The following is a 48,301-nucleotide window of genomic DNA, read 5'->3' as shown; positions in this document are numbered from 1 at the left end:
ACCTAATCACTTGCCAAAGTGATTATTATCAAGCCCCTATTATGGGCGCACTAAAGGTGTAAAACGCACCGTCCTCCGTGATGACGCTCATATTCGTCTCCTCCCGGAAGTTCTTGACCGTCGCTTTCACACGGATGACGTTCTCCGCTCCGTCCGCCTTACCCGCAATGAGGTTGGGCGAACCCAAATCCACATAGCGAACGGCGGAGGGGAAGATGATGTGCACCGTCTTATCGTAGGTGATTTCCAACCCGTGAGGCGGTATCATGCGCTCAAAGGCGATTTTACGTGTCAGTCCCTCATAGAGGTCTCCGCTTGAAGTTGTTTCCTGTGCGTTCGCACAGACTACGCCCAGCATCAGGGCGATGGCTAAAACTGTTCTTTTCATTTTACTTTGGATTAAAGTGGTGAATAATAATTGTGATTTACTTGTTCTCTGGCTGATAGAGTAGCACCTTATAACCTGCCTTCAGATGCACCTTGACGGTACGCATCTTCTTTGCAAAGTATTGGCTTGTTCCCTGTATCAGCCCCTTGCCGAGGTCGGAGGCAAGCTGTGCTTTTGCATCAGTGGAGATGTTCACGCTGCTGCCTACGGATGTCCCCATACCCGCAACGATTTCCTTGGCGGCACTGCGTTCCATCGAGCCGGGAATGAATATCCCTGCCTGTCCGTCCGTGTCATAGACCGACAGCTCCACGGGAATGATGCTTCCCCGATACTCCAATGAGGAAATGACAATGGAGAGTCGTTCGCCCTGCAACTTTGCCGTTCCCACGACAAGGGCATTGCGTGGAATCTCCCTGCCCGATACCAACATCGGCTCCAAGAGACGGAAACGCACCGTCTGCCCATCCATAACCGTCTGATTGTTATACACACAGGCTGATATGGTGTTTCTCTCCGTCTGTGAGATTGTCCCGATAGCCGTTTGAAACATATAGTTCCTCTCCTTGACATATTCGGAGCGGAAAGTCGAGTCGCTCATCGGCTGTGCCAGAGCCGACACCACTTGACCGCTCACCTGCCTGACAGGAAACGCCATTGCCTTTCCATTGCGACCGGAAGAGACCGCTTTCCTTTCGGAAGCCGTCTCATTCCCCGAGGTATGTGTCACCGAAGCAGATTGTCCATTACCTCCTGCGGGCATATACTTGGCTGCCAGTTGATAGGATTTTTCGAGCAGTGCCATCTGGTCGTTCACGGTTATAGCGGGCGACTGCTGCTCGGCACTCATACGACTTTCCAACTCCTTCAAACGGGTACGCATTTCCTCTTTTTCCGGGTCTTCTCTTGGTGCTTCATAGAAACTGCCGAGCGTGCGGTTGATGTCTTGGTAAGCGGAAGCCGAAGCATGGAATCCCTCTTGTGGAGCAGTGGTACGAGAGCCGAAACCGTTATCTCTTTCCGACAAATCCGTCTTCAATGCCAACTCTTCGGAACTCTGCACCGGTTGTCCTCCTGTCATCTCCCCGAACATGGAACTGAGGCTTTGCATGGCACGGCTTCGTTCCTGTTCCTTCTGTTCCATCATCTCCTTTTCGTAGGCTTTCTTCTTATCGCCGATGAGTTCCGAGGCTTGCGGATCCGGCATTTCCGTATTGAAACCTTGGCTGTCCTGCTCCTCCTCTTTCTTCGATGGGGCAAAGATGAGCCACATACAGCCTGCAAAAAGCAGGAACATCAGCGGGTAAATGACAAACTTCTTTCGCCTTTGTTTTTCTTCCTCCGTCAGTTCAGGCGAGGTGCTCGTATTGGAGGCTGTCTTTCTTTTGAATGGGTACATAATCGTAATACTTTAATAGGTTGATACTGTCGTTGGGATAGAGCCGCCTTACTTCAGGGGTTTCGATATGCTCGATTGCCGGTAACGTTTCCTCCTCGGAGTCTCCGTCTGAGAAGATACGGTACAAACCGTTGAAGAAAACATAGTTGGCAAGTATGGCGAAAAAGAGAAGCATCGTCAGGACGACATACAGCCTCAAATGAGCGGGGATGCGTCCGCACAGGCGGCGGAGCCTTGCCTCCGCTCCCTCCTGCATCATTCGGAACAGACTTTTCTTTTTCATCGCTTACGGGTACTGATGTCCTTGTTCTCCAAAATCTCAAATCCCTCGATGTTAAAACCGTTCGGGTTGTCGTCGCTTCGGTTCGTGTTCAGCAGGCGGCACTCCGTAACGAGGCTGCGTTCCGTGACGTTGCTGGCACGGATAATCAACTGTCGGGCATACGTCCTTGCGGAATACGGATAGCGGTTGAAGTTGCATACCACGCTGTCCACCTGCACGACTTGGTTGATGTTGCCCGCAATGATACGGTTGTAATATCCCTTCTCTGAGAAATCCCGATAATAGTTGTAGGCACTCTTGTCCGCCAAGAGCAATGCACGGGAGATATTGCTTTCAATCGCATTCTTGTCTGGTGAAAGCGTGAAGAACAGTTCGTGGAAGCGGCGGATATGCTCCTTGGCTTCCGCGGGTCTATTCTGCGACAGATCCTGCGACAGGGCGAGCATCAGCGACTTACCGCCATCCAATACATATATTTTCTGCCTCTGGGCTTCGGCAAAGGAGTAGGCACTCCATACCGAATAGCCCGCAAGGGTAGCACACAGGCAGATGACGACCAAGGTAAAGAGGCGTATCTGCCTGAAACTCGTTTCGATATTCTTTAATGACTTAAATTCCATAGCTTTTTAATTTTGTTCCGATGGTTCGGAGGATTTGTTTCCTCCCCGATGAAATAACTTCCCGGCAATCTCCTTGCCCTTGCTACCCGCATAGTTCATCGCATTTCGTGCGTGTCCTCCGGCGAAACCGCCGACGGCTCCACCCACGGCACCTGCGATACCTGCACCCTTTGAAGCAGCAAGTCCCACGTTCTTGCCATAGTTCCCTGCACCTCCCGCTTGGATAATCCAACCGGCAACGGTGGGAACGGTAAAGTAGCCGATGATACCGATGATCATAAAGACCAAATACACACCGTTCGAGGCATCTATGGAATAGGTCGGGTCGTTCTGTAACTGTGTGATGTCGTGCTTGAGCATCAGTTCCTGGATTTTTGCCAGCATCGAACTGAACAAGTCCGCCACGGGCAGCCAGAAATAGATGGAGACATACCTCGTAATCCATTGCGTGAGGGTACTCTGAAAACCGTCCCATACGGAGATGGCGAAGGCTATCGGTCCCAAGATGGAGAGGACAATCAGGAAGAAAGTCCTGAGCGTGTCGATGAGCAGGGCGGAAGCGGCGAAGAGCAGTTCCAAAAACTCCCGCACCATATTACGGAACCATTTTTTGAAGTTGTACATACTGCGTTCCACATACATCCCTGCCATCGTTGCCATATCCGAAGGCGAAAGACCGAGTTCATCTATTTTTTTATCGAACTCCTCGTTGCTCACCAAGTAGGCGGTCTCCGGGTCACGCACCATTGACTCATACTCTATCTTGTCCCGCATCTTGCGGTACTCGTCCATCTTGAAGGTTTGCGTCTCCATCATCTTGTGCGTTCCCTGCACGACGGGACTGAGCACACCGTTGATGGTGTCCAAGACCATCGGGAAAAAGAGAATGCAGAGACCGAGAGCGAACGGACGGAGCAGTGGATAGACGTCGATAGGCTCGGCACGGGCAAGCGTCTGCCATATCCTGAGTGCCACATAGAAGAGAGCACCCAAGCCCGCAATTCCCTTTGCAACGGCAATCATGTCGCCGCACATGGGCATCATCTCCGTATAAAGCGAACGGAGCACCTGATGCAGATTGTCAAATTCCGCTCCCATGGCTACCAGTATCTTTCGTTGTCCGTCCCGTACAGGTCAAGTACCCTGTCCGCATCCTTCTTCGCCTTGGCTCTGAGGTAACTCACGGAGATGTTCTTGTTGGTGTAGTAGCGCACGAGGTTGCGGTAGTCCCTCACCTCCTTGTAGCAGTGGTCCACCACGTCCATACGCTCCTTGTCGGTCATCTTCAGTGTGGTGATGTTCACCACCTGTTTCAGTTCCTTGAGCAGGTTGTTGCTCTCTCCGAGCAGTTTGGTATAGCCGTTGGCAATGGCTATCAGTTCCTCCGGTCGGAAGTTCGGGTCGGAGAGCATCTTCTTGTAGTTGTTCACATAGATGTCGGAGATTTCCCCGACCATCAGAATGGTCTCCTTTACCCTTTGGGCATCACGAACGAGGTCGTTCACCTTTTTCAGGGCATCGTAGTACTTCTTGCTCTCATTGTAGAGCTTCTCCACCTCCTTGAAGTTGTCGAGCGTGTTCTTGACCGTCTTGGAGGTCTGCACGATTTCCTTGGTGGTGTTGATGATGCTCTGTGCAAGGTTGGTGGGGTCTGTGACCACCCACTGGGCGTGTGCGCTACCTGCCATGAGACAACCGCACGCCATAAGCATTAAAATTTTCTTTCTCATTTTACTTTGGATTTTAGTGAATGTTATTGTTGTCTAATTCTCTTCGGCAAGTTGCCTGACGGCAAGCTCCATGTTGCCGCCAAGTTGCTCGGCTCTGGCAAGCACACGCATCTTCTCCGTCTCTTCCGTCGTGTAGGTGAGGTATTCGGCTTTCGACACTTCCGTGGCATAGACGGCGGACTGTACGCCACCCAGCCCAATCCACACCTCCTTGTATAACCTTGTGGCATCGTTGCTCTGGTTGATGGAGAGTATCTGCCCCCGTTCCTTGTCCGTCAGTCCCAAGAGTTCCTGTATCTGATCGAACTTGTTCATGTACTTGCGCTGGTCAAGCAGTATCTTGCAGTCGGAATTGTTGATGATACTTTCCTTGACAATGGGCGACTGGATGATGTCGTCCACCTCCTGTGTAACCACGACCGCCTCGCCGAAGAATTTTCTTACCGTTTTGTAGAGGTATTTTATATATCCCGCCATATTTGCGGACGCAATCGCCTTCCAAGCCTCCTCGATAAGGATGACTTTCCGTATTCCCTTCAGCCGTCGCATCTTGTTGATGAAGAGTTCCATAATGATGATGGTCGTGATGGGGAAAAGGATGGGATGATCCTTTATCGCGTCGATTTCGAAGACGATAAAGCGGGCGTTCAAGAGATCGAGCTGCTTGTCCGAGTTCAATAGATAGTCGTATTCTCCACCCTTATAGTACGGCTCCAGCACGTTGAGAAAATTAGCCAAGTCAAAATCCTTTTCCCTGACCTTCTTATCATGGAGCAAAGTCGCATAATCGGTAGTGAGAAACTCATAAAAGCTGTTGAATGAGGGTACGATGCCGTCGTCCGTCTTGATACGTTCGATAAAGAGCGACACGGCATTGGAGAGGGCGACCTCCTCCGAGCGTGTGGCAGGTTCGTTATCCTTCTTCCAAAGGGTCAGCAGCAATGTCTTGATGCTCTCGCGCTTCTCCACGTCGAACACCTTGTCCGGTGTATAGAACGGGTTGAAGCTGATGGGGCTTTCGTCCGTGTAGGTGAAATAGACCCCGTCCTCACCCTGCGTCTTGTGGCGTATCATCTCGCACAGCCCCTGATAGCTGTTTCCCGTGTCCACTAAGACGATATGGGTATTCTGTTCCCAGTACTGCCTCAAGAGATGGTTGGTGAAAAACGACTTACCGCTGCCCGAGGGTCCCAAGATGAACTTGTTACGGTTCGTGATGATGCCTTTCTTCATCGGCAGGTCGGAGATGTCAAGGTGAATCGGCTTGCCGCTGCGGTCTGCCATCTTGATGCCGAACGGTGAGAGCGAATCTTGGTAGTTGGTCTCCTCGTTGAAGAAGCAGACCGCCTGTTCGATGAAGGTGTAGAAACTCTCTTCGGCGGGGAAGTCGGCTTCATTGCCCGGGATGCCTGCCCAAAAGAGCGTAGGCACGTCCACGGTGTTGTGCCGTGGCTTGCACTCCATCAAGGCAAGCTGGCTGCCCACGTCGTTGCGGATACATCGGAGTTCCTCGCCGTCCTCGCTCCATGCCAGCACGTTGCAGTGGCAGCGGACGGAGGTAAGCCCAAAGCTGTGCGCCTCATTCAGATACTCGTCTATCCACTGCTTATTGATCTGGTTGCTTCGGCTGTAGCGGGAGAGCGAGTACATGTTCCGTGCATTCTTCTCAAAGCGTTGCAGGTTCTCCGCACTGTCGTCAATGAGCACATACTGGTTGTAGATATGGCTGCACGGCAGCAACAGTCCCACGGGTGCGGCAAAGGAAAGGCGGCAGTCGCTGCGGTCAGTGGATAAACGCTCATAGCGCATATCCGTGCCTACCAGCCCGGGCAGGTCTTCCGTATCGGAAAGGGTATGCAGGCAGAGTCGCTTATCACCGATACGCATTTGGTCGGCTTTGAGGTCGATGTCCTCCAAAACCGTCGTGTCGGAGAGGGACAGCGAGAAATACTTCTCAATCAGTCCCGGTGTCTCCGCCGTCCCGATAATCTCCTCGTCCGTTAGGCGAGAGAGGCGAATAAAACCGCTTTCGTTCATAATCCGCTCGAATTGCTCGGTCGCTTCGAGGAACTTGCGGGCAGTATCCTTGTCCCGTACCTCCTTGGGGATGATATGTCCTCGGCAGAGGGTGGAGAAGTTGCTTTGCTGCCGGTTGCGGTTCTTGGTCGTCTTGGTCAGGAACAGATAGCAGGCGTGATTCAAGAACGGTCGCTCATTGAAGTGTCGCTCGAAACTGCGGGAGAGGAAACTCATCTCCTCCTTTTGCAAGTCCGGACGGTAGCCCTCCTTGACAAACCAATCCTGCTTGTGTACGACGCTGTAGGTCGGCAACACCTTGATTGCCTTTACCCAAGAAGAATGGATAGAGGCATACTCCGCACTCGTCACCGTATAGAGTTCGGGCAAGTCCACACGGAAAGCGACCGTGATGTCGGCGTCCTTCGAGATGATGCAGCCCTCTTCGACGGCAAGCAGCGGGAAGCGGTTTTCCAGCGTGGTGGCTTTCAGTACGTTTCTCATTCTTTGTCCTCCTTTCCTTTGTTTGTTCTTTTACGTTCTCTTCTCTTTCGTCTTGGCAGCTCCTTGTACCGTAGCAGACGGGGAATGCGTCGTCGGTTGATGAGGTAACGGGGATGGCTGTGCAGCGCGGAACGCTTCATCAGGCCGTGTTCCCCATACTTCCTGTTCAGGGAGAAGGTCTGCCACACCAAGATGGCTGCGGCAGTACCTCCGAATCCGATACAAATCCATTGATTGACACCCGCCATGTAGAGGATGACAAACAGCACGAAGAGGGCGAGCAGCCCTCCTGCGAAGATGAACAGGTATTGGCTTTTGAGTCCCTGAAACTCTACCGAACGACCGATCCCCTTGTTGATGGGATAGGTCTCCATAGGCTTAGAGGAAGAAACTTCTTAAAATGGTGGCTGCGACAATAAGGAAGATACAGGCTCCAAACCAGCTTGCAGCGGTTTTCGAAGTGTCCGGGTCGCCTGACGAGAACTTTGAATAGACCTTTACCCCGCCGATAAGTCCCACGACCGCACCGATGGCGTAGATGAGTTTCGTGGCAGGGTCAAAATAGGACGTTACCATGTTGGTGGCTTGGTTGATGCCCGACAAGCCGTTGCCTTGGGCAAAGGCGGAATAGGCGGAAAGCAGCAGAACGGCTGCGATAAGAAAATGTCTTTTGGTCATAAATCTTTGTTTTGTGCCGAGAGGATTGGATATGTTCTCTCGACGGGTGAATACTGTTGTTACTTTCGGATTTCAGTGGTGGCTTCTCTCGTATGTCAGCCGTACTCTTTTTCTTTCATCGTCTTTGACTGTTTAATGGGTTTGTTACTATTTGCCCTTGCCCTCAGAGGGAACATAAAGCTCTTCAAAACGGTTGCGGACAATATCGTCTATCGTGGAAGAACGAACTTTGTCGCTTCGGAGTGTTTCCATCAGACGAGTGCCTTCCAATTCGGTCAATGTCTCACCGGCTCTTTGTCGCTCCGCTATGGAAGAGGCGTTTCGGTGTATGACCGACAAGGCTTCCTGCACCCGTGCAAAGTCAATTCCTCCGTCGTATGTCTCCTTTTCAGCGTTCGGCACTGCCACTTCGACCTCTTCCTCTTCTCCTGCCGTTGCCCCATCCGTTTCATACCAGAGGGGAACATCGTCGATTTCAGGAAGTCCTCCCGTATCTCCGGAGTGCTCGTTTCCGTTTTCCATGGCAAATGTAGAACTCTTTTTCCCCGTAGAATCGACTTCCGGATAACTGCGTACTTGTGGCTTCGAGTGGCATATTTGAAAGCGACTTTTACCGATGATTTCAGCCTCGGAAACCTCTTCTGTGAGATCTTCCCTTTTGGCTTTTCGTCTTGCCATTCTCTTTCTCCGTTCGTATCCAAAGAATAGAAGCAAATATAGGAGATAGAGCAGGAATGCTATAAAAACTACTCGGAACATAGGCGGGAGATGATTTCGAGTAGTTCTTTTCCCAAACTATCGGCAAGCCGACCTGATGTTCCGCCTCTTGGAGAACGGAGCGTGCAGATACCCGCCTTGCCGTCAGCGAAGCATGGACGGAAATGTTTGGAATATGGCAAGGAGGTCTGCATAAGTACAGCTCCCGTCTCATCGGCAAGCGTTCGACAGCGTTCTTGGACTTCTTCTTTTTCCCAAGAGCCGACCATGTTACGAAGCAGGCAGAGTTCCTTGATGCTTCCCTTGCCCATGGTTAATACCTGTTCGCCTACAATCTCAATGAAGCGGCGGACGGCATCGGCATCCATCGGATTACCCGTAACGGGAAAGATGACCGCATCCATACGGGTCAATAACTCCACCGTACCTTCGGTTCGCATCAATGGCGGCAGGTCGAAAAAGATACACTTGGGGCGAATTCCCGTATTGAGTCGCTCTGCTTCCTTCCATGTTTTTGCTATGGGGACACAAACAATTGGATAGGGTTGAAGCCATAATGGTTGCCGCATCATATTTTTGAGGCACTTATCGGAAAATCCTTGCTTATTTTGTCCCTCAGTTTCTTTTCCCCTTAGGTAAGCCGTCGTATAGAGCGGATAATTGCAGTCTATTACCGCAACGCTGTATCCTAAATGATAATGAAGGGTACTTGCCGCAAGTACGGTAAGCGTGGTTTTGCCGACACCTCCCAAAGGGGATGCAATGGCGATGTGAATCGGATTGCTCATGATTTTTCTTTTGATGGGTGAATACTATATCTTGATAAATTTGCTGTAATCGAAGTTCCCGGACTGAACCGCCTTGTGAGCTTGATTCATGACACGTTCCAGCAGTTCATGGATACGTCCGCCGGCAACTTTCTCTATCTCTTGGAGCATCGGTGAATCGTGCAACTTACAGATGGTTTCTGCCGCTTTGACCTCTTCCTCTATGGGAACCTCCTTACGGGACAGGACACTTCCCATGTGGTGCAGTTCTTTCGCAGTGATACTTTCTGAGAGAGAATGGCTTTCTCCCTCAAACTCCACCTGAACGTACTCCTCTTCACTCTCCATATCCAGAAGTTCCGAAGATAGAACAGGCTTGCTATTCTCCTCGTCCTCCTCTTCGGGTGTTATGGGAAGTTCGGCCAACAGGACATTCTCCTCTTGTACGAACTCCCGCTTGGGAATACGTATAGTAACAACGACTTTGTCTTTTCCCCGTTCCTTAAAGAAGAGTCTTAAGTCTTGATAGAGTCGCTTGGCTTTTCGATAGAGGTCGTACAGGAAACGCACGACCTGCACGCTGCCGAGATAGGCTAAGCCGACCAGCAGCAGAATGAAAAATGTCTGTTTCATGTCACAATAATTTCTTGAAATTCTGTTCGCTTAACCGGTTGATTTCTTCCTTGTAGTCCTCTAAATGTTTGAGGAGGATATTTTCGACATACATTCCCAGCGTCATTTCCCGCTTCCTGATGAAGAGGACAATCTCCGCCAGCTTATCCTGCAATTCTTTGGAGATGTAGATAGCCTTTCGGTCAAACAAATCATTGCGGTGCATGAAGAGTGATACATAGTCTCCCTTGGCGACATTCCTGCGACGGGTACGAATGGGAGAATGGAATTCTTCCGCCGTTTCTTGGGGTACTTCAGTCATATCGTTTTTCTTTTCCTCGACTGTGGCTGATGCAGCCATCTCACTCTCTTTCTTTTTCATCGGGATACCCTGTGAAATCAATTCCCGAATGGCTACGGGATCGACCTTTCCTTTATTCTTCTCTGCCATAATCTTCTGTTCTAATGATGTTAAGAATATCTTCTACAAGTTCTTTCAATTTGCTGCCTCGCAAAAGGGTGCGGGAAGGAGGAAAGATGGTGGAACGAAACAGTGTCGCCCCATTATCTGTCGCCTCTTTCTTATAGCGTGTCGTATTGGGGACAGCAGTCGGCAAAAGAGGAAGTCCCAATTCGGCAATCACTGTTTCGTACAGCGCATAGAGCGGTGTCTTCTCCCTGCCGTCCACCATGTTCCAGAAAAGGTATATCCCTTTATTCTCCGTCTGTGGATTGTCGGTGATGCCTGTCTTGATGACGGAGGCAAAACTCAGGGTACTCTCCAACGAGATACGGTCTGCGGAGATCGGCGTAAAGATGTAATCCATTCCGGAGAGCGTGTTCACCACACCATCGTTGTTGATGGTGCCGGGCAGGTCAAAGAAGACGAAATCCGTATCCGCTTCATTCGTTTCCAGATATTCCCTGACTGTTTCCACGGCTGTATCTGCCGTTGAACATAGAATGGTGTATGTGGACTTAGACCCACCGGAGAACTGGGCGACAGCCAATTCCTGCAGCGATGGGTTGCGTTCCAAGCCTTGTGCATCACGCTGACGCATGGCATTGATGCTGAATTGCGGATAATCGCAATCCACGACAATCAGATTATACCCGCAAACATAGTGCAGGTAACTTGCTGCCAAGACCGTGAAGGTCGTTTTGCCGACACCACCCTTCTGAGTGGAGAAGGCGATAAAAACAGGTTTCTTTTTCATTTCATTTTCTGTTTAATGGTTTTACATATATGGATGGGAAGGTGTATGCACACCTTGTTTTACTCCTCTGAAAAGGCAGATGGGGAATTGCCGCCATAAGGAAATGGATTTCCATGTGGGCATACCGCCGGAGGCTTTGATAAGGGAATAGAGCCTTACTTGGAGGGGGATTTCCCTCCTTGCCTAAGTATCGGAAAACATGACGGGGGATACACTTGCATACATCCTCCCGCACGTCTCCCATTGTACACTTGTGCAAGTATATACGGAGCTGCTGCCCTATGCCCATTCTCATTCCTATTGCCATACCCTTGGTTGCCTGTTCAAGTAGCTACAAACAGGTGTTTAGACTTGTGGAAGTTGGTATGCCCTCCTACCGGTGAACACCTGTCTGACGGGGCAAATATAGATGTCTTTCAAGCTGTTTTCGCCCCCTTTTTACTAAGTGCGTACTTGTGGCTTCGATTTGGTTGTTTATGGCTTCGTTGCTTGTAACTAACTTATACACAATAGGTAGTAACTTTGCACCCAAGCGATGAGCCGGTGCATTGAAGGCATTAGGAGATATTCTTTTCGAGAAGGTAACGCACCGTCCTTCGGGACGGATTTATTTGCGTCCGTGCAAATAGCAAGGTATGTCTTATGCTGCACGACTTCGTTTTTGCAGCATAAAACCCTTGCTCTTGCAGAGAGCTGAAAAAACTCCGAAGTCGTTTTTTCTTGATAAGAAGAATGCGATGCCTCAAATGCCGGTGATGTCGTGAAACACTAAAATCCATAGTAAACAAATGAGACAAAAGGAAATGAGGAGTATAAGCTCCAAAGAGAAGACGGAGAAGCGTGTTTCCGTTAATTTCACGCCTACCGAATTTGCACAATTCCTATCTATGAAGGAAGTGGCAGGTGTTCAGAGTTTATCGGCATTCATCAAGGCAAGAGTTTTCAACGAGACCTTTCGGGTGATAAAAGTGGATCGCTCGTTGCTCGATTATTATCAGAAACTGACGACTTTGTACGGACAATTTCGCAGTGTCGGAGTGAATTATAATCAAACTGTAGTCGCTTTGAAAAGCAATTTTACGGAGAAGAAAGCCTTTGCGATGCTCGCCAAGTTGGAGAAAATGACACTCGAATTGGCGGTCATCGGAGGGGAAATTGTGCAATTAACCCGAGAATTTCAAGAGAAATGGTCGCAAAAATAAGTTACGGAAGCTCACTATATGGGGCATTGGCGTACAATGGAGAGAAGGTAAACGAAGGTGTAGCAAAGATCTTGGAGACGAATAAGGTGTTCTGTCCTGCCGATGGTGGGCATGATATTACTGCTTGCATGCAAGACTTTATGGCATATATGCCAAGCCAAATTCGCACGAAAAAGCCCATTATTCATATCTCCCTGAACCCGCATCCCGATGACAAGCTCTCCGATGAACAGTTCTCCGTCATTGCATTGGAGTATATTGAGAAGATGGGTTATGGCAATCAGCCTTTCGTGGTCTATAAGCATGAGGACATAGACCGGCATCATCTACACATCGTGACCTTGGCAGTGGATGAGACGGGACGGAAGATTAACGATGGGAATAACTTCTACGCCAGCAAGCGTATCACACGGGAGATGGAGCAAAAGTATGGATTACACCCTGCCGACAGGAAACAATTCAAGGAAGCGTTTCGCTTGCGGAAAGTCCGTCCCGAAGAGGGAAGCCTTAAAAAGCAACTGGTTTCGGTCATCAAACCGGCAGCCAAATTCTACCATTGTCCGAGTTTCAAAGAATACCGAACCTTGCTTTCCACCTATAATATATGTGTGGAGGAAGTTAAGGGAGAAGTACACGGAAAGCCTTACAACGGGCTGGTCTATTTTGTCACGGATGAAAATGGCAAAAAGTTTGGAAATCCATTCAAGTCCTCGGTCTTTGGGAAATCTGTCGGATATGAAGCCCTGCAAAACCGATTCAAGACTGCCAAAGAAAAGTTGAAAGAGAAACAGTTTGCACCTAAAACCAAGTGGGGCGTGGAACAGGCTATGAATCGTTCAGCCACAAGAGAGGATTTTAGGGATAATCTCCATCGCAAGGGTATTGATGTACTCTTCCGTGAAAACGAAGAAGGTAGGCTCTATGGCATCACCTTCATAGACCACAATAACGGATGTGTGGTCAATGGCTCACGATTGGGCAAGGAACTTTCGGCGAATGCCGTAGCAGAATGGTTCGACCGTCCGCACCCCGAACTGTCCGATTCTATACAGCAGAGTGAAAAAAGTAGTCTTTCCCAAACCTCGAACTCGGATGAAGACTCCGTATTGGGAGGTCTGCTTGACCTGCCGTTGGAGGCTCACGGTACGGATTGGGAGGAAGAGCAGTTCAGAAGAAGAATGCAGCGTAAGAAAAGAAAACATCGTAAACTCTAAAAACAACAGACTATGTCACAACAAGAAGATGATTTGAGGGCACTGGCGAAAATTATGGATTTTCTGCGTGCCGTAAGTATTATTTTGGTAGTTGCCCACCTCTATTGGTATTGTTACGAAACCATCAAACTATGGGGACTGAACATCGGTGTGGTGGACAGGATACTGATGAATTTCCATCGCACGGCGGGGCTGTTCGGCAACATGCTTTATACCAAACTCTTTGCGCTGGTACTGATGGGTCTTTCCTGTCTGGGCACGAAAGGCGTGAAAGAGGAGCACATCACTTGGGCGAAAATAGGAGCATTCATGGGCATCGGCTTTGTCTTTTTCTTCCTTAATTGGTGGATACTCGCCTTGCCACTACCCATAGAGGCGAATGCGGCTCTCTATACTTTTACGATAACCGTAGGGTATGTTTGTCTGCTGATGGCGGGACTCTATATGAGCCGGCTCTTGAAGAACAACCTGATGGAGGATGTCTTCAATCAGGAAAACGAATCCTTTATGCAGGAGACAAGGCTATTGGAAAACGAGTACTCGGTCAATCTGCCGACCCGTTTCTATTATCGTAAGAAGTGGAACAAGGGTTGGATAAACGTGGTCAATCCTTTCCGTGCGGTATCCGTCTTGGGAACACCGGGCAGCGGCAAGTCCTATGCCATCATCAACAATTTCATCAAGCAGCAGATTGAGAAAGGCTTTGCGTTATACTGTTATGATTTCAAGTATCCCGACCTCTCCACGATTGTGTATAATCATCTGCTGCATCATTCAAATGGCTATAAGGTCAAGCCGAAGTTTTATGTGATCAACTTCGATGACCCGAGACGGTCGCACCGCTGCAATCCGATACACCCCGATTTCATGAGCGACATATCGGATGCCTATGAATCGGCTTATACGATTATGCTCAACCTGAACAAAACGTGGGTGCAGAAGCAGGGGGATTTCTTCGTGGAGTCGCCCATCGTCCTCTTTGCCGCCATCATCTGGTATCTCCGCATCTTTGAAGGTGGCAAGTACTGCACCTTTCCGCACGCCATTGAGTTTCTCTGCCGCAAGTACGAGGATATTTTCCCGATACTCACCTCTTATCCTGAATTGGAGAACTATCTTTCTCCTTTCATGGACGCTTGGCTCGGAGGGGCGGCAGACCAGTTGCAAGGACAGATAGCCTCTGCCAAGATACCGCTGTCAAGGATGATCAGTCCGCAACTCTATTGGATTATGACGGGAGATGATTTTACATTGGACATCAACAATCCCCAAGCTCCCAAAATCCTATGTGTGGGAAACAATCCCGACAGGCAGAACATCTATGGGGCGGCATTGGGATTGTACAATTCGCGCATTGTCAAACTCATCAATAAGAAAGGAATGCTGAAAAGTTCGGTGCTGATAGACGAGTTGCCTACCATCTATTTCAAGGGATTGGACAACCTGATTGCCACCGCACGAAGCAACAAAGTGGCGGTTTGTTTAGGTTTTCAGGACTTCTCCCAGTTGAAGCGGGATTATGGAGACAAGGAAGCTGCCGTGGTAATGAACACGGTCGGGAACATTTTTTCGGGACAGGTGGTCGGTGAGACGGCAAAGACGCTCTCGGAGAGGTTTGGCAAGGTGCTTCAGAAACGGCAGAGTATGAGCATCACCCGTAGCGACAAGACCACTTCCATCTCCACACAGATGGACAGCCTGATACCTCAGAGCAAAATTTCCACACTCACGCAAGGTATGTTTGTAGGAGCGGTTGCCGATAATTTCTCCGAACGCATCGAACAGAAGATTTTCCACTGTGAGATTGTGGTGGACAATGCGAGGGTGGCAAGGGAAACGGCAGCCTATCGTCCGATACCTGTTCTTACTGACTTTACAAATGAAGATGGAGAGGATATGATGGAACAGGAGATAAAGGCGAACTATGACCGTGTCAAGACGGAGGTGCGGGAAATCGTGGAGCGAGAGTTGCTACGGATAGCTAATGATCCCGAACTATCCAAGCTCTTAACTACCAAGAAATCATAAAAATAAGTGGTAATTTTCTTGGCTCAACAAGTGGATTTTTGTATTTTTGAAGTCGTAAGAATTTGAATCAGATGAATTGCTTTAATCACATAGAACAGCCGGCGATAGCCCGATGTTCCGATTGCGGAAAGGGACTTTGCCCTGAATGTGCAGAAAGGTATGTGCCGATACTTTGCACGCCTTGTTTTCAAAAGAGAAGACAAGGCGAGAAGTGGAGGAGCGTATGTAGTTTGTTACTCTTGGCAGCTCTGTTTGCCATAGGTTTCAAGTGGAACTTTTTGGCGACCAAAGGTTTTGAGGATATGCGATGGATGTCCGGATATACGCTAATGGCGATATGGTCGGGCTATCTCTTTGTGGAAAAGTACATTCCTTATAAAATGGTAGCAGGGACAAACGGGCAGTGGATAGTTTACTACATCCTCAAACTCCTCCTCTTTGTTGTCATCGGAGTCTTTACCGCTCCTTTTACCTGCTTGTGGGCAGTGTTCAGGGTCATAAAGGCTTTTCGGTAAGAGGTACAAGCATACTATAAAGAAGAAAGAATATGAGTACGCACAATATACCGCTCACATCGGCGGAATACCTGAGTTTTAAGGAAGAGATAACAAAGCGAATCCGCTCTGCACAGTATGAGGCATTGAAAGCCGTCAATAAGGAAATGATAACTCTCTATTGGGAGATAGGCAGACGAATTACCGAACAGCAGAAGGCTCTCGGTTGGGGAAAATCCGTTGTGGAAAACCTCTCACAGGACATACAAAAAGAGTTCCCGGGAATCAAGGGCTTCGGAGTTTCCAATATGTGGGACATGGCACGATTTTACGCAGAATATCAATCGAACGAAATTCTCCAACCATTAGTTGGAGAAATTAGCTGGTCGAAGCATATCGTTATTCTGACTAAGTGCAAGGAGACGCAGCAGAGACAGTTCTATATTCTGGCGACTAAGAAATACGGTTGGACTAAGGATGTGCTGATACACAAGATAGAACTGAAAACATATGAGAACTTTTTGCTCGGACAAAGCAACTTTGATACCACGCTGCCCGAAAACATCCGCAACCAAGCGGTGCTTGCCGTAAAAGACGAGTATATGCTGGATTTTATCGGACTGGGAGAGGAACATTCGGAATATGAGTTGGAACAGGCTATCATCAAGAATATCCGCTCTTTTCTGATGGAGTTCGGAACGGACTTTTCTTTTATGGGAAACCAATACCGATTGGAAGTGGATGGCAGGGAGTACTTCATCGACCTGCTGCTTTACAACCGACGCTTGCAGGCAATGATTGCAGTGGAACTGAAAATCGGAGAGTTCAAGCCTGAATATAAAGGAAAGATGGAGTTTTATCTCAATGTACTGAATGATACCGTGAGGCTCCCGCATGAAAATCCTGCCATCGGCATTATCATCTGTAAATCCAAGAGCCGAACGATTGTAGAATATGCCCTCAAAACTTCTACAATGCCTATCGGGGTGGCAACATACAGCCTATCACCCGAATTGCCGGAGGCATACAAGGAACTGCTTCCAACCTCAGAGGCTATAGCCCAAAAGTTGGAAGTGCTTATCAAAGAATGAATGAAGGGAGATATTCCGAATCTGGAATATCTCCCTTTTGATTTACCGCTTCTTGAACTTGCCGCCTTTCAGGTCGCTCTCCACCATACGCTTATTGAGTTTCTCACGGAGTTCGTCAAGGAAATAAGTGCGGCTGTCATCTTTGCGACGCTTCATATTCATATATACGTTGTAGCAGTTCTTTATCTCTATCCCGAAGAGTTCGGAAAGGGCGTCTGCCAATTCTTCCACGCCTATTTCTCCGTTGTTGATACAGTCGCAGGTGTCGAGAGCATAAAGAAGTTCCACTAAATCTGTCGCTTTGCCTGTCCAACGGAGATTGCTGACAGACTTCTGCGGAGCAGGGAACAATCCATGCAACCGCATATCTAGCAGTTTCAGTTCTGTGTCAATGACAAAGAGTAACTCCGATACATTTTTCCCCCATTTCGACTGTTAATCCAGTTCTCGCGTGGATAATCTGCAATTGAAATCGAGTGTAATGCAAGGTTCTAAATAATGAACATACTTTTCTCTCTGTGGCTACGAGCTTTAAGATTTCTCTTATTAAGCAAGCAGTAGCTTTCGTTGTATTTTCAGAGAGTAGCATTTTAAAAGAGTTCTTTTTTACGAGTCTTTTCATATTCCTAATCTATGAATGGTTTTACTATTCTTCTGAAAGAGTAAATACATCTGAATAACATTGAATAGTCAAAACAGATGATAGAGCAAGAGATATGAAAAGAAGATTCTCATCAGGTGTTATCTTCGTTGCCCTTTTAATTTACGGGCAAAGTTCATATGTTTTATTGAGACAAAATATCCGTAAAAAGTATAGTGATACCCCTGTTAAGTTGAATTACAACGAATCAAGATATTGCTTGGGTTTTATCCTGTGATATTTGCAGAAAGCCTCCGTGAAATGACTGAGATTGGCATATCCAATTTTATAGCCTACTTCTGACACCGAGTAGAGGCGAGTGGAAAGCAGTCGTTTTGCCCATTCCATCTTTTCGGATAGGGCATATTCGGCGATAGCTTTTCCAATAACCTGCTTGAAGCACTTTTGTAATTTGGAACTGCTCATATTAGCTTCACGCGCCAATTCGGGAATACTCGGTACATCACTGAGACTTTGAAGAATCTGGCGACGAACACGGAATACTGATTCAACATCATTCAAGTTTAGGTTGGCAAGAGATTTTACTTCCGAACGTTTTTCGATCTTTTCAAAGTACATCGTCAGTAATTCCATAGTTTTTCCATGCAAATGAAGCGTTGAAAAAGGATTGTCGATTTCAGTTATTGATTTAATGTTATCCAAGACCTGTTGCATTGCAGGTGTAATTGTCTCAAACAAATAAAAAGCCTTGTCCGATTGGAGAAGCCGACCGATATAGGTTTCATATGCTGCATCAATCTTTTCAATCCAATCTTTATTGAAAGTCAGTGTAATATTTTCGTATCGTTTCTTTGGTGGAAAACTCCACTCAGTCGGAATGCTGCTTGAAGGCATAAAGATGCCATCGAGCGTGTCCACTCCGACCGTTTTAGTACTTGTTCCAATTATCTGCTCGTGCTTATGCTCATTGATATAGAACATCACAGGAATCCATTTCGACTTTTCCACCGAGCGACGTACCATAGTTATCGGCTCGTATGCTATGAAATTGATGTAAGTCAATGTGAGCCATGGCAGGGGATAATACTGTTTGAAAAATCCACTACCCATAGAAGAAGGAATAGTAAATCCATCGTTTATTACTGATGTACCAAATTGCTCGGCAACCATCTCCATCCAATCTTCGGGTTTGTTGATGGCACAAAATTCTATAGTCATATTTTATGTCTTTTTGCAAAGTTACAAACAAATACGGATAAAAACTCGAATTATCACAAGTTTTTATCCGTATTACTCTTAGAAAAGGACCAATAGCTCCATGAGAAATGTTTTTAATGGGAGCTTATTCAAATGCGATTAAACTTGAAGGTACTCCTATGGTGGTAACAACTGGTCTTTGCGAGCATTCCCCCGTTTTGGTATTGTAAGTATAGTATCCTGTGCCTTCTTTGCACGTCATACCAAAGACTATAAAATCCTTATATCGTGTACAAGCAAAAGCTCCCATGCTTGTGGTCAATGGAAGATCGAGTTTTTCGATGGTTTTATTCCAAAGATTGATTTTAACCGGTTGATAGTTGAAATCAAGAATTGATGATTGCATAAGGTCATTGTGTTGAGTGTAAGCAGGGATGTTAATACAAGCATATGCTATTCCACCTCCTGCATAATAGAACGGAAGGATATAGGCAGCATCAGTGTCTAGACCTGTTACTTTTGTTTTGGATAATTGGAAGTAATAATCCTTATCCCATTCATCAGTTCCTTTTTTTATACGTAAGAAGCCGTCTTTCAAAGGATTCATCCCATCCATGCCTATACTGTAGAAGTAGATGTCTCCATGTTCGTCCTTGATAGCCGAGGAATGACGAAAAAGTCCTACAGATGCAGTTCGATTGTCTTTAATTACCTTTTCTACCGTGTTTGTCTTCAAGTCAATGATGGCAACCTCTGCTCCCGTTCCGGGCCATGAGGTGTGAGGTGAATTTTTCTGATTAAGAGAGACGTAAAGTTTTCCATCACGGATTACATTGCATCCCGGGTCGGGATTATTGTCATTCGTTGCATATTTTGCAAGATCAATCTCATCTTTTTGCTGCATTGTTTGAGGATTGAATATGCCAATCTTCCCTCGTTTACTGAGCGATACATAGGCTGTTTCATTATTGAAGAAAGCAATTTCTCCCGGACGAGAGTCCTGCCCAAAAGTCATTGTCTGACCTTTCACCAAATGTCCTTTGGTATCTCTAGTGAATTGATGAATTTTATCGCCCCACACTCCTTCGGCAATCAATACTATATTGCCATGGACAAAGGGATAAGTACCGAAGCCGAACTCGTATGTATTTTTATTGTTGACCTCTTTCTGCAAGAGATCCGAGAATGTCCCCAAATAGTCGGTCTTTTGGTCAATCTGATTGATAAAGACAAAATGCTGCTGCACCTCTTGAGGGGTAGGCGTAGGTTCATCATTTTTGTTACAAGATGTCAGCCCTATGACGCCGACCAGCATAGCGGAAAAGGCTATGCGATTGAAAATTGTTGTATTCATCTTTTATATTTGTTAAATTAGAAAATTCCTTTCGAGAAGACGTACCTGAATTTGAGGTGGAATGTCCGTCCTGCCAATGGTTGGCGGAACTGGTCCCAGACCTCTTTGTTCATTATATTATGGCATTCCAAGGCTACGGAATATTTGTTTTTGTAGGTCAGTAGCAGACCTATGTCATTGACGAAACTGCGGGGAATACGTCGTTTCTGCAATTCGGTAAGTTCCCAGAAATAGAAGAACTCCTCAGTAAATTTGCCGTCCCAGAAAGCCTTGACATACCAATTCTTGAATAACCGGTCGCTGTGATACTCCGCCCCGAAGTTGGCGAATAAATAGGGAATGTTCGGCAGTCGCAATCCTTTTGTCGGATTGGGGGCTTGGGTACCGGGTAAATAGTTCAAGACATCGCGCACATCTTGATAAGTCAGATTTCCGTAGGCATAGACCGTTGGTGAGATGTCCAGTTTTAATTCGGTTTCTATACCTTTAATATGTACCTTTTCTGCGTTCACATATCCGGCTGCCATGTGCTGTTTCATCAGTTTTATCATATCACTTACCTGCATATAAAAGCCGTTCACTTCAAACTGCAATCGCGATAAGCCGAGTATGTCGTTTTTATCTATCAAGAAGCCCAGATTGAAGTTGTGGCTTTTCTCCGGTTTCAATCCAGCAGCAGGAAAGGTGATGATACCATCGCCGAACAACTCTTGCGAATTGGGGAGGCGTATTGCCCGCTGGTAAGATGCTTTCAGATGAAAACCTCTGAAAGGCTCGTATTTTATTGCCTCTATCCAGCCGATTTGTGAGGTCGTATTGTTCTTTTTCTTCGGAGCCTCAATCATCTCGTATGAAGTCAAATCTTCTATCTCGGAATGGAGGTGGAAATACTTTGCGGAGAGCATATTCGTCAGTTTCTTGTCAAAGAGTTTTGCCTCCCAAGTCAACCCCGATACGACACTGGTCTTTTTACTGGGAAATCCCCCGATGACAAAACCTGCATGCTGACTTGCAATGTTATCGCTCGGTTGTCTTCGTGCATAGTTAATGAGTGTGTTCAGATTCAAACTGTGATTGGCAGACAATCTGTAATCAAGATTGATACGTTCGTTGATTTCCAATCCTTTGTCGTTTGAGTTATGAGGGACGTCCCCCGTTTCTCCCATTCCGTTCGGACTCGGATATATGTTTCCCTCGAAATCGTGATTAACTCGTGCCGTATCCACAAAATTGTTTGTTGTATGCGAGAGGGAGAAATGGGACTCAAAGTGAAGGCTGTCGTTCAGCATTCCGCTTTTTATCAGTTTGTTTTCCAACATAAACATTCCTGATTGGTCTTCGGCGTGTTGTATGTTTTTTAAGATGCCTTGGATTTCATTGAAACGATTATAGTACCCGAACTCGGTACTAATCTCATTGAACCAAAGTTTCGTGAAAGCAATTTTTCCTTTCAACATATACGAACGAAAACGGTCATGGTCACGCCTTACCAACAGATTCTCTCTCTCGGGAACTCTGAAAGAGTAGTCATTCTTTGCAGATGTATAATAACCTCCCGCACCGAGCAGAATGCCACTCTTTGGAAAATTCTTGCGAGAGAAGACGCTTCCTTTGTGTGTTTGATAAGAACCTAATTCATACGAGGCATCTAAATAATCCGTACTAAACTCTTTCGTAACGATATTGACAGCGCCTCCCAATCCATCGCAACCGAAACGGGCAGGAATGATACTCTTATAGACTTCTATTCTTTCTATAATGTCTATCGGAATTTCATCAAGAGAAAAAGCCCCATCAGAAGTACTCATTGGTATTCCGTCCCATAAGATTTGAATGCGGTTTCCTTCCAATCCATGAACAATAATTCTCGAACTGCTCCCCAAACCACCGGTATGCCCGACTTTCAAACCTATGGTTTTATTCAAAACGGTTTCTAACGAAATAGATCTGCCTTGAAGTTCTTTCGCATTTATTACAGAAACTGCTTCAGGCGACTCTCTGAGAACTTGTGTTCTTGTTTTCCCAACTACGACTACATCTGCCAGCTCTGTTGATTCCGGGAGTAGTTTTATGGTATAACGCTTCCCATTTGCAGTAATCGTATCGGTAATAGACTGATAGCCGACATAACTTACCATAAGCATAAGTTTTTGATTACTTGATGCATTTAGTTTTGCAATGCCTTTCCTATTTGTAGTCGTACCATTCGTGTACGTTGGAGCATTCAAACCTTTCCATTGTATGGTGGCAAATTCTATGTTGTCTCCAGTCTCTGCATCAATAACTTTTATTTCAGTTGGTTGCAGTTGTGCAAACATAGGATAAGACCACAACAATAGAAATCCGACAATGAGCATTCTTTTATATAAATGGACTATTGAGCTGATTGACATATCTTATTTGTTTATGAAATTCTGTGCAAAGGTACTTACCTGCCGAGTAAATAAATACCCCCGCTGTTCACGCTTATGCCCCTGTTGTGTTTATATGCGTGCAAATTGTTGTTTGGGGGTAGTGTAATGCTTATCGGGGTTATTTTACCCATGTTCGTTGCCGTACCTTTGCAGCAGAAAAATCAAAACGACACATATATGGATAAACAAAAAGTCAGACCTCTTGATGAGGAACGGGAGAGCCGCAGTCTGCTCTCCAATGCAGTGGTCATATTGCACCTTATTTTTGGTACACTCCCTATACTGCTGGTAGTATGGGCAGTGGATAAGTTGATGAATGGCACGCTCTCTCCCATAATAGTTTCGGGTATTGGAGGAATAATGGTACTATTCGCACTGCTTCGGGGAGTATTCTATGGAACATCGATTTGGCGGGCACACCGGTCGGCTTACAATGCCCTTACACGATTGAGGTTGCGTATCATAAGTCATCTGCAACGCTTGCCACTCGGTTTCTTTCAAGAACGGAAAGTTGGCGAATTGGTGAATATTATCAACCACGATGTGGAACAAATTGAAATTTATTTAGCGCACGGATTACCTGAAATCCTTTCGGCTACGCTTTTTCCTGCCTTACTCTGGATAATCATTATGGTGTTGGACTGGCGTTTGGGGCTGTCGCTCATTTCTCTTTTGCCTGTAGCATTTCTTCTGCAAATGGCTGTCAAAACACTTTGGGGAAAGAACTTTCAACACTTTATGGAAAGTACGCAAAAAATGTCGGAAGACCTTTTGGAATATGTGGCTACCATATCGGTAATCAAGGCTTTCAGTAACGAGGAAAACAGAACGGTACGGGTACTTGGCGGTATGCGCGATTATATTCATTGGGTGAAGCGGAGCATGTTCAGCGTTACTGTTCCGATGGCGCTCATAACGATGTTCTTGGAAGGTGGTATCGTGGTAATGACCCTTGTCGGGCTATGGCTGATGACTTCGGGCGAACTGACGGTGGCACGTTTTATCCTTGCCCTGATATTGGGCGGACTATTCTCGTCCTCCTTTGCTAAGTTGGCAACATTCCAACATTTCCGAATCGTCTATGGTCAGTCGTTGGCAAAAGTACAGTCCATTACAGAGGTACAGACAAAGGAAACTGCGGACAAGAAAACAGATACGACACAGACGGATGTTTGTTTCGAGCATGTTACGTTCTCCTATCCAAACAAGGAAGACAATGCGCTGAAAGATGTATGTCTTCAATTTCCGAGAGGAAGCCATACTGCAATCGTGGGCGAATCCGGGTCGGGAAAAACCACGCTGGCAAGTTTGATGATGGGGTTCTGGCAACCCCAAACAGGTACTATACGACTGGGAGGAGAGAATATTACGGAACTCTCCGAACGTAATATCGCTGATTATTTTTCGATGGTACAGCAGGAGGTTTTTCTCTTTAACACAACCATTCGGGATAATATCCGTATAGGAAGACCAACCGCCACACAAAAGGAAGTGGAAATGGCAGCACAGCGTGCTCGTATTCATGATTTTATCATGGGCTTGCCGAATGGTTATGATACGCTGGCAGGCGAAGCCGGCGTAAAATTCTCCGGCGGAGAAAAACAGCGTATTTCCATTGCCCGAATGTTGCTCAAAGACTCTCCAATAGTTATTCTCGATGAAGCTACTGCCGCATTGGACGGAGAGAATGAGAAACTAATTCAAGAAGCTCTTGATGAATTGCAGCGCAACAAGACCGTCATTGCGATTGCTCACCGTCTCAATACCATTCAGGATATGGAGCGTATTGTTGTGATGGACAAAGGGCAGGTTGTGTCGAAAGGAACACACCAAGAACTGATGAAAGACTGTTCTCTGTACCGCAATATGACGGAAACACAGGAACAAGTAAGTAAATGGCAATTAAAAGAAGAGGAGGAATAAGAATGGTACGCAATATACTGAATGAATTGACCGCTCGCGGAGTGCGGCATCTGATTATCTCCGCACTGTTTTTCGTGGTTTATGCCCTTTGCGGCACGGCGATAATGCTCACAGTCTTGTTTCTCATCAACCGTCATATACAGGGAGAAAGCATCTCTTTCATTTTGGCAGCATGGGTACTCGGCAGTCTGCTGGTCTTGAAAACCATATCCAATGCCATTGCCGATATGAGTAAGCATTTTGCCGGATTTGATCTTGTGGAACGTATCCGCGAGAAAATCATATTGAAACTGAAAATGTTTTCACTCGGTTTCTATACCAATGAGCGTCTGGGAGAGATAAGTACAGTCATTCACAAAGACGTCGATAATATGGAGATGGTTGTGGGTCATCTTTGGACGCGAATGTCCGCCGACTTCATTGTAGCTCTGATACTCGGCGTCGGGCTGTTCTGTGTGGACTGGCGCATGGGATTGACGATGGTTGCCATTCTTCCCATTGCCCTATTTTCTCTGTATCGGGGCATTCGTTCGGGAATGAAAGCACAGGAGGAGGCACAGGATAATCTGGCGGATATGGTCAGTCTCTTCGTGGAATATGTCAAGGGCATACCCGTGCTGAAAGTGTTTGGTGGAAAAGGAATGTTCCGTGACAGACTCGACCACTCTGTCAGTGAATTTGGAGAAAGCAGTAAGAATATTTCCCGTTTGGCTGCTGTAAGTGTGGGTAGATACACTTTTTTGATAGAATTGGCTTTCGCTCTGATGGCTACAATCGGTCTTTGGTGGACACAGCAAGGTGAACTTTCTCTTTTCGCTTATCTGATGTTCGTCATCGTCTCAAAAGAATTCTACAAGCCTTTTGTCAATATGGAAAGTCATTGGCTGAATTACATCAAGGTAAAGGACAGCTACGGACGCATTTCCCATTTGTTGAATGCCCCTGTTATCACCAATCCTGAACAGCCGAAAACAGCAACCCATTTCAATCTTTCCTTTGACAAAGTTGGTTTCCATTATGAGAAGGAAGGTTTTGAGATGAAAGATCTCACGTTCCATGTTCCCGAAGGAACGGTAACGGCACTTGTTGGCTCGTCAGGTTCTGGTAAAACAACCATTACCAACCTGTTACTCCGTTTCTGGGAACCGCAGACCGGCAGTATTCGTATCGGTGGTATAGACATTCGAGAAATGGACTATGATTATCTACTCGGTAAAATCAGTGTAGTGATGCAGAATGTTATTCTCTTTTCAGATACCATTGCCAATAATATCAAAGTGGGCAACCGCAATGCTACGCAGGAAGAAATCGAGGAAGCTGCACGACGGGCGATGATACACGATTTTATCGTCAGTCTGCCGGAAGGTTATGAAACAAAAATCGGAGAAAACGGTTTGGGACTATCTGGAGGGCAGAAACAAAGGCTTTCAATCGCCCGTGCGTTCCTAAAAGATGCTCCCATCATTCTTTTGGACGAGATAACGAGCAATGTCGATCCTGTCAATGAATATAAGATACAACAGGCGATGTCCGCCCTTATCCGAAATCGTACAGTTTTGGTCATAGCCCATCACCTGCAAACCATTCGCAATGCTAATCAGATTATCGTGATGGACAAGGGACGCATTGTAGAGAACGGGACGCATTCAGAACTTGCAGCAAAAGACGGAATGTACTGCAAACTATTGTCGATGCAATAATTTAATCAATAAAAAATATGGAGGTATGGTGTTGAGTCATACCTCTTTTTTTGCCACTTTCATCCATATCAATGCCACAAGTACGCAGTTATTTCCAACTGCTAATATGCACAGTTTCTTTGATTTACCTTTGTTCATACACCGCTGTTGGTGTCATTAAATACATTGTAATATGGACGAAAAAATCAAAGACCAAGAAGTCCTTTTGGTGAAAGACCCCAAGGACGAGAATCTCAAAGCCGTCTCAGGGACGGACGAGAAAGGCGGACTGAAAACTGTACCGCCTACCGCCGAACATGAGCAGAGTTTCTTGAAGTTCGACAAGCACAGCAACGCCTTGGAGAATTTCCTCTCCAACTTCATGCGGCAGTTCAAGAACCCCACACAATTTCACTTCTTCAAAGTCCCCTTCGAGGGTGTTGTTGCCAGCGCACGGGTTCTCGCCGAGATGCTCAAAGCTCCGGATGTCCCCTCCAACAAGGAGATGCTGGACTCTGCCCGTGTGATTCCTTCGGACTATGCAGGAGAGCAGAAGCGGACCTTTCAGGAGATAGACCCCGAGAAGATTGACTGGGAGCAGTTCTCCAAGATGGGCGTGAGCCGTGAGAGCCTTGAAAAGGGCAAGGAGCTTGAAGCCATGCTAAAATACCGAAAATCACCCCACCTTGTCCCCATCAGCGTAAAAATCGGAGACGTAGCTCTCCATACGGACGCACGCCTTTCATTACGTGAGACAGAGGACGGCAGATTTATCCCCGTTGTCCACGCCATCCGCAAGGAGCCTCAGTTGGAGCGGGAGTTCTTCGGGCACACCTTCACCGACGAGGACAAGAATGCCCTGAGAGAAACGGGCAACCTCGGACGTACCGTGGAACTGACCTTTCCCAATAGCGATAAACCCACCCGCAGTTTCGTGAGTATCGACCGACTGACCAACGACATCATCGCTTTGAGTGCCGATAAAGTTCGTATCCCTGATGAAATCAAGGGCGTAAAACTGAGCGAAGAGCAGAAGAAGGATTTGTCGGAAGGCAAGAGCATCTATGTGGAGGGAATGACAGCCAAGACGGGAAAGAGTTTCAACGCCAACCTCCAGTTCAACGCCGACAAGCGGGCAATTGAATTTCGTTTCGGCTCACCCAAGCAAAGCCAAGGACAGCAGCAAGACAGCCGTAAAGCAGAAAATCAGGAGAAGCGGCAAGGAGTCCGCATACCCAAGAAGTTGTTGGGAAGGGAGGTCTCGCCGGAAGAGCAAGCCAAGCTCAAGGAAGGCGGAACGGTCTATATGGAAGGCTTGAAAGACAAGCAGGGACAGCCGTTCAACGCATACGTCCGTGCCAACTTTGAGAAGGACAAGTTCGATTTCTTCAAATGGAATCCCGACAAGCCCCAAGCCAAAGAAGTTGTTCCCGACAACGCCTCCAAGACACAGGTAGCCGTCAATTCCGAAGGCAAGACCAACGAAGCGACGAAGCATGTGAAAGAGCCTCTGAAAGAAGGACAGACACAGCCCACCGCCGAGCAGAAAGAAGAGAAGCAGGAACAGAAGCGTTCCAAGGGAATGAAAATGTAATCCGCCACCACTAACATCCAAAAGTAAAATCGTATGAAAGTCATCATAGCAGAAAAACCGAGCGTAGCCCGTGAGATAGCCCGCGTCGTTCGGGCAACAAACAGAAAAGAGGGCTATATAGAAGGCAGTAACTACACCGTCACATGGGCATTGGGACACCTGATAACGGCGGCCATGCCCGAAGCCTACGGCTTCAAAGGTTTTCACAAGGAGAACCTTCCGATTCTTCCTCCCGTCTTTACCCTTATTCCCCGCCAAGTCAAGAGCGGTAAAGGCTACAAGGCAGACCCGAGTGTCGTTGCCCAGCTCAAAGTCATTGAAAAACTCTTCAAAGCGGCAGAGAGCATCATCGTAGCCACCGACGCAGGACGTGAGGGTGAGTTAATATTCAGATTCATCTACGAGTATCTTGGCATCGCCAAGCCTTTTGAGCGACTCTGGATCAGTTCGCTCACGGACAAAGCCATTCGGGAAGGACTTGCCCATCTCAAAAGCGGAGCCGAGTACGACAATCTTTACTATGCCGCCCGAGCACGCAGCGAAGCCGACTGGCTCGTGGGCATCAATGCCACCCAAGCCGTTTCCATAGCGGCAGGTTATGGCACCTACTCGTTAGGCAGGGTACAGACTCCGACGCTCTGCATGGTCTGCTCCCGCTTCTGGGAAAATAAAAAGTTTACGCCACAACCGTTTTGGCAGCTAAGCCTTTCCGTAAAGGACGGCGATGAAAACTTCCGTTTCTCTAATCCCGAACGTTGCTTCAACAAGGAAGAAGCCACCGCCTTGTATGAGAAGATCAAAGCCGCCTCTCACATCACAATAGAAACGATAGTCCGCAAGGAGGCGAAGCAGGAACCGCCTCTTTTGTACGACCTGACCACCTTGCAGAAGGAAGCCAACAGCCGACACCGTTATTCGGCAGAACAGACCCTCACGCTGGCACAGAAACTTTATGAAAGAGGATACATTACCTATCCGCGCACCGGAAGTCGTTATATCTCGGAGGATGTCTTCGAGGAAATCCCCGCATTGATTGCCTTCCTGCACGACCATCCCGTATGGGGTATCCATACCCGTAACCTTTTCGTCCTCAATGCCCGGTCGGTAAACGGGAAGAAAGTGACCGACCACCACGCCCTGCTCATCACGGGCAAAAAGCCGATAGATGTATTCGGAGAGGAAGCGGTCATCTACAATATGATTGCGGGGCGTATGCTGGAAGCCTTCTCCCCTCGGTGTGAAAAAGACGTTACCACCGTAACCGCCTTGTGCGAAGGTGTAAAGTTCACGCTCAAAGGAGAAATCATCAGGCAGGAAGGCTGGCGTAGCATCCTTAAAAACGAGAAAGGCAAAGACAAGGAACAGCTCGAAGCCGAAGAGCGAGAAAGCCGTGAGAATGGCGAAGGAGTCCTCATTCCGGAATGGAACGAAGGCATGCAACTTGCCATTTCCGCCTGTTCGTTGGCACAAGGGACAACCAAGCCCAAACCGCTACACACGGAAAGTTCCTTACTTTCTGCAATGGAGACGGCAGGCAAGGAGTTGGAAGACGAGGAACTGCGTGTCTGTCTGAAAGATTGCGGCATCGGCACTCCTGCCACCCGTGCCGCCATCATCGAAACGCTCTTTACCCGCGAGTATATGGTACGTAAGGAGAAGTCGCTCGTGCCTACCGAAAAAGGACTTGTCCTCTATTCCATCGTCAAGGAAATGAAAATCGGCAATGCCGAGATGACCGGGCAGTGGGAGGCAGACTTGGCGAAGATAGAACGTGGAGAGATGAAGGAAAAAGATTTCCGCAAGGACATCGAGTCTTATGCCACGCAGATTACCGACGAACTGCTCTCGTCCAAAATCCTCTTCCCTCAAAGGCGAAGCGACATCCATTGCCCCAAGTGCGGTAAGGGTACGATGGTATTTCATTCCAAATGTGCCAAATGTTCGGATGCCGATTGCGGATGGACGCTTTTCCGCACCGTTGCGGGCAAAAGCCTTACGGACGAACAGCTGACCCAGTTAGCTGTAAATGGGGAAACCGGCATCATCAAGGGCTTTACCTCCAAGGCAGGCAAGCGGTTCGAGGCTTCGCTCTCGTTAGACGGGGACTTCAAAACGGTTTTTGTCTTCCCCGAACGCAAGAAAACGGGCAAATCCCGAAGATAAATCCCCGTAAATTGCTAATTTTGCCACTGAATGATGCGGTCATAACAATCTTATTGTTTTACTGCGGATTTTAGTGGTGGCACTCGGCGGGGACGTCGAGTGCCTTTGCATTATAGGGTTATGCCTCAAAAAAGTATTCTTTAGAGAAGTTTTTTTTCAGAGCCGATAAACGGTCGTTCAAAAGATGTCGAGTAATCTCCGAAAAGATACCGAGCAACCAGCTGAAAGCTCATAAGCTTTTGTCCGATTACTCATAAGCTTTTTCAGGGTAATCCATAACATTCACTAAAATCATTCATATGACAGTCATTCATTTTTCATACTACGAACTTTCCCTGCTCTCATTTCTCAGGGAGAGCCACCCCGAGCTGGCGGACGACATTCCTTTCGTGAAGGAGCGTGCCGAAGCCGCCTCGCAAGCCTATACCGAAGCCTTTGACAACGGCTTTTCCGTAGCCGAATGTATCGGCATCGCCAACAAAACCCTTTATGCGGGACTGCATTTCTCCCGACACGACACGCTCACGTCCGTTCTGTGGAACGAGTTCTCAGCAGATGTGCCGCTCGAAGCAGTACGGGAAACGGCAATACGGCTGCGCCCGTCTGCGGAGGAGGTCTTCTCCAAATATCCGATTTCGGACGACTTCGCCTATACCCCCGAATACAATGCCCTATACACGGAACTGACGGGCTTTATCCAATTAAAACTCGAAGAAGATGGCAAGCTATAACAAGAAAGAGCATCTTCGGGCGAATATAGATGCCATCCAAACGGTTTTTACCCTCCATCGGGAGCATCGCACGGCTACGGAGGAGGAAATGAAGGTGTTGCGGGCTTATACGGGGTTCGGTGCTTTGAAGTGTATTCTTTCACCGGCAAACTCGATGGAGGACATCGCACGCTGGAACAAGTCGGAAGTGGAACTCTTCCCCTTGGTTATGGAACTGCATCGGGTCATTCGGGACAACACCGCTTCGGAGTCTCAGTACAAAAGCTATATGCAGAGTCTGAAAAACTCGGTGATGACCGCTTTCTATACACCCGAACCCGTAGTACGGGAGATTGCCGCTTCCTTGCAAGAGGCAGGTATTGCCCCCGGCAAGATACTCGACCCGTCGGCAGGAATGGGCGAGTTTATCCGCTCGTTTGACGGTATCGCAACCGAAGGGCATACCACATTCGGCTTTGAGAAAGACATTCTGACGGGACAACTGCTTTCCGCCCTGCATCCCGACGACAAGATACGCATCCGCGGATTTGAGGAGATTGAGTCCAAATTCGAGGGCTATTTCGACGTGGTGAGCAGCAACATTCCTTTCGGGGACATCGCCGTCTTCGACCCGGTCTTCAGCAAGACGGACGAGCCGGCACGAAAGGTGGCACGCATGTCCCTGCATAACTACTTTTTCGTTAAGGGTGTGGATATGCTCCGCGAAGGCGGCGTGCTGGCATTCATCACTTCCCAAGGGGTTATGAACGCTCCCTCGAACGAGCCTGTACGGGAATGGCTGATGGAGCATACCTACCTTGTGTCGGCAATCCGTCTGCCGAACAACCTCTTTTCGGAGAATGCCGGCACGGAAGTGGGCAGCGACCTGATTGTCCTGCAAAAGAACAGCAACAAGGCAAGCCTTACCGAGGAGGAGCAGCGTTTCATCAAGAGCGGGAAGCGTCCCAGCGGTGTGATGTTCAACACCTACCTACGGAGCATGTCACAAATCGTGCATACCGAGTGGAAGCAGGACACCGATCCATACGGGAAACCTGCCATCTTATTCCACCATAGCGGAGGAGCGGACGGCATTGCCAATGATATGGGTAAAATCCTGCGGGCAGATCTGGAAAAGCGGTTAGACCTGTCATTATACCAACAACATATCCCCACACAGCAACAGAGCGAAGTTATTCTCCCTGCTCATTCTGAGGAAAAACAGACCGTGCAAAAGCCTCTGTCTTCTGATGGTGCACACACAGAAGAAAAGCCCGCGACTACGGAACCCATTCAAACGAATGTATCGCCACAGACGGAACTGTTCGACCTCTTCGGAAATGTCATTCAAGAAAAGAAGCCCAAGCGTAAAGCAGCCGCAAAACCGAAGCCGGTTTCTTCCCCCTCTCTGTTTCCCGAGACTTCACAAAGCAGCGAGACGGCAAATGGATTAAAAGATACGGGCGAGCTGTGGTGGCAGCAGGATAAGGAGAAAGGGATGCTGGCACGTCCCTATGAGGGCTTATGGCACGAACACCTCAAAGAGGGTTCTTTGCTCGCCTCGGACTTTCAGGTAGGTACGCTTGTCCGTGATATGGAGGACAACCGCCTGTTTCAGCCCATAGACTTCTCTTCCCAAGAACGGCAGAAGATGCTGGGCTACATAGACCTGAGAGACGCCTATCACGCTCTCTATGATTATGAAGCGGAGCACAAGGCGGAGAATGTTTCTCTTCGGCAGCATCTCAATGACCTGTATGACCGTTTTGTACGTCTTTACGGGCATCTCAACGATCGCAAGAACCACGAAATGATTCTGATGGACGCAGGAGGACGTGAGATACTTTTCTTGGAACGTAAGTTGGAAGGCAAGACGGTAAAGGCGGACATCTTTACTCAGCCCGTCTCTTTCAGTCTGCACGAGGTAACGCAGGTGGAGACTGCCACCGAAGCCCTTTCCGCTTCCCTGAACAAGTTCGGAAGCGTGGATCTCGAATACATGGCTTCCCTATTGCCTGACGGCACGAAAGAGGACATCCTCCACGAATTAGACGGCAAGGTCTATTACAATCCGTTGGAAGGTGGATATGAGACAAGCGAGAAGTTCATTTCCGGAAATGTTGTCGCTAAGGCGGACGACATCGGACATTATCTGTTGGAACATCCTGAAGATACAAGAGCCGCTGCCTCCATGCAGGCGCTTAGGGATGCCGTGCCTGTCCCCATTCCTTTCGCCGACCTTGACTTCAACTTCGGGGAAAGATGGATTCCCGTACAGATATACTCGGACTATGCCTCCTTCCTCTTCGACACGGAGGTGGCGATACACTACAATTCAAGTGCGGACGAGTACTCTGTCGATGCACGCCTGCACAATGCCAACATCTGGGACAAGTTCTGTGTTCGGGGACAGCACCGCCGCTATGATGGTGTTACGCTAATGAAACACGCCCTATTGAATACTTCTCCCGACATCACCAAGAAGATTATGGTCGGAGACAAGGAGGTCAAGGTAAGGGATACGGAAGCCATACAGATGGCAAATTCAAAGATTGATGAGATACGAAACGGCTTTACAGACTGGCTTGCCGAGCAGCCGGACGATTTCAAGAAGCAGCTGGAAAAACTGTATAACGACAAGTTCAACTGCTTTGTGCGACCGCAATATGACGGCTCGCATCAGACGTTTCCCGACCTCAATCTGAAAGGATTGGGTATTGAAAGCCTGTATGGCAGTCAGAAGGATGCCGTATGGATGCTCAAACTCAACGGAGGGGGTATCTGCGACCATCAGGTGGGAGCAGGAAAAACGCTCATCATGTGCGTGGCAGCCTACGAGATGAAGCGATTGGGCTTAGCAAACAAGCCGATGATTCTTGCCCTGAAAGCCAACGTGCAGGAGATTGCGCAAACATTCCACACGGCATATCCGAACGCAAAACTGCTTTACCCGGGCAAGAACGATTTTACACCCGATAAAAGGCAGCGTATCTTCCATGACATCAAGAACAACAACTGGGATTGCATTGTCCTTACGCACGATCAGTTCGGTATGATACCCCAGTCGGACGAGATACAGCAAAGCATCTTGCAGGATGAGTTGGACAGTGTAGAGGAGAACTTGGAAGTGTTGCGTCAGCAGGGGCATACGATTTCCCGTTCCATGGAAAAGGGATTGGTCAAGCGTCAAATGAATTTGGAGGCAAAACTTTCCGACATCAAATTCCGCATTGACAATCGAAAGGACGACGCGGTGGATTTCAAGACAATGGGCATAGACCATCTTTTTGTGGATGAGTCGCACACTTTCAAGAATCTGATGTTCAACACCCGCCACGACCGTGTGGCAGGATTGGGCAACAGCGAGGGCAGTCAGCGTGCACTCAACATGCTCTTTGCCATCCGCACCATTCAGGAGCGGACGGGTAGGGACTTGGGAGCGACCTTCCTTTCGGGAACGACCATCTCCAACAGCCTCACGGAGCTGTATCTGCTCTTTAAGTACCTCCGCCCGCAGGCATTGGAACAGCAGAATATCAAGACCTTCGATGCTTGGGCGGCTATCTTCGCCAAGAAGAGTATCGACTACGAGTTCTCCGTCACCAACGAGATTGTGCAGAAGGAGCGTTTCCGCTATTTCATCAAAGTACCAGAGCTGGCAGCGTTCTACGCCCAGATAACGGACTACCGGACGGCAAAGGACATCGGCATAGACCGACCCGAGAAAAACGAAATCATGCACAATATCCCGCCAACGCCCGAACAGGAGGAGTTCATCGCCAAATTGGTGGAGTTTGCCAAGACGGGCAATGCCGAGCTGTTGGGAAGAGCTCCGCTTACGGAACGGGAAGAAAAAGCCAAGATGCTGATAGCAACTGACATGGCGAGGAAGATGAGCTTAGATTTGAGGCTCATAGATCCCGAGAAGTACTCGGATCATGTGGACAACAAGGCTTCCCACTGTGCCGCCAAGATTGCAGAGTATTATCGGAAGTATGACGCACAGAAAGGTACGCAGTTCGTATTCTCCGACCTCGGAACCTACAAGCCCGGAGAGTGGAATCCTTACAGCGAAATCAAACGGAAGTTGGTGGAGGACCACGGCATACCCGCTCAGGAGATACGCTTCATACAGGAGGCGAAGAGCGACAAGGCTCGAAAGACGCTCATTGCGGGCATGAACGAGGGAACCATTCGGGTACTGTTCGGTTCCACCTCTATGCTCGGTACGGGCGTGAACGCCCAGAAACGTGCCGTGGCTATCCATCATCTTGACTGTCCCTGGCGTCCTTCCGACCTTGAACAGCGGGACGGACGGGCGGTGCGTAAAGGAAACGAAGTAGCCAAGTTTCATGCGGACAACAAGGTGGATGTAATCATTTATGCAGTGGAAAAATCACTTGACAGTTATAAGTTCAACCTATTATATAATAAGCAATTATTTATAGAGCAGCTGAAGAACAATCGTCTTGGCAGCCGTACCATCGACGAGGGAAGCATGGACGAGAAGTCGGGGATGAATTTTTCCGAGTATGTAGCCATTCTTTCGGGAAATACGGACTTGTTGGAAAAGGCGAAGTTAGAGAAGAAGATTGCTGGCTTGGAGAGTGAGCGACGTTCCTTTATGCGCAGCAGGCAGACTTCCCGAAGTCGATTGGACGAGGTGTTGCGTGTCGTGGATGGGAACAAGGAACTGATAGCACGCTTCAAAAGCGACCGGGATCTGTTTGAGAGCAGGGTGCAAAAGGACAAGGACGGTAACAAACTCAACCCGATACAGCTGAAAGGCGTGGAAGGCAGCGACCCGAAACGGATCGCAGCCAAACTTGCGGAAGTCAAGGAGCATGCCCGTACCAAAGGGGAGTATTTCGACATCGGCACTCTTTACGGTTTCAAGATAGTGGTCAAGACCGAATCCTCCTCACAGAGTCTTTTCGACTTATCGCAGAACAGGTTTTTCATCATGGGAGAGAGTGGCATGAAGTACAGCTACAACAACGGTAACATTGCCACAGATCCGGTACTTGCCTCCATGAACTTTCTCAATGCGTTGGAAAAGATCCCGAGCCTGATACAGAAATATGAGGCGGATACGGTGAAGATAGCCAAAGATATTCCCGTATTGCAGGAGGTGGTCAATGGCTCGTGGAAAAAGGAAGAGCAACTGAAAGACCTCAAGACGGAACTTGCCGCACTCGACCGTCAGATACAGCTTTCCTTGAAGCCCATTGAGCAGGGAGACGCACAGCAGGAAGAAGAGAACATAGAAGAGCAGAAGGAAATGGAAGGGAACATCTCAGGGCAGTCCCGTCCGATTGAGCCTACCGCTAACGCATCCTCCGTCTGCACGCTTTCGGCTCAAACCGACAGACTGCCCGAAGACGCGAGGCAGAGTATTAGGGATACACAGCCCCTTACGGACGGTGTGCCGTCATTGGCAAACAAGGTCTTTGTCGTCAGACCGAAAATATGATTTATGAAACGGACTCCAAGTATAAATCCCGCCTCGTCATCACGACGGGACGGGATTTGCACAACTAAAATAAAAAAGCAAAGAACTCATTCTTCTTTTTTCCTCTTTCTTCTCCGTTTCTTATTCTCGGTGAAATGATGTTCCATAAAGGCAGTTATCTCTGATTCCAGATACCACGTTTTGTGATAGATGATGTGGAACGGCAGCGTCCCCGAATCTCGGTAACGTTGCAAGGTTCGCTTGCTGACTTGCAGCATCATACAGACCTCTTGATTGTCCAAGAGCGGCTCGCCGTTGAGCATCGGACGTTGGGGAATATCGGGAATGGTCTGCTTCAGATGGTCGAAACGGGTCATAATCCGCTCCATCCATTCAAGAAAAGTGTCTCTGTCCAATAGTTCCATATGCTATTTCGTTCTCTTGGCTTTAAGCAGGAAATTCTGTCTCAGCTCTTTGATGTTTTGAGGATTGCAGTACAGGCTCTTCTTGCGTATCGCCTCCTCTATGTCGTTTAAGTCGTAATAGCATCGTCCAAGGATAATCTTGTAACCGATACGTTCCGAACTTCGCAACCGTTGGAGGGTGCGTTGGCTGATGCCGAGTATTTCGGCTAAATCCTTGTTGGTTATCAGGCGGTTTTCGTATTCTTCCTTCGCCTGTTCCTCTTTCTCCACATATCGGAGAATTTTCTCTATCTTGCCCACCAAATCGTGGTAGGCTTTGCTCTCAATTGTAATGACATCCATCGCTCTTTTAATTTGATTATGGTGCAAAGTTCGGGCTTTGAAATCGTTTGGATTGTATGCTAAATATGTACTGAATAGAGATTTTTATTGTCAAGTATTCAAGCCCGAAGACACAGGCTGTCATATCAAAGCCACAAGCACGCAATTTGATGAAAGTATCTCTTTCTCGCATACGCTGTCATTACATTTGCATATCGTAATATCCAAACTAAAAATTGATATATGGAAGTAATAGCAATCGAAAAGAAAACGTATGAAGCCATGATGGAGCGTTTCCGCATCCTGACCGCCAAGGTCGATGCCCTCTGTCGGGAATCGGACGAGAAAAGAATGGGCAAATGGCTGGACAACCAAGATGTCTGCCAAATCCTGAACGTCAGCTTGCGTACACTGCAAACCTATCGGAGTAACCGGACTTTACCCTATACGAAGATAGGCTACAAGATGTACTATAAACCGGAGGATGTTCAGAAACTGGTAGACAAGTCGGTCTCTCCATAACACAGTATCTTAATCACCACTAAATCCAAAGTAGAACTATGAGTAATAATGTAAAGACCAAGAATGACGAAGAAATCATGCACTTCCTCAATGCCTCCGACCGTATGATAAAAGGGATAGATGCCCTGAGGAAAAGAAACAGACCAACGCTTCAAGGGCAGCGGTACTTGACGGACGAGGAACTTTCCCGACGGCTGCATGTCAATCGACGCACCCTGCAAGACTATCGTGATATGGGGCGTATTCCATTTGTCAAATTAGGAGGGAAAGTCCTCTATAAAGAGGAGGAGGTAGAAAAGTTGCTGCAAGAGAACTACCACCCACGATTTGAGGAATGATGAAATGTTTGTCGCTGTTGCCTTGATTTTTGTCGTATTGTCGATTTGTTTTGACCACGATAAAACAAGCTCTCAAAAAAGTGACGTAAGATTTCAGAAAACTTACGTAAGTTTTCCGAGATTCTTACGTAAGATTTGATGGCTTCTTCGACCACTTCTCTTCATTGGCTCATCATACGCCCAAATCAAGTTACAACGGAATGTGCAGTAAGCAAAAAGCAGACAGTAGGAATTATCTTCTTACTGCCTGCTTTTCTTTAATTATGTTGTCTGCCAACGGTGTAACAGACAATCATGGGTGGAGAGGAAACTTTCTTCTCCGAAAGCCTGCCGATTATCCACCTTCGCAAAGTCTTTGCCTGTGGTGTGGCAATACGAAACGACAGCATCGTTATCATTTCGATACTGTATAAATCAATAAATCCTTGTTCGGAGTGGATTGTTCTCATCGCTTCCGTCTCCATCAGGAGAACTTCTTTGAATATCGCTTTGATTTGTGCGCTCACCTTGCCGGAGAATGCCCCGAGCAGGTCGGCAATCTCACAAGCAGACATCCAAACGCGAGTAGCTGGGATATGTATTTCTCCGTTACCGCCAATGGTTATGATTTCTCTTTTCATAGACATTCTTCCTTATTATTATATGGTAATACCGCTAAACTGTTCTATCCGGCTTAACTTGTCGGAAAGGGAATTCATATCCCGGCTTTCCTTCTCGTGGGTAATTTTGGCGTAGATTTGTGTCGTGCGGATATTCGTGTGTCCGAGCATCTTGGAGAGCGTTTCGATGGGAACTCCGTTGGTCAGACAAATTTCCGTTGCCATGGTATGGCGACTGGTATGCCACGTTATGTTCTTTTCTATACCGCAAAGTCCGATGATTGTTTTAAGGTTCTTGCAGGCGGTAATGTACTGAGGAACGGGCAGGAGATAATTTTCCTTTGCCATGCCATCATACTTTTCGATAATCCTCAATGGAATGTCCATCAGCATGATGTTGGATTCCACGCCCGTCTTCTGTCGCTTGGTCATAATCCACAATTTGCCGTCGAATGAAGTTTGCACATTGTCTTTGGTCAGGTTCTTCATATCGGTAAACGACAAGCCGGTAAAGCAGCAGAAAACATACAGGTCACGCACCAACTCCATGGACTTGCGGCGAAACTTCAAATCCATCATTTGACGTATCTCGTCCTTGGTCAAATAATCCCTTTCCGTACTCTCGGCGGAGATGCTGTAATCCACGAAAGGGTCTCGAACAATCCAGCCGTGATTCTGGGCAATGGTAATCATTCGGCGCAAAGGCATCATGTAGATCCATACGGTATTATTGCAGCACTGCTTTTCCGTGCGGAGGAAAATCTCAAAGTCCGTGATGAATGCAGGTGTAAGCTCTCGCAGGGCAATGTCGCTCAGACGATAGCGTGTCTTGATAAATTCTTCCAAGTGCTTGTAAACGGTACAATACTTATGGTATGTGGAATCGCGACGCAGACCGGCAGATACCTGCTTGGCAAAATCCTCATTGTGCTGGGCATAGACCGTCAGCAGTGTCTCGTACCGCATCTCCAAACCCAAGAAAGCGTTCTTTACTTTCTCCGCCGTGACATAGTTGTCCCTTTCGGCAATCTCCTTGTATTTGGCATTGATACCCACCCGAATCTTGTCCAAGAAGCGGTTGGTTTCCAATGCGACGGAACTTTTTCCCGAAGCCCGGTTGCTCTTGACATCCCATAGATTGGGGAGAATGTCGCATTTGCAACTGAACTGTGCAATGGTTCCGTCGATAGTGATACGGCACATCACGGGAACGGAACCGTCTTTCTTCGGGGCGTTCTTTTTGAGGTAGAACAGAACCTTAAACGTACTTCGCATAACTCTGACCTTTTATAAGTTACAAAACTATTTATTGTCAGGTTATCCGCTGATACGCAATTCATTGTACTTTGATGGGAAAGATTCCAAGCATTCATTTTTTTGCCTTTTTTCTTCCCATTCTCCCTTTATTGGGCTATCTTTGCGGAAGATTTCAGTTGGGGATTAGCCCGTTCGTTACCGTTTTTGCCATTCCTTTCTACTTGGATATAGGGTAATGTTTTAGTAACGCTGCTCTGTCCAAAGTTGGCAAAAGTCCGTCTTTTGGCGGTTTTTCCCCCGAATGGTCAAATAATCAGAACTGACTGACTCACAAATCATTTGCTATGTCCGCTCATTTTTTGACCATTAAGGATAGATTTTTAACGAAAAGAACGAAAATAAATAAGTGCCATCTCTTTCCGAGACTTCACTGAATGAGAGAGGTTGCAGGAAATGTTTTTCGTCTCTTTAGATAGAAGGGGATGTTCAACTGTGAAATATCTTCTGTAGCACAGTATGTTTTTCGTTTGCGTTTTTCGTTTCTTAGACATGTGCTGTCAGTCTATATCTCTGTTCGTACGCAAGAAGTTCCAAAGGAAAGAAAGTTTAAGGAGTTGTACGGAAGTTAATCTTGTGAGTAAAGGCGGGTCGAATCCCAAAGGAATGATAGTTCAAGGTGTTGTGCGGCAGTTGATGTTGTGAGCAAAGGCGGGGCGAAACCCCAATAGTATGATAGTTCAAGGTGTTGTGCGGCAGTTAATGTTGTGAGCAAAGACAGGGCGAAGCCCCAATAGGAATACAGCCCAGGGTACCACCCTGGGTGAGCTGTTGTTTACTAATTGGCGCGCTGTAAGCGCAAAAGGAGTCAGTGAAGCATTCTTTCTTTTCGTCTTCCTCTTGCTCTTTCAGAGCGCAAAATTAGTGGTCAACTGTACCCAGGGTGTTACCCTGGGCTAAGAGCTTATTGGGCTTTCAGCCCGTCTTTGCTGCGTGTGTAAACCGTTTATTCTAAAATTGTGATGATTAAAACATCATTGTGTTGCCCTGGCTCTTTTCTGTTTATGTCGTAAGACTGTGGGTGAAGGCAGTCAAAAGAGCAAAATGAGTAGGTGGTATGAGTGCCTATCTCTCTTTAGGAGTGATAGTTATGCAGGTGATAAAGATACCAAAAAAGTTGTTTATTCTTCTTCTGCGTGAGGTGTGCGAAGAATTAAGCTTGTTGCTCCGATAGTAAAAAGAGTACCATCGTAGATGATGCGACGCTCACGATCGCCCAAAATTTCGTTGTGTACAAAGGTGCCAGTGAAGCTGGGACCATCGCTCAGTTCATATTTCAAACCGCCTCGCTTGTCTTTCGACACCTGAATGCGGCAATGTGTCATGTCAACGCTGGGGTCGGTGGTTTCGATGGGGCAGTTGATATCATTGCCTTTCTGATAGCGTCCTATGACGTTGATGCCCAATTGGAGTGGAATGACTTGTTTATAATGAAATACATTCTCTATCACCACTAACTCTCCATAGTTGACTGTTGCTTGCTCATCGGGAGTTTCGTCTTGTTGTTTGTCTTTTTGTTTGGACACACCTAACTTGATACCAAACTGTTTGTTGCAGGCTGGACATTGGAAAACCAACGATTGCCCATCGGTATATTTGGTTTCATCAAAGGTAAGATAATAGTCACATTTCGGACATCGAACTCTCTTCACGGTCAGTATTTCTATCGGGTTGCGGTTGGGTGCTTGATTTTCATGACCCATCCTTCTGTAAATGCGGGTTTGTGGCGCAAGCTGTTCAATGCTTGATAGGCAGCTTGTTCGGTGGCATAGTGTCCAAAAATCACTCGGGTAGTCTTGGCTTTAGTGTACACCTCAGCCTCTTTGACTCCTTGCTTCTGCAATTCTTCCACGTAAGTCGTGGCGTTGCGAATGGTCACTCTGCTTGCCAAGACAATGGTATAGAAAGGTTCTGCCTTTTCTTCTGTCGCTGCCTGTTTTGCAGTTGTGGGTACAGCCTCCTGCGGTTGCTCTGCTTTTACCACCTTTTCAGCTTTTTGTTTTGTAGGCTGTGCGTCTGTTTGAGTATTCCCCGTGGTTACGTCTTTCGGCATAATTCGATAAAGCAGACGGGTGTTAATTTTCCCAAACATATCGGCTGTATTTCCTGCATCATGGAGTGTGGCAGGGAATAAGAAGAAAGCCAAGACTGCCAAACATGCCGCAGCCAAATTGCGTAGCACACTCACTTTTATTTCAATGGTGCGACTGGGGCGAACCTCTATTACTTCTGTATCAGCTGAAGCCTCTTCTTCGGTCTCAGCAGGTAACACAGAATGGGTCTGAATGGGTACATTCTTTGGATTGGTAGACTCCTCCAACTGAGGCGCAGGGGCGGTTGTGCGCACTTGAACACGTCTTAGCGGCGTGATGTCTACCGTGCTTAATCCGTAAAGTTCGGGCGTCAGAATGCCTGCCTCACAGGGTTGAAACGTATAGCTTCCGTCATGATGATAGAAAATAGTACCAAGGTCGGACATTTCATAGGAGCCTTCGTTTGCCAAGTGTTGCTTTACTTCGCTCACCTCGCTATCGATACGTTGCAATGCCTCTGGATAGCTGATGTCGTAAACATCGATATACGACTGTGCCAATAACGAATCATTCAGGGTAAGTTGTGGATTGAATCCTATTGTCCGAAGTGGGGGATAGTACATTTCTTGCTCCTCATCATAGTGTGCCTCAACATGATGCGTCATGAATCCGCCAAAGTTGGGGACAATCACGCAATCATTGTTCAGCAGAAGAATCTCGATATGTCTTTCTAATTCAATCACGTTTGCAAATTTAGCTTATTTTTGCGAATAAACCAATGAATTGTTTGAAAAAATAAACAACCTAAAAATTAAACCTGCATTTGCTTTGTCATTCTTTCAAATAATGTTATCTTTGCTTCAGAATATTTGTTTTAATACAATATGATGAAGTTTACAGAGACCCCTATTCAAGGGGTTTGGATTATAGAGCCAAAGGTATTTAACGATGCAAGAGGCTATTTTTTTGAAGCTTGGAAACAAGCCGAATTCAACGCCCATATAGGAGAGGTCAACTTTATCCAAGACAACGAATCTCAATCGAGTTATGGTGTGTTGCGCGGACTGCATTATCAAAAAGGTGCATATTCGCAAGCCAAACTCGTTCGAGTAATTCAAGGAAGCGTCTTGGATGTTGCTGTAGACCTCCGAAAGTCATCTCCTACTTTCGGGAAACATGTCGCTGTAGAGTTGAGTGCCGATAACAAACGGCAACTTTTCATACCTCGTGGGTTTGCTCATGGTTTCTTGGTGTTGAGCCAAGAAGCTATTTTTACTTATAAGGTGGATAATGTTTATGCACCTCAGCACGAGGCAGGCATTCGTTGGAACGATGAAGATTTGAATATTCAGTGGCCCTTGGACCCTGCTTGTTTTATCACCAGCGAGAAGGATTTGAATGCTTGCTCTTTCCGAGAGGCAGAAGTCTTTGAGGATATTTAGTAGAGTTGCTGATGATGACAATAAAGGACGTGACAGTGAAAAAGCTCAACCATAGAACATTACCCCTTTCTCTCTTTTTGTTTACCCTGCTCCTCGTATTGGGAAGTTGTGGCTCTGAAAAGAAGAAAAACGTGCAAGATGCTATCCAAGAAGATGTGCAAGCAAAGAAACTGCTGCAAGGCATTTGGCTCAATGAAGACGAGGGGAGCGTGGTGTTCAAGGTACATGGCGACACCATTTATTATCCTGACTCGACCAGTATTCCTGTGTACTTCAAAATAGTGCAGGATTCGTTAATTTTACAAGGCAACGCTATCACGCAATATGCCATTGTAAAACAGGCACCCCATTTGTTTATATTCAAAAATCCTTATGGTGATGTGGTTCGATTGGTGAAGAGTGATGATCCCGAAGACCGCTATGCCTTTATGTCGAAGCAGCCTGTGGCACTCAATCAGAACAGTTTGATTAAGCGTGATACCGTGGTGCACGCTGGTGCAGAGCGATATCATCTGTACGTACAGGTGAACCCCACCACCTATAAAATTATCAAAAACACCTATACCGACGAAGGGGTAGAAGTGGGGAACATCTACTACGACAACATTATCCACGTGAGTGTGTTCAATGGTGCCAACCGAATTTTCTCACGTGACTTTAAGAAACAGGATTTTAAGACGCTGATTCCGAGCGACTATTATAATCAGTGCATCCTGTCCGATTTTCTTTTTGATAAAATTACTGCCGATGGAGTGACCTATCGTGCTTATTTACCCATACCAGATTCTACGACCAGTTATGTTATCAAAGTGTTGATTTCGTTTACTGGAAAGTTTGAATTAAGCATCTAATCAATGCCTCGAAATTTTTTACGAGGCGTTTTTTAGATGCTTTTGCCCATCTTCATGCCTTTAATTTTCGCCTGTTTTCTACGTCTTGATACTTGTGTTTCGTAAAGAAAAATGACAATTTTTGGCACTTTTATTTTTCGTAAAATAGAATTGGGAAAGGCAATTTTCTGCTCGTTTTTGCCCCATTTTGTGGCTAACTCCATATAATAGATGAGGAATAATAAAGAGATAAGCCCCTTAACCCATGAAGGTAAGCCGTCTAACCTATGTGAATAACAGGGTTGGAACGTCTCTTTTTAGTCCAAAACAGAGCTTAATGCAATGAGATAAGCACCTTTTAAGAAGGTTGGAACGCATGGTTGAGAGCGAAGTATCTGACAGTCAGCCGATTACCAACATACAAAATCCAGCCCATATTTGAGACCTGACCAGACTTTGCTCGAAAATAATCGAGTATTTAAGCACCTACTGTAAGAAAAATTCAAAATAAATTTACCCTAAAACGTCATCGTGGCAACACCTCAAACGGAAGTGTTGCCACGATGTATGTAAGATTCTAAAAAGAATGTTTTTGTGGAGTTTAGGCTGGTTCTATAAATTAGCTTTGTTAGATTTTGAACTTATTTTTGAGGTCAAAATGCAAGAGAGTGAAGGAGTGTAGCGTGCTACACGACTGAACGAGCTTACATTTTGAACCAAAAAGAAGCCAAAAGATAACAAAACGTGTTTCATAAAAATTTAATGACTTTATGCGGTGGTAATTTATAGAACCAGCCTTTAGTCTAATTGCGCTGCAACAAACTTTCGTAATTCATCGCCTCGCAAATCCTCTGCCAATACCTCTCCTTTGGAATTGATAATCACGGTGTGAGGGATAGAGTTGACACGGAACAGGCGTGCCGCTTCGTTGTCCCAGCCCTTCAGGTCGGAGAGCTGTGTCCAGTTCATGTGCAACTGCTCCACTGCTTCCTTCCATGCCGCTTCATCATTATCCAATGAAATGCCGACAATACCCAATCCTTTGGATTGATAATCGTTGTACACGGCAACAACATTAGGTGCTTCGTGCATACAGGGACCACACCAGCTTGCCCAGAAGTCGAGAATGGTGAGTTTGTTTTTCGCCATTTCGTCTTGGATAGCAACAGGTTTGCCGTTGATATCGTTCATCGTAAAGGTAGGAATGGTGTTCTCCGTGTCCTGCTTTTGCTCCTGTGGAGCTGCTGGAGCCGCTGGTTGTTGCTTCTTCTGTTGACAGCTGCTCATCATGAGCCAGCCTGCCAGCATTATGATTATTCCTGTGATGGGTTTCATCAGCTTCATTTTATTAAATAAGGTATTGTGAAGAGATACTCTCGTTGTGAATAACACGACGAATGGTCTCGGCAAACATATCTGCTACAGAGAGTTGCTTAATCTTTGAGCAACGCTGAGTGTAGGGAATGGAGTCGGTGAAGACAATCTCTTCGATAGACGACTGTTGCACACGTTCATTGGCTGGTCCACTCATCACACAGTGAGATGCCATGGCACGAACGCTGAGTGCACCCGCAGCCTTCATTACGTCGGCAGCCTTGGTGATAGTACCCGCAGTGTCTACCATGTCGTCGATGAGCACCACATTCTTGCCATTTACGTCACCAATAATCTGCATGCTCTCTACTTCGTTGGCTCTCGCACGTGTCTTATTGCACAATACGAGTGGGCAACCTAAATATTTGGCATAGGTATTGGCACGTTTTGAGCCGCCTACATCTGGCGAGGCAATGACCAAATTGTCGAGTTTGAGACTCTGTAAATAGGGGAGGATAACGCCCGAAGCGTAGAGGTGATCAACGGGAACGTTGAAGAATCCTTGAATCTGGTCAGCATGCAAGTCCATGGTGATGAGCCTGTCGATGCCTGCACAGCTTAAGAGATCTGCCACCAACTTAGCCCCGATGCTTACTCTCGGTTTGTCTTTGCGGTCTTGTCGTGCCCACCCAAAGTATGGAATCACTGCAATGATGTGACGAGCCGAGGCACGCTTGGCAGCATCAATCATTAAAAGGAGTTCCATTAAGTTGTCTGAATTGGGGAAAGTGCTTTGCACCAAGAACACATTCTTGCCACGAATCGATTCTTCGTAGGATACGGCAAACTCACCATCCGAGAACTTGGTCATCACCATATTTCCCAATGGGCATCCCAAACTTGCACAAATCTTTTCTGCAAGATACCTTGTTTTGGTACCCGAGAAAATTAAAAAAGAGTCATTGTCACTCATTTCAGTATTGCGTTTAATATTTAATAGTGTTATGTGTATTTTAGTAGATTCTGCTCTTCAGGGCTATCCAACTGCCTTTTTCAGTTTTTGAAAATGCGCAATGAGCGCCTTGAAATCTATTTCATTGTGGATATTGAAGTGATTCCACAAATCACCTCGAATCACCACTCCGCCAAATCCGTATTCTTTTGCCAACTTGATGTTGTCCAAGTGCATGCCTCCCACCGCAAAAACATGGCGGTCAATGAGTCCTTTCCTGGCGGCTTCTTCAATTTGCAGCAGGTTGAAAGAGGCTTTCTGTGTTGGGTCTTCAATGCTATCGAAAATCTTTTCCAAGAAAACATAGTCGGCTTTGCGCTTTGTTTCTCTCAACAACTGTATGTCAGAGCAACTGCGTGTGATGCGACCTCTAACCCCTTCGGGGACAGGATCGGTGAGTTGCTGAAGATGGATGCCTGATAAATTGTATTCGTTTTTAAGATAATAATGTTCGTGAACAATAATCTTTTTGTGGTATCTTTCGGGTAGAAGCGATAACAAACGTTCCGAATAGAGCGGTGAGGAATCGGGTTTGTGCAAGTGTAGGCTGTCCATACCCTCCTCGAAGAGGGCTGTCAATATTTTATCTTCTTCCACAAAAAATGTGGATTTCGTCATGATTACGAGCTTCATCACCAAGTTTGTTTGATGTTGCAAAAGTATGAAATTTATGTCACATGCGCAATTTTATCCGAAATAAAAAGCTATCTTTGTGATGAATATGTGCGACAGCTCCTTGTCTGTCGCCTTTGCCTTCGGCTGTGGCATGGAGGTAAAACCCTATTTAGAGACAAAATGAGCATGAAAATTAATTCTATAACGTACGAAGAGATACATCGACCTATCTATATATTAGAAGAAGAGAAGTTAAGACGCAACCTCCAACTGATTCGACATGTGGCAACAACCGCCGATGTGGAGATTATCTTGGCTTTCAAGGCTTATGCCCTTTGGAAGACTTTTCCTATCTTTCGGGAGTATATTCACGCCACGACAGCCAGTTCGCTGAATGAGGCTTTGTTGGGCTTTCATGCCTTTGGCGAGCCTACACACACGTATTCGCCTGCCTATACCGACGATGAAATGGAGGAAATTGTGCGTTGCTCGAGTCATGTCACGTTCAACTCTCTTTCCCAGTATGAGCGTTATCATGTCTTGGCTCGACAGGTTCAGCCGAATGTGCAATTGGGTTTGCGCATCAATCCCGAATATTCCGAAGTGGGAACAGACCTCTATAACCCCTGTGCGCCCGGTACCCGATTTGGCGTTACCGCTGATCAATTGCCGCCATCTTTGCCCAACGACCTTACAGGGTTTCATTGTCACTGCCATTGCGAAAGTGGGGCAGACGTGTTTCAACGCACGTTGGTGCACATCGAGGAGAAGTTTAGCGGCTGGTTTGACGAACTGTCGTGGATTAACTTTGGTGGGGGACACTTGATGACTCGTCAGGACTATGACGTAGACTTGTTGATTGCCCTGCTTCAAGACTTCAAACAGAGGCATCCGCATTTACAAGTTATCTTGGAACCGGGCAGTGCTTTTGCGTGGCAGACGGGCGTGTTGGTGGCACAGGTGGTTGATGTGGTGGAGAATCATGGCATTCGTACCGCCATTGTCAACGTGAGTTTTACGTGCCACATGCCCGACTGTTTGGAGATGCCCTATCAACCTACAATTCGAAATGCCACTACCTTGGCGCCAAAGTCGCAAAACCATACGGAGAAAAAACATGTATATAGAATAGGTGGCAACTCGTGTTTGAGTGGTGATTTCATGGGCGATTGGCAATTTGACCATGAATTGAAAGTGGGGGAGAACCTTATTTTTGAAGACATGTTGCACTATACTACGGTGAAAACCAACATGTTTAACGGTATTGCCCATCCTGCGATTGCCCTGTTACAGACCGACGGAACGTTGCAGATGCTGCGGGAATATACGTATGACGATTATCGCTTGCGGATGGATTAAGGCTGGTTCTATAAATTACCACCGCACATAGTTATCAAATGTTTATGAAATACGTTTTGTTATCTTTTGGCTTCTTTTTTGGTTCAAAATGTAAGTTCGTTCAGTCGTGTAGCTCGCTACACTCCTTCAC

At 46.9% G+C, this 48,301-nt stretch carries 42 protein-coding genes and 1 pseudogene; 16 read left to right on the top strand and 27 right to left on the bottom strand.

Translation table 11 applies throughout. The features are described from left to right. Positions 1-49 precede the first annotated feature (49 nt). The 14 genes and pseudogenes from HMPREF9304_RS08555 to HMPREF9304_RS08490 all read right to left on the bottom strand — a co-directional run. Positions 50-388: pseudogene (locus HMPREF9304_RS08555) on the bottom strand (DUF8473 domain-containing protein); the annotation flags it as partial. A 37-nt stretch (positions 389-425) separates the two neighbouring features. Further along, entirely contained in the window at positions 426-1,787 is a 1,362-nt protein-coding gene (traM, locus tag HMPREF9304_RS08550) for a conjugative transposon protein TraM (protein ID WP_023058449.1), read from the bottom strand. After that, positions 1,738-2,070, bottom strand: coding sequence for a TraL conjugative transposon family protein (locus tag HMPREF9304_RS08545; protein WP_023058404.1), 333 nt, complete (start codon positions 2,068-2,070; stop codon positions 1,738-1,740). Before HMPREF9304_RS08545 ends, traM begins: the two co-directional genes overlap by 50 nt. Continuing rightward, positions 2,067-2,690: a conjugative transposon protein TraK gene (traK, locus tag HMPREF9304_RS08540; protein WP_023058480.1), complete on the bottom strand. Its 624-nt coding sequence runs from the start codon at positions 2,688-2,690 to the stop codon at positions 2,067-2,069. The genes HMPREF9304_RS08545 and traK overlap by 4 nt, the downstream gene beginning before the upstream one ends. Positions 2,691-2,696: 6 nt before the next feature. Beyond that, entirely contained in the window at positions 2,697-3,788 is a 1,092-nt protein-coding gene (gene traJ / locus HMPREF9304_RS08535; protein ID WP_036883445.1) for a conjugative transposon protein TraJ, read from the bottom strand. A gap of 2 nt (positions 3,789-3,790) precedes the next feature. Beyond that, on the bottom strand, positions 3,791-4,420 hold the full coding sequence (locus HMPREF9304_RS08530; RefSeq protein WP_023058438.1) for a DUF4141 domain-containing protein: 630 nt from the start codon (positions 4,418-4,420) through the stop codon (positions 3,791-3,793). Positions 4,421-4,453: 33 nt separating this feature from the next. Continuing rightward, a complete protein-coding gene (locus HMPREF9304_RS08525) occupies positions 4,454-6,940 on the bottom strand; it encodes a TraG family conjugative transposon ATPase (protein ID WP_023058394.1) in 2,487 nt (828 codons plus the stop codon). Then, positions 6,937-7,314: a DUF4133 domain-containing protein gene (locus tag HMPREF9304_RS08520; RefSeq protein WP_023058419.1), complete on the bottom strand. Its 378-nt coding sequence runs from the start codon at positions 7,312-7,314 to the stop codon at positions 6,937-6,939. The genes HMPREF9304_RS08525 and HMPREF9304_RS08520 overlap by 4 nt, the downstream gene beginning before the upstream one ends. Positions 7,315-7,318: 4 nt before the next feature. Then, complete coding sequence (locus HMPREF9304_RS08515) at positions 7,319-7,618, bottom strand: DUF4134 domain-containing protein (RefSeq protein WP_004365102.1); 300 nt, start codon at positions 7,616-7,618, stop codon at positions 7,319-7,321. 147 nt (positions 7,619-7,765) lie between these two features. Next, positions 7,766-8,377, bottom strand: coding sequence for a hypothetical protein (locus HMPREF9304_RS08510; RefSeq protein WP_036873519.1), 612 nt, complete (start codon positions 8,375-8,377; stop codon positions 7,766-7,768). Beyond that, a complete protein-coding gene (locus HMPREF9304_RS08505) occupies positions 8,365-9,123 on the bottom strand; it encodes a ParA family protein (protein WP_023058465.1) in 759 nt (252 codons plus the stop codon). The genes HMPREF9304_RS08510 and HMPREF9304_RS08505 overlap by 13 nt, the downstream gene beginning before the upstream one ends. 24 nt (positions 9,124-9,147) lie before the next feature. Then, a complete protein-coding gene (locus HMPREF9304_RS08500; protein WP_023058486.1) occupies positions 9,148-9,735 on the bottom strand; it encodes a hypothetical protein in 588 nt (195 codons plus the stop codon). A gap of 1 nt (position 9,736) precedes the next feature. Then, on the bottom strand, positions 9,737-10,165 hold the full coding sequence (locus tag HMPREF9304_RS08495) for a DUF3408 domain-containing protein (RefSeq protein ID WP_004365107.1): 429 nt from the start codon (positions 10,163-10,165) through the stop codon (positions 9,737-9,739). Beyond that, complete coding sequence (locus HMPREF9304_RS08490; protein WP_023058466.1) at positions 10,149-10,931, bottom strand: ParA family protein; 783 nt, start codon at positions 10,929-10,931, stop codon at positions 10,149-10,151. The genes HMPREF9304_RS08495 and HMPREF9304_RS08490 overlap by 17 nt, the downstream gene beginning before the upstream one ends. A gap of 788 nt (positions 10,932-11,719) precedes the next feature. On the opposite strand from HMPREF9304_RS08490, the gene mobA reads away from it, so the two are divergent. From mobA to HMPREF9304_RS08460, 5 genes are all read left to right on the top strand, one after another. After that, entirely contained in the window at positions 11,720-12,133 is a 414-nt protein-coding gene (mobA, locus tag HMPREF9304_RS08480) for a conjugal transfer protein MobA (protein ID WP_036873522.1), read from the top strand. Next, on the top strand, positions 12,118-13,347 hold the full coding sequence (gene mobB, locus HMPREF9304_RS08475; RefSeq protein ID WP_036928206.1) for a conjugal transfer protein MobB: 1,230 nt from the start codon (positions 12,118-12,120) through the stop codon (positions 13,345-13,347). Before mobA ends, mobB begins: the two co-directional genes overlap by 16 nt. 12 nt (positions 13,348-13,359) lie before the next feature. After that, positions 13,360-15,375 (top strand): conjugal transfer protein MobC, encoded by a 2,016-nt coding sequence (gene mobC, locus HMPREF9304_RS08470; protein ID WP_023058402.1) that lies wholly within the window; start codon positions 13,360-13,362, stop codon positions 15,373-15,375. A 311-nt stretch (positions 15,376-15,686) separates the two neighbouring features. Further along, positions 15,687-15,890: a permease of the drug/metabolite transporter gene (locus HMPREF9304_RS15235; protein WP_196491339.1), complete on the top strand. Its 204-nt coding sequence runs from the start codon at positions 15,687-15,689 to the stop codon at positions 15,888-15,890. 32 nt (positions 15,891-15,922) lie between these two features. Continuing rightward, positions 15,923-16,960: a PDDEXK nuclease domain-containing protein gene (locus HMPREF9304_RS08460; protein ID WP_023058422.1), complete on the top strand. Its 1,038-nt coding sequence runs from the start codon at positions 15,923-15,925 to the stop codon at positions 16,958-16,960. Between the two features lie 42 nt (positions 16,961-17,002). Here HMPREF9304_RS08460 and HMPREF9304_RS08455 read toward each other — a convergent pair whose 3' ends face one another. The 4 genes from HMPREF9304_RS08455 to HMPREF9304_RS08440 form a co-directional block, all read right to left on the bottom strand. Beyond that, the gene (locus HMPREF9304_RS08455) at positions 17,003-17,326 is read right to left on the bottom strand and encodes an RteC domain-containing protein (RefSeq protein WP_023058485.1); all 324 of its coding nucleotides are present in this window, start codon (positions 17,324-17,326) and stop codon (positions 17,003-17,005) included. 472 nt (positions 17,327-17,798) lie between these two features. After that, positions 17,799-18,779 (bottom strand): helix-turn-helix domain-containing protein, encoded by a 981-nt coding sequence (locus HMPREF9304_RS08450; RefSeq protein ID WP_023058437.1) that lies wholly within the window; start codon positions 18,777-18,779, stop codon positions 17,799-17,801. Between the two features lie 124 nt (positions 18,780-18,903). Beyond that, entirely contained in the window at positions 18,904-20,112 is a 1,209-nt protein-coding gene (locus HMPREF9304_RS08445) for a DUF4374 domain-containing protein (protein WP_023058479.1), read from the bottom strand. Between the two features lie 17 nt (positions 20,113-20,129). Then, positions 20,130-22,505, bottom strand: a complete 2,376-nt coding sequence (locus tag HMPREF9304_RS08440; protein WP_036928204.1) for a TonB-dependent receptor — start codon at positions 22,503-22,505, stop codon at positions 20,130-20,132. 198 nt (positions 22,506-22,703) lie between these two features. Here HMPREF9304_RS08440 and HMPREF9304_RS08435 point away from each other — a divergent pair, with 198 nt between their 5' ends. The 6 genes from HMPREF9304_RS08435 to HMPREF9304_RS08410 all read left to right on the top strand — a co-directional run bounded on the left by HMPREF9304_RS08435 (position 22,704) and on the right by HMPREF9304_RS08410 (position 36,068). Further along, positions 22,704-24,449: an ABC transporter ATP-binding protein gene (locus tag HMPREF9304_RS08435; RefSeq protein WP_036873655.1), complete on the top strand. Its 1,746-nt coding sequence runs from the start codon at positions 22,704-22,706 to the stop codon at positions 24,447-24,449. Between the two features lie 2 nt (positions 24,450-24,451). Beyond that, entirely contained in the window at positions 24,452-26,149 is a 1,698-nt protein-coding gene (locus HMPREF9304_RS08430; RefSeq protein WP_023058494.1) for an ABC transporter ATP-binding protein, read from the top strand. A gap of 172 nt (positions 26,150-26,321) precedes the next feature. After that, complete coding sequence (locus HMPREF9304_RS08425) at positions 26,322-27,722, top strand: DUF3945 domain-containing protein (protein WP_023058451.1); 1,401 nt, start codon at positions 26,322-26,324, stop codon at positions 27,720-27,722. A gap of 33 nt (positions 27,723-27,755) precedes the next feature. Beyond that, complete coding sequence (locus HMPREF9304_RS08420; protein ID WP_023058387.1) at positions 27,756-29,885, top strand: type IA DNA topoisomerase; 2,130 nt, start codon at positions 27,756-27,758, stop codon at positions 29,883-29,885. Between the two features lie 299 nt (positions 29,886-30,184). After that, positions 30,185-30,616: a DUF1896 family protein gene (locus HMPREF9304_RS08415; protein ID WP_004364082.1), complete on the top strand. Its 432-nt coding sequence runs from the start codon at positions 30,185-30,187 to the stop codon at positions 30,614-30,616. Further along, positions 30,603-36,068, top strand: a complete 5,466-nt coding sequence (locus tag HMPREF9304_RS08410; RefSeq protein WP_036928201.1) for a helicase-like domain-containing protein — start codon at positions 30,603-30,605, stop codon at positions 36,066-36,068. The genes HMPREF9304_RS08415 and HMPREF9304_RS08410 overlap by 14 nt, the downstream gene beginning before the upstream one ends. An 86-nt stretch (positions 36,069-36,154) precedes the next feature. Here the strand turns inward: HMPREF9304_RS08410 and HMPREF9304_RS08405 are convergent, their stop codons facing one another. Together HMPREF9304_RS08405 and HMPREF9304_RS08400 are read right to left on the bottom strand one after the other, a co-directional pair. After that, positions 36,155-36,472 (bottom strand): helix-turn-helix domain-containing protein, encoded by a 318-nt coding sequence (locus HMPREF9304_RS08405; RefSeq protein ID WP_036873533.1) that lies wholly within the window; start codon positions 36,470-36,472, stop codon positions 36,155-36,157. Between the two features lie 3 nt (positions 36,473-36,475). Then, complete coding sequence (locus HMPREF9304_RS08400; protein ID WP_023058439.1) at positions 36,476-36,814, bottom strand: helix-turn-helix domain-containing protein; 339 nt, start codon at positions 36,812-36,814, stop codon at positions 36,476-36,478. A 222-nt stretch (positions 36,815-37,036) separates the two neighbouring features. On the opposite strand from HMPREF9304_RS08400, the gene HMPREF9304_RS08395 reads away from it, so the two are divergent. Both HMPREF9304_RS08395 and HMPREF9304_RS08390 read left to right on the top strand, forming a co-directional pair. Beyond that, a complete protein-coding gene (locus HMPREF9304_RS08395; protein WP_036873535.1) occupies positions 37,037-37,315 on the top strand; it encodes a helix-turn-helix domain-containing protein in 279 nt (92 codons plus the stop codon). A 38-nt stretch (positions 37,316-37,353) separates the two neighbouring features. Beyond that, on the top strand, positions 37,354-37,653 hold the full coding sequence (locus tag HMPREF9304_RS08390) for a helix-turn-helix domain-containing protein (RefSeq protein WP_023058498.1): 300 nt from the start codon (positions 37,354-37,356) through the stop codon (positions 37,651-37,653). Positions 37,654-37,910: 257 nt separating this feature from the next. Here the strand turns inward: HMPREF9304_RS08390 and HMPREF9304_RS08385 are convergent, their stop codons facing one another. The 4 genes from HMPREF9304_RS08385 to HMPREF9304_RS08370 form a co-directional block, all read right to left on the bottom strand. Next, positions 37,911-38,273: a hypothetical protein gene (locus HMPREF9304_RS08385; RefSeq protein ID WP_036873657.1), complete on the bottom strand. Its 363-nt coding sequence runs from the start codon at positions 38,271-38,273 to the stop codon at positions 37,911-37,913. 18 nt (positions 38,274-38,291) lie between these two features. Next, on the bottom strand, positions 38,292-39,527 hold the full coding sequence (locus HMPREF9304_RS08380) for a site-specific integrase (protein ID WP_023058482.1): 1,236 nt from the start codon (positions 39,525-39,527) through the stop codon (positions 38,292-38,294). A gap of 1,160 nt (positions 39,528-40,687) precedes the next feature. Continuing rightward, positions 40,688-41,218, bottom strand: coding sequence for an FHA domain-containing protein (locus tag HMPREF9304_RS08375; RefSeq protein WP_036928214.1), 531 nt, complete (start codon positions 41,216-41,218; stop codon positions 40,688-40,690). Between the two features lie 11 nt (positions 41,219-41,229). Next, positions 41,230-42,342: an HU domain-containing protein gene (locus HMPREF9304_RS08370; RefSeq protein WP_036928200.1), complete on the bottom strand. Its 1,113-nt coding sequence runs from the start codon at positions 42,340-42,342 to the stop codon at positions 41,230-41,232. A 144-nt stretch (positions 42,343-42,486) separates the two neighbouring features. Here HMPREF9304_RS08370 and rfbC point away from each other — a divergent pair, with 144 nt between their 5' ends. Both rfbC and HMPREF9304_RS08360 read left to right on the top strand, forming a co-directional pair. Beyond that, positions 42,487-43,041 (top strand): dTDP-4-dehydrorhamnose 3,5-epimerase, encoded by a 555-nt coding sequence (rfbC, locus tag HMPREF9304_RS08365; protein ID WP_008125326.1) that lies wholly within the window; start codon positions 42,487-42,489, stop codon positions 43,039-43,041. 11 nt (positions 43,042-43,052) lie between these two features. Then, a complete protein-coding gene (locus tag HMPREF9304_RS08360; protein WP_008125325.1) occupies positions 43,053-43,892 on the top strand; it encodes a DUF4738 domain-containing protein in 840 nt (279 codons plus the stop codon). Between the two features lie 777 nt (positions 43,893-44,669). Here the strand turns inward: HMPREF9304_RS08360 and HMPREF9304_RS08355 are convergent. From HMPREF9304_RS08355 to HMPREF9304_RS08345, 3 genes are all read right to left on the bottom strand, one after another. Then, the gene (locus HMPREF9304_RS08355) at positions 44,670-45,206 is read right to left on the bottom strand and encodes a peroxiredoxin family protein (protein WP_036928210.1); all 537 of its coding nucleotides are present in this window, start codon (positions 45,204-45,206) and stop codon (positions 44,670-44,672) included. Positions 45,207-45,219: 13 nt separating this feature from the next. Continuing rightward, positions 45,220-46,158: a ribose-phosphate pyrophosphokinase gene (locus HMPREF9304_RS08350; protein WP_008125321.1), complete on the bottom strand. Its 939-nt coding sequence runs from the start codon at positions 46,156-46,158 to the stop codon at positions 45,220-45,222. 63 nt (positions 46,159-46,221) lie between these two features. Continuing rightward, positions 46,222-46,830: a thiamine phosphate synthase gene (locus tag HMPREF9304_RS08345; protein ID WP_008125318.1), complete on the bottom strand. Its 609-nt coding sequence runs from the start codon at positions 46,828-46,830 to the stop codon at positions 46,222-46,224. A gap of 168 nt (positions 46,831-46,998) precedes the next feature. Here HMPREF9304_RS08345 and nspC point away from each other — a divergent pair, with 168 nt between their 5' ends. Beyond that, complete coding sequence (nspC, locus tag HMPREF9304_RS08340; protein WP_036928208.1) at positions 46,999-48,171, top strand: carboxynorspermidine decarboxylase; 1,173 nt, start codon at positions 46,999-47,001, stop codon at positions 48,169-48,171. Positions 48,172-48,301: the final 130 nt, after the last annotated feature.

This window comes from Hoylesella timonensis S9-PR14 (assembly GCF_000762405.1).
Classification (GTDB): domain Bacteria; phylum Bacteroidota; class Bacteroidia; order Bacteroidales; family Bacteroidaceae; genus Prevotella; species Prevotella timonensis_A.
This window is presented reverse-complemented; position numbering and strand designations above follow the sequence as displayed.

Coding starts and splice junctions, on each gene's coding strand:
- traM (WP_023058449.1), bottom strand. CDS start 1,787: ATGTACCCATTCAAAAGAAAGACAGCCTCCAATACGAGCACCTCGCCT.
- HMPREF9304_RS08545 (WP_023058404.1), bottom strand. CDS start 2,070: ATGAAAAAGAAAAGTCTGTTCCGAATGATGCAGGAGGGAGCGGAGGCA.
- traK (WP_023058480.1), bottom strand. CDS start 2,690: ATGGAATTTAAGTCATTAAAGAATATCGAAACGAGTTTCAGGCAGATA.
- traJ (WP_036883445.1), bottom strand. CDS start 3,788: ATGGGAGCGGAATTTGACAATCTGCATCAGGTGCTCCGTTCGCTTTAT.
- HMPREF9304_RS08530 (WP_023058438.1), bottom strand. CDS start 4,420: ATGAGAAAGAAAATTTTAATGCTTATGGCGTGCGGTTGTCTCATGGCA.
- HMPREF9304_RS08525 (WP_023058394.1), bottom strand. CDS start 6,940: ATGAGAAACGTACTGAAAGCCACCACGCTGGAAAACCGCTTCCCGCTG.
- HMPREF9304_RS08520 (WP_023058419.1), bottom strand. CDS start 7,314: ATGGAGACCTATCCCATCAACAAGGGGATCGGTCGTTCGGTAGAGTTT.
- HMPREF9304_RS08515 (WP_004365102.1), bottom strand. CDS start 7,618: ATGACCAAAAGACATTTTCTTATCGCAGCCGTTCTGCTGCTTTCCGCC.
- HMPREF9304_RS08510 (WP_036873519.1), bottom strand. CDS start 8,377: ATGTTCCGAGTAGTTTTTATAGCATTCCTGCTCTATCTCCTATATTTG.
- HMPREF9304_RS08505 (WP_023058465.1), bottom strand. CDS start 9,123: ATGAGCAATCCGATTCACATCGCCATTGCATCCCCTTTGGGAGGTGTC.
- HMPREF9304_RS08500 (WP_023058486.1), bottom strand. CDS start 9,735: ATGAAACAGACATTTTTCATTCTGCTGCTGGTCGGCTTAGCCTATCTC.
- HMPREF9304_RS08495 (WP_004365107.1), bottom strand. CDS start 10,165: ATGGCAGAGAAGAATAAAGGAAAGGTCGATCCCGTAGCCATTCGGGAA.
- HMPREF9304_RS08490 (WP_023058466.1), bottom strand. CDS start 10,931: ATGAAAAAGAAACCTGTTTTTATCGCCTTCTCCACTCAGAAGGGTGGT.
- mobA (WP_036873522.1), top strand. CDS start 11,720: ATGAGACAAAAGGAAATGAGGAGTATAAGCTCCAAAGAGAAGACGGAG.
- mobB (WP_036928206.1), top strand. CDS start 12,118: ATGGTCGCAAAAATAAGTTACGGAAGCTCACTATATGGGGCATTGGCG.
- mobC (WP_023058402.1), top strand. CDS start 13,360: ATGTCACAACAAGAAGATGATTTGAGGGCACTGGCGAAAATTATGGAT.
- HMPREF9304_RS15235 (WP_196491339.1), top strand. CDS start 15,687: ATGTCCGGATATACGCTAATGGCGATATGGTCGGGCTATCTCTTTGTG.
- HMPREF9304_RS08460 (WP_023058422.1), top strand. CDS start 15,923: ATGAGTACGCACAATATACCGCTCACATCGGCGGAATACCTGAGTTTT.
- HMPREF9304_RS08455 (WP_023058485.1), bottom strand. CDS start 17,326: ATGCGGTTGCATGGATTGTTCCCTGCTCCGCAGAAGTCTGTCAGCAAT.
- HMPREF9304_RS08450 (WP_023058437.1), bottom strand. CDS start 18,779: ATGACTATAGAATTTTGTGCCATCAACAAACCCGAAGATTGGATGGAG.
- HMPREF9304_RS08445 (WP_023058479.1), bottom strand. CDS start 20,112: ATGAATACAACAATTTTCAATCGCATAGCCTTTTCCGCTATGCTGGTC.
- HMPREF9304_RS08440 (WP_036928204.1), bottom strand. CDS start 22,505: ATGTCAATCAGCTCAATAGTCCATTTATATAAAAGAATGCTCATTGTC.
- HMPREF9304_RS08435 (WP_036873655.1), top strand. CDS start 22,704: ATGGATAAACAAAAAGTCAGACCTCTTGATGAGGAACGGGAGAGCCGC.
- HMPREF9304_RS08430 (WP_023058494.1), top strand. CDS start 24,452: ATGGTACGCAATATACTGAATGAATTGACCGCTCGCGGAGTGCGGCAT.
- HMPREF9304_RS08425 (WP_023058451.1), top strand. CDS start 26,322: ATGGACGAAAAAATCAAAGACCAAGAAGTCCTTTTGGTGAAAGACCCC.
- HMPREF9304_RS08420 (WP_023058387.1), top strand. CDS start 27,756: ATGAAAGTCATCATAGCAGAAAAACCGAGCGTAGCCCGTGAGATAGCC.
- HMPREF9304_RS08415 (WP_004364082.1), top strand. CDS start 30,185: ATGACAGTCATTCATTTTTCATACTACGAACTTTCCCTGCTCTCATTT.
- HMPREF9304_RS08410 (WP_036928201.1), top strand. CDS start 30,603: ATGGCAAGCTATAACAAGAAAGAGCATCTTCGGGCGAATATAGATGCC.
- HMPREF9304_RS08405 (WP_036873533.1), bottom strand. CDS start 36,472: ATGGAACTATTGGACAGAGACACTTTTCTTGAATGGATGGAGCGGATT.
- HMPREF9304_RS08400 (WP_023058439.1), bottom strand. CDS start 36,814: ATGGATGTCATTACAATTGAGAGCAAAGCCTACCACGATTTGGTGGGC.
- HMPREF9304_RS08395 (WP_036873535.1), top strand. CDS start 37,037: ATGGAAGTAATAGCAATCGAAAAGAAAACGTATGAAGCCATGATGGAG.
- HMPREF9304_RS08390 (WP_023058498.1), top strand. CDS start 37,354: ATGAGTAATAATGTAAAGACCAAGAATGACGAAGAAATCATGCACTTC.
- HMPREF9304_RS08385 (WP_036873657.1), bottom strand. CDS start 38,273: ATGAAAAGAGAAATCATAACCATTGGCGGTAACGGAGAAATACATATC.
- HMPREF9304_RS08380 (WP_023058482.1), bottom strand. CDS start 39,527: ATGCGAAGTACGTTTAAGGTTCTGTTCTACCTCAAAAAGAACGCCCCG.
- rfbC (WP_008125326.1), top strand. CDS start 42,487: ATGAAGTTTACAGAGACCCCTATTCAAGGGGTTTGGATTATAGAGCCA.
- HMPREF9304_RS08360 (WP_008125325.1), top strand. CDS start 43,053: ATGATGACAATAAAGGACGTGACAGTGAAAAAGCTCAACCATAGAACA.
- HMPREF9304_RS08355 (WP_036928210.1), bottom strand. CDS start 45,206: ATGAAACCCATCACAGGAATAATCATAATGCTGGCAGGCTGGCTCATG.
- HMPREF9304_RS08350 (WP_008125321.1), bottom strand. CDS start 46,158: ATGAGTGACAATGACTCTTTTTTAATTTTCTCGGGTACCAAAACAAGG.
- HMPREF9304_RS08345 (WP_008125318.1), bottom strand. CDS start 46,830: ATGAAGCTCGTAATCATGACGAAATCCACATTTTTTGTGGAAGAAGAT.
- nspC (WP_036928208.1), top strand. CDS start 46,999: ATGAAAATTAATTCTATAACGTACGAAGAGATACATCGACCTATCTAT.